This is a genomic window from Acinetobacter sp. AOR14_HL, assembly GCF_027855175.1.
Taxonomy (GTDB): Bacteria; Pseudomonadota; Gammaproteobacteria; order Pseudomonadales; family Moraxellaceae; genus Acinetobacter; species Acinetobacter calcoaceticus.
In genome coordinates this window covers 1-57,671 of record NZ_JAKTII010000022.1, presented here as the reverse complement: position 1 = coordinate 57,671, position 57,671 = coordinate 1, and the positions used below count along the sequence as shown (strand labels likewise).

At 38.3% G+C, this 57,671-nt stretch carries 61 protein-coding genes and 2 pseudogenes (1 of these 63 running past the window's edge); 25 read left to right on the top strand and 38 right to left on the bottom strand.

Translation table 11 applies throughout. The features are described 5' to 3' along the window. Positions 1 to 177, bottom strand: partial view of an AraC family transcriptional regulator gene (locus tag MKL38_RS18355; RefSeq protein WP_270904030.1) — the 5' end (the start) only. The gene continues 774 nt to the left of window position 1, outside the view; the window shows 177 of its 951 coding nt (coding positions 1-177); the start codon lies at positions 175 to 177; the stop codon falls past the left edge of the window. A gap of 422 nt (positions 178 to 599) precedes the next feature. Between MKL38_RS18355 and oxdA the strand changes: the two genes are divergently transcribed. From oxdA to MKL38_RS18325, 6 genes are all read left to right on the top strand, one after another. Further along, positions 600 to 1,649, top strand: coding sequence for an aliphatic aldoxime dehydratase (gene oxdA / locus MKL38_RS18350; protein ID WP_151745393.1), 1,050 nt, complete (start codon positions 600 to 602; stop codon positions 1,647 to 1,649). Between the two features lie 86 nt (positions 1,650 to 1,735). Continuing rightward, a complete protein-coding gene (locus MKL38_RS18345; protein WP_270904029.1) occupies positions 1,736 to 2,614 on the top strand; it encodes a transporter in 879 nt (292 codons plus the stop codon). A gap of 140 nt (positions 2,615 to 2,754) precedes the next feature. After that, positions 2,755 to 4,269 carry an amidase gene (locus MKL38_RS18340; RefSeq protein WP_270904028.1) on the top strand — a complete coding sequence of 505 codons (1,515 nt, stop codon included), beginning with the start codon at positions 2,755 to 2,757 and terminating at the stop codon, positions 4,267 to 4,269. Positions 4,270 to 4,353: 84 nt separating this feature from the next. Beyond that, entirely contained in the window at positions 4,354 to 4,953 is a 600-nt protein-coding gene (nthA, locus tag MKL38_RS18335; protein WP_270904027.1) for a nitrile hydratase subunit alpha, read from the top strand. Positions 4,954 to 4,995: 42 nt separating this feature from the next. Continuing rightward, on the top strand, positions 4,996 to 5,646 hold the full coding sequence (gene nthB / locus MKL38_RS18330) for a nitrile hydratase subunit beta (protein ID WP_270904026.1): 651 nt from the start codon (positions 4,996 to 4,998) through the stop codon (positions 5,644 to 5,646). A 42-nt stretch (positions 5,647 to 5,688) separates the two neighbouring features. After that, complete coding sequence (locus MKL38_RS18325) at positions 5,689 to 6,900, top strand: GTP-binding protein (protein WP_270904025.1); 1,212 nt, start codon at positions 5,689 to 5,691, stop codon at positions 6,898 to 6,900. 90 nt (positions 6,901 to 6,990) lie between these two features. Here the strand turns inward: MKL38_RS18325 and MKL38_RS18320 are convergent, their stop codons facing one another. Further along, positions 6,991 to 7,461 carry an Lrp/AsnC family transcriptional regulator gene (locus MKL38_RS18320; RefSeq protein ID WP_231761481.1) on the bottom strand — a complete coding sequence of 157 codons (471 nt, stop codon included), beginning with the start codon at positions 7,459 to 7,461 and terminating at the stop codon, positions 6,991 to 6,993. A 109-nt stretch (positions 7,462 to 7,570) separates the two neighbouring features. On the opposite strand from MKL38_RS18320, the gene rarD reads away from it, so the two are divergent. Both rarD and MKL38_RS18310 read left to right on the top strand, forming a co-directional pair. Next, complete coding sequence (rarD, locus tag MKL38_RS18315) at positions 7,571 to 8,470, top strand: EamA family transporter RarD (protein ID WP_017390297.1); 900 nt, start codon at positions 7,571 to 7,573, stop codon at positions 8,468 to 8,470. 234 nt (positions 8,471 to 8,704) lie between these two features. After that, the gene (locus MKL38_RS18310) at positions 8,705 to 9,190 is read left to right on the top strand and encodes a hypothetical protein (protein ID WP_270904024.1); all 486 of its coding nucleotides are present in this window, start codon (positions 8,705 to 8,707) and stop codon (positions 9,188 to 9,190) included. Between the two features lie 52 nt (positions 9,191 to 9,242). On the opposite strand, the gene MKL38_RS18305 is transcribed toward MKL38_RS18310, so the two are convergent. Together MKL38_RS18305 and MKL38_RS18300 are read right to left on the bottom strand one after the other, a co-directional pair. Beyond that, positions 9,243 to 9,626 carry a DUF2750 domain-containing protein gene (locus MKL38_RS18305; protein ID WP_270904023.1) on the bottom strand — a complete coding sequence of 128 codons (384 nt, stop codon included), beginning with the start codon at positions 9,624 to 9,626 and terminating at the stop codon, positions 9,243 to 9,245. Between the two features lie 8 nt (positions 9,627 to 9,634). After that, a complete protein-coding gene (locus MKL38_RS18300; RefSeq protein ID WP_270904022.1) occupies positions 9,635 to 10,504 on the bottom strand; it encodes an ankyrin repeat domain-containing protein in 870 nt (289 codons plus the stop codon). A 260-nt stretch (positions 10,505 to 10,764) separates the two neighbouring features. Here MKL38_RS18300 and MKL38_RS18295 point away from each other — a divergent pair, with 260 nt between their 5' ends. Both MKL38_RS18295 and MKL38_RS18290 read left to right on the top strand, forming a co-directional pair. Continuing rightward, positions 10,765 to 11,346 carry a histidine phosphatase family protein gene (locus tag MKL38_RS18295; protein ID WP_270904021.1) on the top strand — a complete coding sequence of 194 codons (582 nt, stop codon included), beginning with the start codon at positions 10,765 to 10,767 and terminating at the stop codon, positions 11,344 to 11,346. A gap of 60 nt (positions 11,347 to 11,406) precedes the next feature. Then, entirely contained in the window at positions 11,407 to 11,829 is a 423-nt protein-coding gene (locus tag MKL38_RS18290) for a hypothetical protein (RefSeq protein WP_209830519.1), read from the top strand. Between the two features lie 71 nt (positions 11,830 to 11,900). Here the strand turns inward: MKL38_RS18290 and MKL38_RS18285 are convergent, their stop codons facing one another. Next, positions 11,901 to 12,536 carry a tetratricopeptide repeat protein gene (locus MKL38_RS18285; RefSeq protein WP_270904019.1) on the bottom strand — a complete coding sequence of 212 codons (636 nt, stop codon included), beginning with the start codon at positions 12,534 to 12,536 and terminating at the stop codon, positions 11,901 to 11,903. A gap of 437 nt (positions 12,537 to 12,973) precedes the next feature. Continuing rightward, entirely contained in the window at positions 12,974 to 13,669 is a 696-nt protein-coding gene (locus MKL38_RS18280) for an alpha/beta hydrolase (protein WP_270904018.1), read from the bottom strand. 198 nt (positions 13,670 to 13,867) lie between these two features. On the opposite strand from MKL38_RS18280, the gene MKL38_RS18275 reads away from it, so the two are divergent. Beyond that, positions 13,868 to 14,758, top strand: coding sequence for an AraC family transcriptional regulator (locus tag MKL38_RS18275; RefSeq protein ID WP_270904017.1), 891 nt, complete (start codon positions 13,868 to 13,870; stop codon positions 14,756 to 14,758). Between the two features lie 250 nt (positions 14,759 to 15,008). On the opposite strand, the gene MKL38_RS18270 is transcribed toward MKL38_RS18275, so the two are convergent. From MKL38_RS18270 to MKL38_RS18260, 3 genes are all read right to left on the bottom strand, one after another. After that, the gene (locus tag MKL38_RS18270) at positions 15,009 to 15,197 is read right to left on the bottom strand and encodes a hypothetical protein (RefSeq protein ID WP_080592924.1); all 189 of its coding nucleotides are present in this window, start codon (positions 15,195 to 15,197) and stop codon (positions 15,009 to 15,011) included. Positions 15,198 to 15,342: 145 nt separating this feature from the next. Next, a complete protein-coding gene (locus MKL38_RS18265; protein ID WP_270904016.1) occupies positions 15,343 to 15,813 on the bottom strand; it encodes a hypothetical protein in 471 nt (156 codons plus the stop codon). Between the two features lie 93 nt (positions 15,814 to 15,906). Then, on the bottom strand, positions 15,907 to 16,056 hold the full coding sequence (locus MKL38_RS18260; RefSeq protein ID WP_005041751.1) for a hypothetical protein: 150 nt from the start codon (positions 16,054 to 16,056) through the stop codon (positions 15,907 to 15,909). 509 nt (positions 16,057 to 16,565) lie between these two features. Between MKL38_RS18260 and MKL38_RS18255 the strand changes: the two genes are divergently transcribed. Beyond that, positions 16,566 to 16,718 carry a hypothetical protein gene (locus MKL38_RS18255; protein WP_003650910.1) on the top strand — a complete coding sequence of 51 codons (153 nt, stop codon included), beginning with the start codon at positions 16,566 to 16,568 and terminating at the stop codon, positions 16,716 to 16,718. A gap of 108 nt (positions 16,719 to 16,826) precedes the next feature. On the opposite strand, the gene MKL38_RS18250 is transcribed toward MKL38_RS18255, so the two are convergent. Together MKL38_RS18250 and MKL38_RS18245 are read right to left on the bottom strand one after the other, a co-directional pair. Further along, positions 16,827 to 17,066 (bottom strand): hypothetical protein, encoded by a 240-nt coding sequence (locus MKL38_RS18250; RefSeq protein WP_003650908.1) that lies wholly within the window; start codon positions 17,064 to 17,066, stop codon positions 16,827 to 16,829. A 183-nt stretch (positions 17,067 to 17,249) separates the two neighbouring features. Next, positions 17,250 to 17,474: a hypothetical protein gene (locus MKL38_RS18245; RefSeq protein ID WP_270904015.1), complete on the bottom strand. Its 225-nt coding sequence runs from the start codon at positions 17,472 to 17,474 to the stop codon at positions 17,250 to 17,252. Between the two features lie 279 nt (positions 17,475 to 17,753). On the opposite strand from MKL38_RS18245, the gene MKL38_RS18240 reads away from it, so the two are divergent. Further along, positions 17,754 to 17,987, top strand: a complete 234-nt coding sequence (locus MKL38_RS18240) for a hypothetical protein (RefSeq protein ID WP_003650898.1) — start codon at positions 17,754 to 17,756, stop codon at positions 17,985 to 17,987. 115 nt (positions 17,988 to 18,102) lie between these two features. On the opposite strand, the pseudogene MKL38_RS19305 reads toward MKL38_RS18240, so the two are convergent. The 3 genes and pseudogenes from MKL38_RS19305 to eat form a co-directional block, all read right to left on the bottom strand. Then, positions 18,103 to 18,201 (bottom strand): annotated as a pseudogene (locus tag MKL38_RS19305) (aminotransferase); the annotation flags it as partial. Between the two features lie 37 nt (positions 18,202 to 18,238). Beyond that, positions 18,239 to 18,865: a hypothetical protein gene (locus tag MKL38_RS18235; RefSeq protein ID WP_231761489.1), complete on the bottom strand. Its 627-nt coding sequence runs from the start codon at positions 18,863 to 18,865 to the stop codon at positions 18,239 to 18,241. 161 nt (positions 18,866 to 19,026) lie between these two features. Next, positions 19,027 to 20,442 carry an ethanolamine permease gene (gene eat / locus MKL38_RS18230; RefSeq protein ID WP_270904014.1) on the bottom strand — a complete coding sequence of 472 codons (1,416 nt, stop codon included), beginning with the start codon at positions 20,440 to 20,442 and terminating at the stop codon, positions 19,027 to 19,029. 180 nt (positions 20,443 to 20,622) lie between these two features. Between eat and MKL38_RS18225 the strand changes: the two genes are divergently transcribed. The 3 genes from MKL38_RS18225 (at position 20,623) to qhpR (ending at position 24,368) form a co-directional block, all read left to right on the top strand. Further along, complete coding sequence (locus MKL38_RS18225) at positions 20,623 to 21,624, top strand: phosphotransferase enzyme family protein (RefSeq protein ID WP_270904013.1); 1,002 nt, start codon at positions 20,623 to 20,625, stop codon at positions 21,622 to 21,624. Between the two features lie 75 nt (positions 21,625 to 21,699). Further along, positions 21,700 to 23,025, top strand: a complete 1,326-nt coding sequence (locus MKL38_RS18220; protein ID WP_270904012.1) for a haloacid dehalogenase-like hydrolase — start codon at positions 21,700 to 21,702, stop codon at positions 23,023 to 23,025. Between the two features lie 308 nt (positions 23,026 to 23,333). Beyond that, a complete protein-coding gene (gene qhpR / locus MKL38_RS18215; RefSeq protein ID WP_198078839.1) occupies positions 23,334 to 24,368 on the top strand; it encodes an AraC-like transcriptional regulator QhpR in 1,035 nt (344 codons plus the stop codon). A 152-nt stretch (positions 24,369 to 24,520) separates the two neighbouring features. On the opposite strand, the gene MKL38_RS18210 is transcribed toward qhpR, so the two are convergent. From MKL38_RS18210 to MKL38_RS18195, 4 genes are all read right to left on the bottom strand, one after another. After that, positions 24,521 to 25,861, bottom strand: a complete 1,341-nt coding sequence (locus tag MKL38_RS18210; protein ID WP_270904011.1) for an aspartate aminotransferase family protein — start codon at positions 25,859 to 25,861, stop codon at positions 24,521 to 24,523. A gap of 247 nt (positions 25,862 to 26,108) precedes the next feature. Next, complete coding sequence (locus tag MKL38_RS18205) at positions 26,109 to 26,663, bottom strand: TetR/AcrR family transcriptional regulator (protein ID WP_270904010.1); 555 nt, start codon at positions 26,661 to 26,663, stop codon at positions 26,109 to 26,111. A gap of 702 nt (positions 26,664 to 27,365) precedes the next feature. Continuing rightward, complete coding sequence (locus MKL38_RS18200) at positions 27,366 to 28,091, bottom strand: hypothetical protein (RefSeq protein ID WP_270904009.1); 726 nt, start codon at positions 28,089 to 28,091, stop codon at positions 27,366 to 27,368. A gap of 32 nt (positions 28,092 to 28,123) precedes the next feature. Next, a complete protein-coding gene (locus MKL38_RS18195; RefSeq protein ID WP_270904008.1) occupies positions 28,124 to 28,489 on the bottom strand; it encodes a hypothetical protein in 366 nt (121 codons plus the stop codon). Between the two features lie 239 nt (positions 28,490 to 28,728). Here MKL38_RS18195 and MKL38_RS19265 point away from each other — a divergent pair. Then, positions 28,729 to 29,005, top strand: a pseudogene (locus tag MKL38_RS19265) (histidine phosphatase family protein); the annotation flags it as partial. A gap of 61 nt (positions 29,006 to 29,066) precedes the next feature. Then, positions 29,067 to 29,489: a hypothetical protein gene (locus tag MKL38_RS18190; protein WP_333724270.1), complete on the top strand. Its 423-nt coding sequence runs from the start codon at positions 29,067 to 29,069 to the stop codon at positions 29,487 to 29,489. Between the two features lie 39 nt (positions 29,490 to 29,528). Here the strand turns inward: MKL38_RS18190 and MKL38_RS18185 are convergent, their stop codons facing one another. From MKL38_RS18185 to paaA, 13 genes are all read right to left on the bottom strand, one after another. Next, on the bottom strand, positions 29,529 to 29,912 hold the full coding sequence (locus MKL38_RS18185) for a PaaI family thioesterase (protein ID WP_270904006.1): 384 nt from the start codon (positions 29,910 to 29,912) through the stop codon (positions 29,529 to 29,531). Between the two features lie 78 nt (positions 29,913 to 29,990). Further along, positions 29,991 to 30,596: a DapH/DapD/GlmU-related protein gene (locus MKL38_RS18180; RefSeq protein ID WP_022574860.1), complete on the bottom strand. Its 606-nt coding sequence runs from the start codon at positions 30,594 to 30,596 to the stop codon at positions 29,991 to 29,993. After that, positions 30,583 to 31,548 carry a phenylacetic acid degradation operon negative regulatory protein PaaX gene (gene paaX, locus MKL38_RS18175; protein ID WP_270904005.1) on the bottom strand — a complete coding sequence of 322 codons (966 nt, stop codon included), beginning with the start codon at positions 31,546 to 31,548 and terminating at the stop codon, positions 30,583 to 30,585. The genes MKL38_RS18180 and paaX overlap by 14 nt, the downstream gene beginning before the upstream one ends. 53 nt (positions 31,549 to 31,601) lie before the next feature. Continuing rightward, positions 31,602 to 32,891, bottom strand: coding sequence for a phenylacetate--CoA ligase PaaK (gene paaK / locus MKL38_RS18170; RefSeq protein ID WP_005041588.1), 1,290 nt, complete (start codon positions 32,889 to 32,891; stop codon positions 31,602 to 31,604). Positions 32,892 to 32,931: 40 nt separating this feature from the next. Further along, positions 32,932 to 34,140 carry a 3-oxoadipyl-CoA thiolase gene (gene pcaF, locus MKL38_RS18165; protein ID WP_270904004.1) on the bottom strand — a complete coding sequence of 403 codons (1,209 nt, stop codon included), beginning with the start codon at positions 34,138 to 34,140 and terminating at the stop codon, positions 32,932 to 32,934. A 12-nt stretch (positions 34,141 to 34,152) separates the two neighbouring features. Beyond that, complete coding sequence (locus tag MKL38_RS18160; RefSeq protein ID WP_270904003.1) at positions 34,153 to 35,691, bottom strand: 3-hydroxyacyl-CoA dehydrogenase; 1,539 nt, start codon at positions 35,689 to 35,691, stop codon at positions 34,153 to 34,155. Positions 35,692 to 35,693: 2 nt separating this feature from the next. Beyond that, on the bottom strand, positions 35,694 to 36,485 hold the full coding sequence (gene paaG / locus MKL38_RS18155) for a 2-(1,2-epoxy-1,2-dihydrophenyl)acetyl-CoA isomerase PaaG (RefSeq protein WP_270904002.1): 792 nt from the start codon (positions 36,483 to 36,485) through the stop codon (positions 35,694 to 35,696). Next, positions 36,485 to 37,258, bottom strand: coding sequence for an enoyl-CoA hydratase-related protein (locus tag MKL38_RS18150; protein ID WP_270904001.1), 774 nt, complete (start codon positions 37,256 to 37,258; stop codon positions 36,485 to 36,487). The genes paaG and MKL38_RS18150 overlap by 1 nt, the downstream gene beginning before the upstream one ends. Positions 37,259 to 37,268: 10 nt before the next feature. Beyond that, positions 37,269 to 38,330: a 1,2-phenylacetyl-CoA epoxidase subunit PaaE gene (gene paaE, locus MKL38_RS18145; protein WP_270904000.1), complete on the bottom strand. Its 1,062-nt coding sequence runs from the start codon at positions 38,328 to 38,330 to the stop codon at positions 37,269 to 37,271. 23 nt (positions 38,331 to 38,353) lie between these two features. Further along, a complete protein-coding gene (gene paaD, locus MKL38_RS18140; RefSeq protein ID WP_005041603.1) occupies positions 38,354 to 38,854 on the bottom strand; it encodes a 1,2-phenylacetyl-CoA epoxidase subunit PaaD in 501 nt (166 codons plus the stop codon). 16 nt (positions 38,855 to 38,870) lie between these two features. Continuing rightward, complete coding sequence (gene paaC, locus MKL38_RS18135; protein ID WP_270903999.1) at positions 38,871 to 39,626, bottom strand: 1,2-phenylacetyl-CoA epoxidase subunit PaaC; 756 nt, start codon at positions 39,624 to 39,626, stop codon at positions 38,871 to 38,873. A gap of 11 nt (positions 39,627 to 39,637) precedes the next feature. Next, positions 39,638 to 39,928: a 1,2-phenylacetyl-CoA epoxidase subunit PaaB gene (gene paaB, locus MKL38_RS18130; protein ID WP_004642197.1), complete on the bottom strand. Its 291-nt coding sequence runs from the start codon at positions 39,926 to 39,928 to the stop codon at positions 39,638 to 39,640. A 32-nt stretch (positions 39,929 to 39,960) separates the two neighbouring features. Then, positions 39,961 to 40,899, bottom strand: a complete 939-nt coding sequence (gene paaA, locus MKL38_RS18125; protein WP_333724268.1) for a 1,2-phenylacetyl-CoA epoxidase subunit PaaA — start codon at positions 40,897 to 40,899, stop codon at positions 39,961 to 39,963. 264 nt (positions 40,900 to 41,163) lie between these two features. Here paaA and paaZ point away from each other — a divergent pair, with 264 nt between their 5' ends. Beyond that, positions 41,164 to 43,266 carry a phenylacetic acid degradation bifunctional protein PaaZ gene (gene paaZ / locus MKL38_RS18120; RefSeq protein WP_270903997.1) on the top strand — a complete coding sequence of 701 codons (2,103 nt, stop codon included), beginning with the start codon at positions 41,164 to 41,166 and terminating at the stop codon, positions 43,264 to 43,266. Between the two features lie 95 nt (positions 43,267 to 43,361). Here the strand turns inward: paaZ and MKL38_RS18115 are convergent, their stop codons facing one another. Next, positions 43,362 to 44,552 (bottom strand): MFS transporter, encoded by a 1,191-nt coding sequence (locus MKL38_RS18115; protein WP_270903996.1) that lies wholly within the window; start codon positions 44,550 to 44,552, stop codon positions 43,362 to 43,364. Between the two features lie 103 nt (positions 44,553 to 44,655). Here MKL38_RS18115 and MKL38_RS18110 point away from each other — a divergent pair, with 103 nt between their 5' ends. From MKL38_RS18110 to MKL38_RS18090, 5 genes are all read left to right on the top strand, one after another. Further along, positions 44,656 to 45,567 carry a LysR family transcriptional regulator gene (locus tag MKL38_RS18110; RefSeq protein ID WP_231761506.1) on the top strand — a complete coding sequence of 304 codons (912 nt, stop codon included), beginning with the start codon at positions 44,656 to 44,658 and terminating at the stop codon, positions 45,565 to 45,567. Between the two features lie 273 nt (positions 45,568 to 45,840). Beyond that, complete coding sequence (gene mutS, locus MKL38_RS18105) at positions 45,841 to 48,480, top strand: DNA mismatch repair protein MutS (protein ID WP_045435827.1); 2,640 nt, start codon at positions 45,841 to 45,843, stop codon at positions 48,478 to 48,480. Positions 48,481 to 48,541: 61 nt separating this feature from the next. Next, positions 48,542 to 49,072 carry a GNAT family N-acetyltransferase gene (locus MKL38_RS18100; protein WP_270903995.1) on the top strand — a complete coding sequence of 177 codons (531 nt, stop codon included), beginning with the start codon at positions 48,542 to 48,544 and terminating at the stop codon, positions 49,070 to 49,072. A 344-nt stretch (positions 49,073 to 49,416) separates the two neighbouring features. After that, positions 49,417 to 49,740, top strand: coding sequence for a ferredoxin FdxA (gene fdxA / locus MKL38_RS18095; RefSeq protein ID WP_003650851.1), 324 nt, complete (start codon positions 49,417 to 49,419; stop codon positions 49,738 to 49,740). Positions 49,741 to 49,871: 131 nt separating this feature from the next. Then, positions 49,872 to 50,594 carry a D-Ala-D-Ala carboxypeptidase family metallohydrolase gene (locus MKL38_RS18090; protein WP_231761508.1) on the top strand — a complete coding sequence of 241 codons (723 nt, stop codon included), beginning with the start codon at positions 49,872 to 49,874 and terminating at the stop codon, positions 50,592 to 50,594. 45 nt (positions 50,595 to 50,639) lie between these two features. Here the strand turns inward: MKL38_RS18090 and MKL38_RS18085 are convergent, their stop codons facing one another. Continuing rightward, positions 50,640 to 51,086: a GNAT family N-acetyltransferase gene (locus MKL38_RS18085; protein WP_270903994.1), complete on the bottom strand. Its 447-nt coding sequence runs from the start codon at positions 51,084 to 51,086 to the stop codon at positions 50,640 to 50,642. Positions 51,087 to 51,284: 198 nt separating this feature from the next. Here MKL38_RS18085 and MKL38_RS18080 point away from each other — a divergent pair, with 198 nt between their 5' ends. Further along, positions 51,285 to 51,953, top strand: coding sequence for an O-methyltransferase (locus MKL38_RS18080; protein ID WP_127491168.1), 669 nt, complete (start codon positions 51,285 to 51,287; stop codon positions 51,951 to 51,953). 116 nt (positions 51,954 to 52,069) lie between these two features. Here the strand turns inward: MKL38_RS18080 and MKL38_RS18075 are convergent, their stop codons facing one another. From MKL38_RS18075 to MKL38_RS18055, 5 genes are all read right to left on the bottom strand, one after another. Beyond that, positions 52,070 to 52,912, bottom strand: a complete 843-nt coding sequence (locus MKL38_RS18075; RefSeq protein WP_005041766.1) for a universal stress protein — start codon at positions 52,910 to 52,912, stop codon at positions 52,070 to 52,072. 155 nt (positions 52,913 to 53,067) lie between these two features. Then, entirely contained in the window at positions 53,068 to 53,679 is a 612-nt protein-coding gene (locus MKL38_RS18070) for a chloramphenicol acetyltransferase CAT (RefSeq protein ID WP_004642188.1), read from the bottom strand. Beyond that, positions 53,672 to 54,271, bottom strand: a complete 600-nt coding sequence (locus tag MKL38_RS18065) for an IMPACT family protein (protein WP_270903993.1) — start codon at positions 54,269 to 54,271, stop codon at positions 53,672 to 53,674. Before MKL38_RS18065 ends, MKL38_RS18070 begins: the two co-directional genes overlap by 8 nt. A gap of 92 nt (positions 54,272 to 54,363) precedes the next feature. Then, positions 54,364 to 55,554: an HlyD family type I secretion periplasmic adaptor subunit gene (locus tag MKL38_RS18060; RefSeq protein WP_270903992.1), complete on the bottom strand. Its 1,191-nt coding sequence runs from the start codon at positions 55,552 to 55,554 to the stop codon at positions 54,364 to 54,366. Next, positions 55,551 to 57,671 (bottom strand): type I secretion system permease/ATPase (locus tag MKL38_RS18055; RefSeq protein ID WP_270903990.1); only part of this gene is annotated, 2,121 nt, incomplete at its 5' end. The genes MKL38_RS18055 and MKL38_RS18060, both read right to left, overlap by 4 nt.

The following is a 57,671-nucleotide window of genomic DNA, read 5'->3' as shown; positions in this document are numbered from 1 at the left end:
TATCAAACCAAGATGACGTACACTTAATTCACCATTAAAAGATTTTTCATCTTCAGGCTTGCTTTGAGCTGGAATACAGTGCCGTAACACAACATCATTCCAATATTCGAAACGTTCAGATGCATTTATATCTTGAGTTGAATAATGAATCGGATTTAATGACTGATAATGATTCATGGCAATTTAATCCCTTATACGACTACGCAAGATGTCAAAAAATATGGTCTTGCTTTTATCAAGCAACTTTCATACCACTACTCTTCTAATATCTCTTTGCACAGTTAAAGTCTTTTCCATAAGACTCGTTTGTTTTATTCATCTACTTATACTTTTTTAGATGCTGATGGAGCAATCCTGCAACATCAACAGCTCACTATAAATTAAACGATATATTTTTTTTGATCAAATTAAAACCTGTCTTTTTTAAACAAGCGATTGTCCATTCTGACCAAGTTTCGTTTTATGCCTTGCGTAATATCAATATAACAACGGTGCTCCCCCAACATAAACAACCGTTAAAACAACGCCTAATTGTTTTGATTAAGGCAATACGAATTTTGCGATTGAAACACTGCAATAAGAGATATAGGAGAAAGGAAATGGAATCAGCAATCGACAAACATCTAAAATGTCCTCGCACACTTAGCCGCCGAATTCATGATGAATATGAACCCCCATTTGCCATGTGGGTAGCTCGGGCTGATGCAGATCTTCAGCAAGTTGTGATGGCTTATTTAGGTATACAGTTTAAACCAGACCAAAAAGCTGCGGCTGTAAAAGCGATGCAGCACATCGTAAAAAGTTTTGGTTTAGAAAACGGACCATTAAATCACGATATAACACATCATACTGATAATCAGAACTATGAAAATTATATTGTGGTTGGTTACTGGCGTGATCCCGCTGCCTACTGTCAATGGGCACGTTTAGCAGAGGTCAATGACTGGTGGAATTCAGATGACCGTTTAAATGATGGTATCGGTTATTTTCGTGAAATTGTTTCGCCACGGGCTGAACAATTTGAAACCTTATATGCATTTAAAGAAGATTTGCCTGGTGTGGGCGCGGTCATGGATCGTATCAGCGATGATATTCAAGAACATGGATATTGGGGATCTGCACGAGAGCGCTTTCCGGTTTCACAGACAGATCGCATGTTAGCCAACGGCGAATTACAGATACTTTCAGGTGATCCTCAAAAAGGTGGACGTGTAGTCGTACAGGGCCATGACAATATAACTTTAATCCGTTCTGGTCAGGACTGGGTCAATGCAGATGAACAAGAAAGAGCATTATATTTTAATGAAATGCTGCCTTCATTGCAGGATGGCATGGATTTCCTTCGCGATGAAGGCCAATCTGTAGGATGCTATAGCAATCGTTTTGTTCGGAATGTTGATCTTGACGGTAACTTACTTGATATCGCTTACGATATAGGTTACTGGCGCTCATTAGATAAACTAGAACGTTGGGCAGAATCACATCCCACACATCTCAGAATTTTTACCACTTTCTTCAAAGTTGTTACTGGCCTACAAAACTTGCGTCTTTATCATGAAGTTTCAGTCAGTGATGCCAAACATCAAATATTTGAATACATCAATTGCCACTCTCAAACGGGCATGATGCGTGATGCACAAACCACCTAAATAACCCTAAAAATTATTTTATTTCACAAGAATACAGGCACAGTCTGACTGTGCTCATGGCTGGTTATTGCCTAAAGGAAATGCAAATGAGTTCAAAATATTATAAATATTACATGATGTTAATAGCCCTACTGGCTGCATATGCTGAAACACATGGGGCTGAAGTGATGCCAGGTGATTATGAGCAAGCTCCCGGTGGCCTAACTCTCGGTGCAATATATTATCAACATGCCACGACCGATGCTCTTTATAGCAATGGTTCAACTGCCGCAAAAGATATGAAAGTCGAATCAAACATAGGAATCGCAAGGATGATCCATGTATTCGAACTCAGCGATCGCGTCACAATTGAACCACAGTTCTTATTACCCTTTGGTCGCGTTGAAGGTAAAGACAATGCAAGCGGACTTGGGAGCACCTCTGGTATAGGAGATCTTGTTTTAACCGCTCCTGTCCGCTATCGCTTAAATGATGCTAAAGATGTTCTTGCAGGAACGCTTTATCTTAATGCTCCGACCGGAGATTACGACAATGATAAACCGTTAAATTTGGGGAGTAATCGCTGGAAATTTGATTTACAGGGTGCATATGTTAAACATTTCACACCAAACTGGGCATTAGATCTGGTGGGTGATGTGGTCTTTTACACCAATAACGATAATTACGGAGCAAATTCTGACACCCTTAAACAGGATATCTCGTTTGAAACACAAGTCATAGGACGCTATATGCCAAATGCTACAACCTCTTTGGGTTTAGGCATCGGGCATAACTGGGGTGGTGAAACCAAAATCAATAATGTTTCACAAGATAACTCAACCGAAACCACCAACATTCGCTTTGCTATTAGCAAATTTATGACGCCTAAAGACCAGTTCGTAGTGCAACTGGGACGTGATCTTTCAGTAGATGATGGCCTTAAAGAAGATTTTCGTCTCAACTTGCGTTATTTACGCATTTTTTAAAAGTTAGCCCCTATCAGGATAACTGCTCATGTTGTCCTTTTCGAACAATTGTCTGGCGCTTTAAATCAAGTTTTCAAGAAAAGAACAGACTAATTTAAAGAATATCTTCAGTCAGAATAACAAGTGACGGGTAAAAAATTATGGCAATTCAAAGACCAACTATCGGCGATTTAAAACAGATTGCAAACAACCTGCACATGCAGTTGACTGATGCAGAAGCTGAGGAATATCTAAGTGTTATGCAGGCTAATTTTGATGCATACGATTTGATTGATGAACTGGCTGATGAAATTCCAGAAGTTCATTATCCACGTACTGAACCTTATCGTCCTGACCTAACCGAAAATCATCTCAATGCATGGTATTACAAAACTGAAGTTAAAGGTGCCCCCACTGGAAAACTTGCAGGAAAAACAGTTGCTCTGAAAGATAATGTCTCACTTGCTCAAGTTCCAATGATGAATGGTTCATCTACCTTGGAAGGTTTCATACCCGATTATGATGCCACTGTAGTGACTCGTATGCTTGATGAAGGTGCTACGATTTTAGGTAAAGCGACTTGTGAACATTTCTGTTTATCAGGTGGCAGCCACACCTCAGACCCTGCCCCAGTACACAATCCATATCGTCACGGCTATTGTGCAGGTGGTTCATCATCTGGGAGTGCTGCACTTGTTTCAAACGGCGATGTCGATTTAGCAATCGCTTGCGATCAAGGCGGTTCAATCCGTATTCCCGCTGCTTTTTGCGGTGTTTATGGGATGAAACCCACCCATGGATTGGTTCCTTATAGCGGGATTATGCCTATTGAAAATACTATTGATCATGCAGGGCCAATAAGTCGTTCGGTTCAAGATAATGCGCTACTGCTTGAAGTCATCGCAGGCATCGATGGGCTGGATCCACGTCAATATGCTGTTCACGTTGAAAACTACACAAGTTATTTAGATCGCGGTGTGAAGGGTTTAAAAATCGGTGTTGTTAACGAAGGCTTTGCTCTACCCAACATGGACTTAAGAGTGGCAGAAAAAGTTCGCCAAGCCGCAGCGGAGTTTGAAAAACTCGGTGCAATTGTTGAAGAAATCTCTTTGCCTGAACATCAACTCGCAGGTGCACTATGGACACCAATAGGCTGTGAAGGCCTGACTGCACAAATGATGCATGGGAATGGCATGGGCTTCAATTGGGAAGGTTTATACGATGTCAAACTACTCGATAAACATAAAGACTGGCGTCAAAAAGCCGATCAACTTTCTCCAACATTAAAAGTCTGTATGTTTGTGGGCGAATACGGCATTCGAAACTATTCAGGTCGTTACTACGCTAAAGCACAAAATATTGTACGACGTGCCCGTGCAGGTTATGACCAAAAATTGGCTGAATACGATCTTCTATTAATGCCAACTCTACCTATTGTTGCCCAACCTCTGCCTGACTCAGATTGTTCATTAACTGAATATATTACCCGTGCCTTTGAAATGATTGGAAATACAGCACCACAAGATATTACAGGCCATCCAGCGATGAGTGTGCCATGTGGGCTCGTAGATGATCTACCTGTTGGCATGATGCTCATCGGACGTCACTTTAACGAAGGCACCATTTATCAAGCAGCAGCCGCTTTTGAAGCAGCGGTTGACTGGAAAACTTTTTAAGCAAAATCAAAACGTTCATTCAATCAAACCATTTCTTCATGAAGATGGTTCGTTGAAACTCATCTTTACCAAGGAGTATTACACGTGAGTACATCTGTTTCTAAAACATCAAACTCCACCCCAGGCGAGAGAGCATGGGCATTACACAAAGTACTGAGCAATAAAGGATTAATACCAGAAGGATTTATCGAAGGTTTAACCGATCTGCTTGCCAATAAATTTGATCCGGCTAACGGCGCTCATGTGGTTGCTAAAGCATGGACTGACCCAGCCTATCGTGAGCTTTTATTACGCGATGGTACAGCTGCATGTGAAATGTTTGGTTATACCGGCCCGCAGGGTGAATATATTGTTGCCCTTGAAGATACACCAACAATCAAAAATGTAATTGTTTGCAGCCTTTGTTCTTGCACTAACTGGCCCGTGTTGGGCTTACCCCCAGAATGGTACAAGAGTTTTGAATTTCGGGCGCGATTAGTGCGTGAAGGCCGCACGGTACTAAAAGAACTGGGTACGGAACTACCCGAAGATATCAAAATCAAAGTATGGGATACCTCTGCCGAAACACGTTACCTGGTATTACCAATGCGTCCTGAAGGAACTGAGCATATGACTGAAGAAGAACTTCAAAAGCTCATCACCAAGGACGTACTTATTGGTGTTGCATTGCCAAAATTACCTTAGTTTTTAGTAACGCTTTATCAACTATATAGTGGAGTAATGATAATGGATGGTTTTCATGATTTAGGTGGTATGCAAGGTTTTGGCCCAATTGATCACCAAATTAATAGTAAGAGTTATAAACCTGTATTTAAAAAAGACTGGGAACACCTCGCCTACACATTAATGTTTTTAGGTGCAGGACATCTCAATAAATTTAATATTGATCAGATTCGTCATGCTGTAGAGCGTATTGGTTTACGGCAACATGTTGGAACTGAATATTATGAGCGTTATGTGATTGCAACAGCAACTTTGCTTACAGAGACTGGTGTGATTACGCAAGAAGAACTGGATGAAGCTCTAGGTTCTCATTTTCAACTCGCTAGCCCAAATCATTCAAATGGCCGCGCTGCAATTTCAGGACGTCCACCATTTGAAGTTGGAGACCGAGTTACTGTTCGTGATGAATATATTTCTGGTCATATTCGTGTACCTGCCTATGTAAGAGGAAAAATAGGTATTGTCCTTCACCGCACTACAGAAAAGTGGCCATTCCCAGATGCTGCGGGCCATGGTCATGCAGATGCATTACCACAACCAACGTATCATGTGGAATTTACAACACAGGAATTATGGGGAGAGGCAGCTCTTGAAGGTTCTGTAGTCGTTGATTTATTTGAGAGCTATTTAGATAAAGCTCAGGTCTCGTCTTAACCTGATTTTCTATATTAACTATCACGAACAAAGAGATCCTACATGACAGTAAACCCATTAAATTCAGAATTTGAACTTAATTCCTCTCGTATTCCTGTGACAGTTTTATCTGGATTTTTAGGTTCAGGCAAAACCACCCTACTCAACTATATTCTGAATCATCAGCAGAATATGAAAGTAGCAGTAATCGTCAATGATATGAGTGAAATTAATATTGATGTTGAAGATGTGCGCCGTCATGTAGATCTCAGTCGTGGTACTGATGAATTAATTGAAATGAGCAACGGATGTATCTGTTGTACGTTAAGGGCAGATTTACTCGAACAAATTAGTACAATCGCGCGCAAGTCACAGTTTGACTATATTTTAATAGAATCAACGGGTATTTCAGAGCCCATGCCTGTTGCCGAAACTTTTGCTTTTCTTGATCAAAATGGTTTTAGCTTAAGTGAGCTGGCCCGTTTAGATACGCTGGTTACTGTAGTAAATGGTGAGAACTTTGCTCAAATGATTCAATCCAATGACAAAGTAGAAACAGCCCATCAAGAAGAACAGTTGTCGACAACACGCCCTTTATCGGATCTTTTGATCGAACAAGTTGAATACGCTAATGTTATTTTAGTCAGCCGTGTTGATGTCATTGGACAAGAACAATTCTATCAATTGCGATCACTACTCACTGAACTGAACCCAGCAGCAGAAATTTTCCCCATGTCCTTTGGTGAAATTGATCTCGAAAAAATTCTAAATACTCATAAATTCAATTTGCCTGATTTGGTGAAGTCCCCAGGCTGGATGAAACAGATGGATCCGAATGAGAATATTCATTCTGAATCTGAAAATTATGGTATTTCTTCATGGGTATATCATGAGCGTCTTCCCTTTCATCCCCAACGTTTTCAGAGCTTTTTACAGCAAGCATGGAATAATGGTGCTTTATTACGCTGTAAAGGCTACATCTGGTTTGCCAACAGTTATCAGGATATTGCGATGCTCGTGCAAACAGGAAATCAATTTGCATGGGAGTATGTAGGCAAATGGTGGAATTTTATTAATCAGGCTGACTGGCCTCAGGATGCTTATCGTCGTAATAGTATTTTTGAAAAATGGGATGAACGTACAGGCGACTGTCGACAGGAAATTGTTTTTATCGGTCAAAATATTGACTGGGAACAACTTCAACAGCAACTTGATCTGTGTTTATTAACATTAGATGAAATTGAAGATGGACCTGACGTTTGGACAGATTATTGATGTTTATCAACCCACTTTTTTAGAAGATCAAATCACATCAAACTCTTTGAAGAAAATTAACCCTATACTTTGATTAATATAATTTTTTAATTATAACTTTTTATCTATTTCTGGAACTTCTAACGTAACTTTTACTCGATCTAGTACAACAGTTGTCTTGAACCACTCTACATTAGAATTATTGTGAAATAGCTCATCACAAATCTTTTGAAAACGACTCATACTCGGTACTAATAGCACCAACATAAAGTCTGCCTCACCAGTGACATAATAACATTGCTGAATTTCTGGCCCAGAGAAGCTTTTTTTAAGATCATCTAGATCAGTCGCATGAGTTTTGTTTACTCGAATCTCGACCAGAATTGTAATCACTTGATTTAATTTATCAGGATCTAAAACAGCAATATTTCCAATAATATAGCCATTTTCACGTAGCTTTTGGATTCGACGCTGCACTGAGGCGGTAGATAAATGAATAGTATCTGCTAATTCACGTAATGGGATATGGCAATCTTTTTGAAGAAGTTCAAGTAAAGCTAAATCAAATTTATCTAATGTCATCACAAACCATACGGTGAGAAATTTTCTCATTTATATTAAGAAATAAGAGCCTAATTATCAATCAACCTGAAATAAAATATCAATTAAAAGACTCTGCTATTAAATATCTATGCATACTCAATCGAATACGGCTCTTGGTATAACTCTCAATGTAATTGGCTCTATCCTATTTGCTTTAATGTTTGCCTATACATCTTTACTACACTCATTACAGGGTAACGAAATGTATGGTTGGCGTATATTGCTGACTTTTCCCTGTTTAACTCTTTTTATTATTTTGAAAGGAAATTGGCAACAAGTGCGTGATATATACACTCGTATATTTCTAGACCGCTTTTTCTTTTTAACTCGTATATTTTCTGCGTTTCTTATTGGATTACAACTTTGGTTATTCATGTGGGCCCCTACCAATGGTTACGGCCTCGATGTATCTCTTGGATATTTTTTAATGCCCATCATTATGGTAATTGTAGGGCGAATCGCATTTAAAGAAAGAATGTCGAGATTGCAAAAAATATCCTGTATTTTTGCCATCCTTGGAATTATTAACATGTTGGTGATATCAAAAACACTGACATGGCCAACTTTACTTATTTGTTTAGGTTATCCGATTTATTTTTGGTTAAGGCAAAAGACTAATACTAATCATATTGGAGGGCTTTGGTTCGATATGATCCTGAGTTTACCTATTAGCCTATTCTTTATTTTTAACGGGAATATTGGCTCAAATGAATTGATGAGCAACCCTGATACCCTTTGGTTAATTTCAGGGCTTGGTTTGATCAGTGCTCTTGCTTTAGGCTTTCAATCTCTTTCAGCACCGCATCTAAATTTGACGCTTTTTGGGCTTCTTGTATATGTTGAACCAATACTATTATTAGCCGTATCTATATTACTTGGTGAAACCATTAAAACTGATGAATGGCCCACTTATATTGCGATATGGTTAGCGGTTTGTACTCTTATCATTGAAGGGGTAAATAGCATAAAGAAAAATACTTATGCTTAACTTTCGAGATTTATAGATGAAAAAGGCATTAAAGAAGTGTTTAATATTTATTGGAATAAATAAATTATATTGGCGAAATTTTTAAAAAATAGAAAGTTAGCTATATTGTTTAAAAAAGTATTTATCAACACTTGGCTTAAGCAAAAAAGGGGTATAAATAAAAGCAGCCGACCTATGACAGACTGTTTGCATAAGGTATATTCTATTAATTCTAAATGAAGTGAATAAAATTAAATGAGTGATGCAGAAAAATTTCAGCTCAAACTGGAATTAACATTAAACTTAAGATCTGCTAAAGACATTCAAAACTGGGCTATAGATAAATTAGATAAAAACCCAGCAGACTTATTAGCTTTGGAAATTTGTTTTTTCTCTAAAGATGAAGAAGTCTTAGATTATTTTAATAAGATTAGTATTGCCCAGTGCAACATAGAGTCTACTCTTAAGAAAAAAATTCTTTGTGAAGTATTAAAGAAACATGTAGAGACACTATCATCTAGCAAATATTCAATAGAATTAATCTCTAATTTGTTTGCAATATTACTAGAAATATCCAGATATGCTGACGATGAAGATTTATACGATCTCATAAATTATTATGATGATGAATTATATTTGGCTTTAGAAGGTGTTTCTAAATTAGAACCAGAAGAGATATGGCCTACCTTCTTAAATGATCTTAAAAACTGGCTTTCATTACAATTTGAGCTTATTTCATAGAATGACTACTCTTAGAAATTAGCTTCACTTGAGGCAACTTGGTCGTATTTTTCTAATAATTTTCTAATTCAAATTCTAAATCCTTTAGTACCTGCCCTATCTCTGGAGTTACCCCATTGTCTAAAGGAGTATAAAAAACACCTATTAATACTTCATCATCTTTTAATGTAGGTAATAATTCATTCATAAAGTCATCTAGAGAAAATGGCTCAGCTTCATATCCTACCCATTCATTTTCGGCACATAACTCGGCATACTTTTTCGCGGGCCACACTGGAAATACTTTTTGATTATCCTCTGTTCCAGCTAACGCCCATCCATCCTTATATAAGCCCCAAACTTCTTGCGTATCAGCAATAACTTTTATGAAATGCTTATATCTTTTAGTACCTTCTAATGCAATTACAGCATCTATTTGCTTTTGACTAATTCTCATAATTTTTATCACTGAAACCCAATTAGAAAATTTATCAACTCAGTTTTCTCTTGCTTCTTTGCTCTTTCAAATGCTGTTTCTTTATATTTATTTTTATAATTCATATCTACGCCATATTTAGCCAAAAATTGCAATCCGTGCAAGTTATTATAATCTACAAAAACATGCGGCATTGGAAAAGCAGGGTCTTTACCTAATGGATCACATCCTAAGTCTATCAATAACTTATAAATTTCAATATTCTGATTAAGTCCAGCAATAACTAAGCCCTTTTGCTTTATTGTATTAATAAAATACTCTTTATAGTGATCAAAAAAATACCATACCATTTCATCAGAATATCTAAATGCCAATTCAAGTGGTGTATATACAAATGATTTTTTCTTTGGATCTGCACCTAGTGCCAATAATTTCGTGGCTAAATCAAAATTATTCTGCTGAATACTCAGCCCTAAAGGCGTTCCAATGCCTTTTAGATTCCTATTTAATTCACTTTTAATAACTTTCTTAGTAAGCAAAAAATCTATCTCATTCCTTAAATTTAAGTAGCAGGCATAGACAAACGTTTTCTTTATTTTTTCTTGCTGAAGACTTTTCCCTAGTTGAGTTTTTCTTTCTAGATCAACTGGAATCACCCCATAAGTTTGATATAAGATTAATTCCATTGCTGCATCCCAAAATAATTCAGGATTGTAATTGGTATGATGGATTATTTTTTTATCAATTGAATAATAACTATAAATCCCTGAATCTAATTCATCGCTATCCATAAGATTGTACAGTTCGAGAAAAAAGTTCTCAGGAGCTTCTAGATTTTTGAATTCTTTTTTATCTGTTTCATAAATTCTTGCATACCTTAAATGAATAGTTTTATTCATAATAAAGAAAAAGTCTTCGGTGATCTTTAAACTGTCTAATTTTCTTAAAATTTTGTCTATTATCGGATTCATATGCTTGAGTAAATATCATAAATTATAATTTAGTATAAAATAATTGAGTTAAAATCTTAAGAAATCTATAGCCTATTAATTATCTTTTTATTCTACGTATTATTAAGTTACTGGCATATCTTAAAACATTAAAGTACTGACAATCTTTAGGTTAGATCCATCGAACCAAAGAGTTAAGCGGAATTAATATGAGTATTTTTCTCATCAGACATGCTGAAAGTGAAGCCAATATCAATGGAAAAACCCTTTCGCATGCTTCGATTGCTTTAAGTGAAAATGGGCATAAACAAGCCCAAGCACTCTGTTCAAAATTGCCCGAGATTGATCATGTGATTGTGTCTCAATATTTACGCACACATCAAACCGCCGCCCCACTACTGGAAAAATATAATCTCACTTTTGAAGTAGATGAGCATCTGCATGAGTTTAGCTATTTGTCTGAACGCAAATGTGCCAATACGAATATGGATGACCGTAAGGCTTGGGTAAACGCATATTGGGAAAAAATGGATTATCAGCATAAAGATGCCGTTGATGCCGAGTCTTTTGAAAATCTATATATGCGGGTACAGGCTTTCCATGAGAAGTTAAAGGTATTGACTGAAACTTATGCCCAAAAGAATTTGGCTGTGTTTAGTCATGGACAGTTTTTACAGCTTTTGATGATGCAAATACAACAACCTCAACCAATTTCAAAAGATTTAATGCGGCAATTTAGATACAATCTGGTCTATCAGCCAATTAGAAATACTCAGGTTTTTACTTATTGAACAGATCAATTTCGTATAAGCTCCATTTAGCCTTTTTGGAAAACATTAAAGAAAAAATCTATGTGTGAATGTCAAAATGTCGGTGAATTTTTTGTATGCCCTGACAGCTTTTCAAATATTTTCAGCAATAACTATGGAATGAAAAATAGGTTTCCTCACTACATCGTTGAAGAGGCTCCATGCGAAGAAACTCGCCCACAATTTGACTATAGTGAGTTTTATTATGTCTGCTCTGAGTGTGAGCAAGCATGGTATTTCGAGTGTTATCCAGAAACACCAACAGCGCCTATTTTTGGAATTAAACTTTCAGACGTGAACCAAACCTTAAACCAAAATCGAATAAACAGTATTAAGCAATTCTTAGTTGTTTTAGCGCATGAAGGTTTTTCAGAGAACAAGTGCATTCATCAAGGCTGCACGGACTACTCACTTAACGGAATTAAAGTATGTCTTAATCATTTTGGCTATAAATTTAGTACCTGATAAGTTTTGCTTTCAACTTACCAAGTACTAAGCGAGATACCCAAATAAAAAGTATTCTGTAAGTTATAGAATTAAATTTTTTGATAATTATCATCGATAGAAATCAAAAGATCCTGAGCTGGAAACCATCCATTTGCTTCTGCTTTTTGTAACCAATATTGAGCTAATGGAATGTTTTGATCTACAAGATCGCCATTAAAATAAAGTACTCCTAAACTCCACTCTGCAGCAGCAATACCTTGTTCAGCGGCAATATTATAAAGTTCAACAGCTTTATTAATGTTCTGTTCAACACCAGAGCCATTTTCATATATGTCAGCTAAATTATTTATTGCTGGATAAAAATTTTCTTTTGCCGCCTTTTGATAGTATTCAATTGCTAACAAAGGATCTGGTTCTCTAAAATGAACACCTAGCATGTAGATTGCTGCCAAATTATTTTCATCAGCCAATATTTGTAATTCTTCTAAAGAAATATCTTCTTCAATTTTATAACAAGGCGTACTTGTCCATGTTAAAGCCCAATTATACTGAGCAATAAAAGACCGATAGTATGTAGCTGCTATCCACAACCATGCTCGCCCCTCGTTAATGTCTTGTTCATATCCATTTATTCCTAAACAATAATTAATCCCTATAATCATTTGTTCATGGACACTAAAGTCCTGCGCTTTATCAGCTATTTCTTTTACAGATACAAAAACCACTTTAAACCTTTTAATTTTTTAAAAACAATTAAGTATAAGTAAATTTAGTTATTAAATATAATCAATCTTCTACAAAAATAAGTACACAAAATGACATTTGTTTTAAATTAGATCATTAAAAAGTAAGGATAAATAATGAGTGAGTTATTGTTAAGTGGGGGTTGTAAAGGGGTGAATTAAAAATATTATAATTAACTTTTCATTCGCAATAATACACATTGGTAGCGATGATTCTTATGAGATGATTTCACGAGTTTTCTTTATAGTTCTTATAACTTAGTTTTTTGTTTCTAGTCGAAACTTGTCTATGTTACGGCATCAATTAAGCAATAAGCCATCTAAATAAGATGAGCTTATATTTATAATGAAATAGAAGTTAAAAAAATTATTATTTTTCTTAACTTCTTAATTTGTTTGTCTATTTAAATTAAATAACTTTATGAATTAAAGAAAGAAACAGCTTCATCTATTAAATCTGCAACTTCAACTGGCTTGGAAGCTAATGAAGCATGGCTAGCATCTAAAGAAATAACTTTTTTTGCATTTAATCTAGAAGACATAAACTCTTGATTTTCTGGACTAATCATTCGATCCTGAGTAGAAATTTGATACCAAGAAGGTTTAGTTTTCCAAGCTGGTGATGAAATAGTATCGCCAAAGGTGCTTGCTAACGGAGCTTTTTGTGTTACTCCCATAACTAGACCTTCCTCTTCTGTTAAGTCTTGGCAGAAACTTTCATGAAATTTGTCTGCTTTAAGCCAAAGGTAACCATCACTATCTGGTGATAAATTAGGGGCAGCTACTGGCAGATGCTTTTGCGTAATCTCCCCTGGACTCTCATTTGTATCAGGAGCAAATGCTGCAATATAGACTAGACCAACTACATTTGGAAGGTTACCAGCTTCAGTAATAACAGCACCTCCATAAGAGTGCCCAACTAAAATTACGTCACCATCAATCTGAGCTATCATTTTCTTTGTTCGTTCGACATCATCGGCTAGTGAAGTTAAAGGCAATTCAACTGCTTGTAATGAGGTAAAACCTCTATGGGAAAGCTCAATAATAACTTTTCTCCAGTGAGCAGCGCCTCCCCAAAAGCCATGTACTAATATAATTGTTGGTTTATTGCTCATGATTTACTCCTAGCTTATGCTATGACATTGAAATCAATAAATTAAATAGAAATATTGATACATGAAGTTTAGACAATCTGATCAAATATCAAACTATAAAATCTTCGTAAAATGATTATTTGTTATAAAACTACTTTTAACAATTACTGAAACAGCATATTTTTTTGCAGAAACATTTTTTTGATGAGATGTAGTGAGATGGAAAATGAACAAGATTTAAATAAATTAACTGATATATTTTTTGATATTTATAAAAATGCAAGAATATCAGGACAAATTTATCAAGTTGAAAATTATAAAAATACAAATATTGTTTTTATGGATAATAATTTTTCGTATATTCATATATTTCAAGGAGGTAGCTTTAAAATTAAAAGTAATGAACAAAAAATAAATGAGATTGTACACGACGGGGATGTTATCGTTATTCCTTCGAGATTTAAGCATTCTATCGAAATTATAGAAGATAAAGCTGCAGAACCATCTGTTATTACATGTATTTTTCAATTAAACGGCGTATATGGACAAACAATCGCTGAAGGATTACCCAAATATATATTAGTTCCCTCGGACCAAAATGGTAAAGTTGCTGAGTGGATACCAATGACTGTAGCTGCAATAAAATTAGAACTTGATCAACCTTCTTTAGGTAGTCAGGTTATGCTTTCAAGTGTTATCGATTTGCTATTGGTATGGTCAATAAGATTCTGGCTAAATAAAGAAACACTAAACCATAAAAGTTGGATTTCAGCTTTGCAGAATCCTGCTATTAGCAAGGCGTTATTCTTAATGCATTCTAACCCTGCTAAAGAATGGACCGTAGAAATTCTTGCCAAAGAAACTAATCAATCTAAATCAAAGTTTTCAAAAAATTTTATAGAATTGGTAGGCACTACTCCAATTAATTACCTCAAACATTGGCGAATGAAGTTAGCCAATCAATATTTAATTGAAACGAATAAAAGTATTTCACAAATTGCTGATTTAGTTGGTTATTCTTCACCAGCTGCTTTTACCAGATCTTTTATTCAAACATTTGGTTATAGCCCAAGAAAATTTAGAGAAATGTCGGAAACTAAAGCTAAGTAATAGAAAGGAAAATTTCTAACCTAAAATAATAAAACACTAAAAAGCTATACCTTAATTTTTTACAATAGAGGTCAGAATTTAGTTTTGTCGAAAAATAGGAAATGCTAAAAACATATTTGTTTTATACCAGCTGTAGATTGATGTCACCTGCTTTTAGAATTGTTAAAGATACCTTGAGTAAAATATAAAAAAAGTCCTCATTAGAGGACTTTGATTTATAAATTATCGATTTTTTAGACGGGAAAATTAATTAACGAACATAGAGTGGATCTTCTTCAACAAAAAATACTTCACCCGATGAAGGTAGAATCCATTGATAGGTTCCGTCTATTTTCTTCATTTTTTCTTTAAAAATATTATATATCGCTACAAGATCATGTTTTTCATCATATTCCCCTACATAGCCAAGTGCCTTTTCATCATGAAACTCTTTAAACATTTTATGCATTTTGACAGCTCTAAGTTCCATATCTTTTCTCCTTTTTATTATCACTACAATAATTATGATCTCTTTTTATTTTCAATACTAAAAAAAATGTACCAAAATATATCTTATAAAATATCAATCAAATATTTATTGGATTTTAATATTTATCAAACCTAAACTTTTCCATATCGTATGGTATGTCTAGCTTCACACTCCACTGGCTTAATTTTTCACTCATTATAATGGCATCAACTTCAAAAGCATCTCGCTCACTAAAACCTTTTGTTTTTAAAAAATTAACAAAACTAGAGGAGTTTATTTTATTAAGATATCCGACTCTTAAAGTATCTATATATACTGCGATTTTATTTGTTTCTTTTTCGAGGCAGATTACAGCATTTTTAAAGACCTTCACGCTACCACCATTTTGGTTACCGACTAAAGTTATCAACTCTTCTTGGTATAAAATTACAATTATTTCATGTTCAAAAAAGTTTTTGTTCTCTGTAAATATTTTTCCAGCTATTTTTAGGGTGTTTTCCGGGAGCTCTAGATTAACTGTAGAAAAAACCTTAAATAAAATATAAGCAAAAATAAATAAGATAAAAAGTATTAATATAAAATACATATTAAAATATTCCTCTTAATTTTATAAATTGGCAAAAAGAATAGTTATTCTTTCTACCAACCAATATTTTAAGAAAAAATATAAATTTCTATATTATGATTTTTTCTCATTTTTATCATTTTGATTGACTTTTTCTACGTCATTTTGCTCAGGAGTTTTAGGTTCAAACTCTTTACCATCTTGTTGTTGCTGTTGTTGCTCTTTTGATTTGTCTTGATCGCTTTTAACTTGGTCCTGAGACATTAGAGTCTCTCCTATTTAATGGTGTGCAGATGATTATCTAGCACTTAGTTAACATAGTCTCTTTACCTTTATATAGATACAGCGCAAGTGTATCTGAATGTGATAGTGTTGTTTATTGTCACAATATATATTTTAATCACCACACAGAATAAATACTTTACTCCCTATATTTTTATTATTTTAAGCCTTATTAACTTTACATTCACACCCCAAGTAAAAATTTAACCCACAAAAACAATATCATAAAGTTTTTATATTTTTAGCTACAGATGAAAATATCATTTTTTTGCAGGCTATATAAATAAAATAAATTTAAAATATCTATTAATTCGCACCCTTTATTTAAATTTTACTACTTAAATTAATATGTAAGATATTTTTTTAAAAATAATATCGATATTAAAGTATATAAAGGAACATATCTCTACATACCACTCCCATAACTACCGTAATGTAACTCAGTGAAAGGTATACTATCAAACTTCACTACTCTTATTAAGAAGCTTAAAATGTCTGATTTTAAAGACTTTTCAAAAAAAGCAACTCAGAACCAAAATGACTCCGATCCAAAACCAAATGAGGATAAAGTTGAAAAACCAGCCCAGCCATCTGAATCAGAAGATTCTTCACCAATTAAAAATAATGAAGAAAAAAATAAATAAAAAGATAATACTTTAATTAATATGAAAGAAGTCCATTTTTGGGCTTCTTTCATATTAATTTCTTATAAAGAACATTCCAACTAGATTCCTTGAAAACTCAAAATCCAATTAATTTTTAAATTTACTTAAATCTTTTGAATTAAAATCTGGATCGACATGTGTTTGTATTAGTAAAATAAGTTCTTCATTTACTTGTCGAATTAGCTGTGCTTGTAATCGGTTATCTTCAAGCTCATCAATTAACCGAATAATGATATTCCTCAACCATTCACACTCTATTTCTTTCTCTGCATTTTTTTGGGCAAGATAATTTAAAAGTTTATCTTTTTCAATCAATTTATCTCCCATATAGACACCTACAATCCAAACTAAATTATTTTCTTTAGATTACAGGATAAAAGAATAGATTCATGAATAATTATGTATTGATAAATTTCAAAAATTAAATCTATAAAATATTTAAATTTTATTTTAATGAAGAGGATAGCTTCAAAAATCCACCCTCTTTTATAATAAATTATTTATTTTAATTTAGGTAACTAAAAGTTTCGTATTCAGTACTAGTTCAACTCTTTTTTGTGCTTCATAGAAGTCAAGTTCTTCACTTATCCAAAATGAATGAAGTTGCCCATCTAAATGAAAATACTCTTTATTATATTGAGAACCATGATCCGAATAATGGTTGTCTACTTTGAAATGAGTGTGATCATTCTTTCTTTTTTGACCATCAAGTATGCCGCCAATACAGATATCCATTTTAATGCCAATTATTAATCGAAATTGACTATAACACACATAGATCGGTTGCTCTAAAAAGAGTTGTTACCGTGATTTTTCTACCATTTATCAATGCATTATGGTTTTAGTGTATGTGCTTAAATTTACAGGTAATAAAAAATAATTTGTATGTCTAGAATATTTAAATATGCAATATTAGTATTTAATTTTCCAAATTTCATATTAGTGAAAATAACCCTTCTTTGATTAGATAAATCTCTATATGCTGCAATGAATCACTTAAAGAAAATTATTCGAATGGCCGAACAGACCCTGCTACAAGAGCTTAACTCGCGAATCGAATATTATTCTTCAAGAACGGACTATCCGCTACGCAGAATTTTAATAGGCTACCGTGCATACGCAAAATTAATGTTATGCGCCTCTTTCTCAGATGAGGTCATAAATTCTGCAATTGATCCAAATAAACGTAAATATAAAAAGTTAAAAATTAAAATTACGAAAGATGATAATCAACTTGATCTTGAATAAATTAATTCGTTCATTAGTTTTTATAGATAACTGATTTAATTATATAAAAAATTAAAATCCTTTTTAAAATATACCCATTTTTAACTCTCAAAATGATTAGAAAATAGCAAATGGGCATTTTCTTTTGCTCATTTACAATTTCAATGATCGCAGGATGATAATGATCAATACTGGCAATATTGTCGTAAACATCCAGATAGTGATGCCCTGCTGCTACCGATTTGAACCAAGAAAATAATTTGCTCTTAAACTTATTTTTTCACAGGCAGTAGTAAAACAGGGTCTTCAATGTCATAACCAGTTTCTTCTGGAACCCCCAAATATTTAACGACAACCAACCTCTTATTGTGTTTAGGCACACTATAATTTTGGGAAATTTTTATTGCTTTGGTGTAATGAACCGCAACATGGGGCTTACTTTGTAAAGACGGCGATTTTACAACATATTCTGTTTTATATTGTGTGATCTTCCCTGAAGGATCAAACCAAGCTGATATTTGATTTTGATGAGTTTTTAATGTCTGAATTTTTACAGTCTTACTATTACTTACGATCAAAGGAGTTAAATTCTTTTTAATTTTATTTAGAGCTTTATCAAACGCTGTACTATCTTGATCATAATCAATCTTATGTGTTTTTGGATTGATATAGAGAGATTTAACCTCGATAAGTTTATCGGGCGATTTACTATTTAATAGATAATAATATAGTTGTGGTAGACGCCCTCGACCATCTTCGTAGTGTCTTAATACATAAAGTTTCTTCTCTTTTTGCTGATAGCCCAATACTTCAATTTTTTGTCCACCGCCCACTGTCGCATAACTATGTGCGGATAAGGTTAGAATCGTGCTAAAAGTTAAAAATTTTAGAAATTTCATCAGTTCATATCCTTGTGATCTGGTAACTATATTGTATAAATATCAATCAGATTAAAATGATACTTGAGTAAGTGTTACTTGCTGTTTTTATATTCTTTTGTACAGAAATATAAAGCTTAAAAAAGAGGCCGAAACCTCTTTATTTTCTATCGCCCTAAAAATCAGTCATCAATCATGGCGAACTCTTGCTCAGGTGTACCTTTAACCAAATGGTGGCGGCTATATAACAAGTAATAAAGTATAAATCCGACATAAATCAGCGCGGCTAATAACCAAACTTTCGGATTCACCATTAACCCTGCAACTACAGCAACGGCGGCAAGAATCAAGGCAATACAAGACGTCCATACTCCTCCAGGCGTTTTATAAGGACGTAGTAATTCAGGACGAGATACGCGTAATTTGATATGTGAAAGCATCATCAAAACATAAGAAATTGTTGCACCGAATACTGCCATTAAAATGAGTAAGTCACCCTCACCTGTTAAAGAAAGTAAAAACCCAATAATGCCCGGAATAATAATTGCCCAATATGGCGCTTTATTTTCATTGGTAAGCGATAGGTTTTTTGGCAAATATCCCGCACGCGACAGTGCAAAAATCTGGCGTGAATAGGCATAAATAATTGAAAAGAAACTTGCGACAAGTCCAGCAAGACCGACAAAGTTAACAAAGCTTGCCAACCATGTGTGCTGACCATACACCGCAATGAGCGCATCAACCAAAGGTGCTCCTGAATTTTTTAAAGCATTTGAACCCGCAGCGCCTGCTCCCAAAAATAAAATTAAAAGCGCAAAGGATGCCAATATCAACATTGAACCAATCAAACCTCGTGGCAATGAACGTACTGGATCTTTTGCTTCTTCGGCAGCTAGTGGTACCCCTTCAACTGCAAGAAAAAACCAGATGGCATACGGTACTGCGGCCCATATTCCCATATAGCCAAACGGTAAAAAGCTACTTGCACCTGCATGAGAACTGACTGGAATATCAAACAAACGTGCACTGTCAAAATGTGGAAGCATCGCCACGATAAATACAACCAGTGCAATACAAGCAACCGCGGTAATTCCAAACATGATTTTAAGCGCTTCACCTGCACCTTTCAGATGAATACCCATGAAAACTAAATAGCAAATTAAATAAACAGCCCAGCCGCCAATCCCAAAAAGTGATTCGCAATATGAACCGATAAATACGGCAATCGCGGCAGGTGCAATTGCATATTCAATTAAAATCGCAGTACCTGTGAGATATCCTCCAAAAGGACCAAATGCAACGCGGGCAAAACTATAGCCACCGCCAGCAGTGGGTAACATCGTTGACATCTCAGACATCACAAAGCTCATGCAGAGATACATAAACGCGACGATGACTGTTGCAATAAAGAGTCCGCCCCATCCACCTTGTGCCAGTCCAAAATTCCAACCCGCAAAGTCACCCGAAATAACGTAGGAAACACCGAGTCCCACTAAAAGTAACCAACCTACTGCCCCTTTTTTTAACTGACGTTTTGCAAAATACTCTGCGTCCTGTTGTAAAGCACCAACATCTACGCTTAATTCAGATTCTTTCATTGTCGTATGCCTTATCGACTAAATTTACACCACCAATAGTTGCGCAAAAGATATTCATAAAACTTGACAGCAAAACATCTCCCCGACCACTTGAAGTCAAGTTGATTCATTTTTTCTTTTATAAGATCGACAGCATCTCAACACAGAACGTGTTTAAAAATTAAATTGAGGAGATGGGTCATGTCTGTAGAACAAAATGAATTTTTAAGCCAAGTTCAATTACAAATACTGGCAGAACAAGCGATTAAGCAGTATCCATCGGAATATCAAGGACAGGTCAAACTACTGTGTCAGTCTGAAAATGCAACCTATCAAATTTCGACTGGATCTGCCCGATATGCACTTCGAATCCATCGTCCGAACTATCACAGCAAACTGGATATACAAAGTGAGCTTGAATGGTTAGATGCCTTAAATGCGAGTGGTATTCAAGTTCCCGTTGCGATTGCAGATCAATCGGGTGAACGCGTAATTACCTTGAAACTATCCAATGATATTTATCGTTATGCAGTCCTTTTTAACTGGGTTGAGGGCGATATGCCAACTGTTGAAGTTGACCCCACTGCATTTGAGCAACTAGGACAAATTACTGCAAAGTTGCACGTTCATAGCAAAACATGGCAAGCGCCTGAAAACTTTCAACGTATTGTGTGGAATCATGAAACCATGATTGGTGCAGATGGACACTGGGGAAACTGGAAAAATGCACCTCACTTGAGACAACAAGATCACGGCGTTATCGAAGAAGCCATTGTACAAATCGCGAAAGATTTAAATTCTTTTGGCAAAACTCAGGAACGTTATGGCCTGATTCATGCCGATTTGCGTTTAACCAATCTATTACTACAACAAGAACGTATTGGTGTGATCGATTTTGATGACTGTGGAATGAGTTGGTTTATGCATGACCTCGCCGCTGCGATTAGCTTTAATGAACATTATGCAAATGCGCCTCATTGGGTGGATCACTGGTTAAAAGGCTACGAACGTGTAGGCCATATTCAGTCAGAAGAATATGAAATGATCCCAACTTTTATCATGCAACGCCGCATTCAAATGATGGCTTGGAATGGTTCTCACGCACAAACAGAAATGGCTCAAAGCCTTGGCGATCAATGGTCCAATGAAACTGTGCGTCTGTGTAAAAAATATTTAACCGGACAAATGCCTGTTGGAATTTGAAAAGTGATTTAGATCGCTTTTCCCTCATTTCCAATTTTTAGTTTTTAAATTTTATAGAATTTAAAGGAAGGGTTTATGCAAGCTACCCATCAACTGAGCCGAGTTGCCAAAGCGCTATTACTCACCAGTAGTCTGGCAAGTATGATTGCGCTAAGCGCATGTAACTACAACCCTTTGCAAAGCGCATCTCCCCCAGTCGCTATTCAAAAAAAGGAATATATCCAAAAAGGTCAATGGGACGCTTTTAACTTTGACCAACTCAATCAATTGATTGCTAGCTATGGAAAAGACAGCCCTAACTACAATTCTGAAAAACGTCCGTATATTGTTACTGACTTTGACAATACTTCGGTATTTTTAGACATCGAAGAAGCCACTTTAATTTATCAACTTGAACACTTAGCGTTTAATGTCACGCCAGAGCAGCTTAATCAAATTATTCGTAAAGGAATTAGCTCGCAAAATTTTGACGCGGCCTACAATAACCAGCAAGGCCAAGCCGTCAATATTGATAAAATCGCCCCAGATATTATTGCCAGCTACACATGGCTTTATCACCACTATAGCGGTCTAAAAGGTAAGCAAAGTCTGGATCAAATTAAGCAAGATCCGCATTATCTCGATTTCATTACTAAAATGAGATATCTATATGCGGCTATTGGAGACACCTTTGATCATGAAGTCGCATATCCGTGGGTCACTTATTTGTTTACTGGGCTTACCGAACAACAAGTCCGTAATTTAGTGAAAGCAACGGTTACTTGGCAAATGCAGCAACCCATTGGACCAGTTACATGGACCTCTCCCGCAACGCTTTCGGGCCAAGCAGGTGTTGTTAAAACCACTTGGGAAAATGGTTTAAGACCATACCGTGAAATGCAAAATCTATTTAAGGCCTTTCAGGACAATGGCATTGATGTCTATGTCTGCTCGGCATCTTTTATTGATGTGATTAAGGAAATTATTTCTAATCCAGACATCGGCTATAACATTAATGAAAAAAATGCCTACGCCATGGAGTTAGAACGAGATGCACAAAATCGAATTTTACCTGAGTTTCGTCATGGCTATGCGCAAACTCAAGGTAAAGGCAAAACCGCAACCATCCAGCGTTTTTTAGTCTCTAAATATGGTTATGGGCCAATTTTTATCGCGGGTGACAGTGAAGGCGATCAAAATATGATGCAAGATTTTGCGTCGACCCAAAAAGTTCTGATTATCAACCGATTGCGCAGTCCAAGTTCTGATATCGGCAAGTTTTCTCAGCAGGCTGTGCAAGGCTATGGTCAAGCCAATCCTAAGTTTTTACTACAAGGTCGCGATGCCAATACAGGTCAATTTAGACCTTCAATGGCCAGTTTAAGTTATGGTGCGCAAACGGCAAAAACTACAAAAAATTAGTATTTCACTTATTTTCTCATGCCTACAATACATGTTGTATGCATGAGAAGCCGCTTAATTTTTTGTTTTAGTTCTGCCCTTTTTGCCTATCTCTAATGCATTTTCTGCCTTCTTTTAGTTCGCTACCCAACCTTAAATACAACTCTTGATCTCTTCTTAAAGAATCAAGCCTGAAACTTAAAACAGCAACACATAAGTCATTATTTTATAAAAACTTTTAATAACACAAAATCATGGATGTAAGTAAAAACTGGTATGGCTTTTGCTTAATATAAGAATAGTTAGGAATAAATATCATGAGACTTGACATGTTACATCTCAACCCAGCTCATCTTGTCGATTCAAATATGTGTAATCAAGGTGTATTGTCTGCAGCTGCCTCTGGATTAAGCGAGTTTATTCGTCAAAAAGGTGCAGATGTTGATCGCGTTTTAGGTATTAGTGGTATTAATCCTGAACTTTTAATCAGCCCAACTTTGAGCTTACAACTCCCCAATTATTGCAAGGTGCTAGAACAGGCAGCACTGGTTTCAGGTTGTGATAATTTTGGTCTGCATTATGGTCAACAGTTTCAACCGAAATCATTAGGGCTGATTGGATACATTGGTCTTTGTTCAAACACATTAGAGTCTGCACTCATGAACATGACCAATAACTTTTATTTGCATCAGAAAGATACACTCAATCGAATGGTCGATTTAGGAGATAGTTGGCGAATAGATTATCAAGTTCAACACGGCGCGATTTTAACTCGCCGCCAAGATGCAGAACTGACTATGGGCATGTTTATGAACGTGATTCGTGAAGTGATGGGTCCTCATTATTCACCACGCGCCATTCACTTTGAGCATACTCGACCTGAATTCTGGCAAGAGCACAGCAAATTATTTAACGCGCCTGTTTATTTTGATCAACCTTTTAACTCCATCATCATTTCAAAAAAAGACGTCCAGCATACTATGCCGGGGCGTGATTCTATTTTATTAACAGTAATTTTAGATACGCTGCTGTTACTCAATCGCTCTTCACCAAGTCAAAGTCTTGCAGATCAGGTTCGCTCTCACATCCAACTTGAACTGAGTGAAGGTGAACCAAACCTTGAAAAAATCGCTCATGATATTGGTTTAACGAGTTGCACCCTTACCCGCCGTTTAAAAAATGAAGGACTCACCTTTACCCATTTAGTCGATCAGGTTCGTTGTGAGTTGGCCGAACATTATATTAAACAGAAAAATATTCCAATTTCAGAAATGGCATTCTTATTAGGTTATTCAGAAGTAAGTGCTCTATCACGTGCATTTAAACGCTGGTTTGGTGTTACACCACGTCAATTAAGACACTAAAACATCGCAAATACAGGCCTTGAATAAAGGCCTTTTTATTATTTAAGCAATTCGAAATAACTTTTACAGCCACAAAATAATTGAACAACAAAATACCCCTCAAATTAGATTTAACATCCAACTTGAAGGGTATTTTTTATATTTAAAGTGACTTACTTTAATTTTGTTAATGCTTGATCCAAAGCGCCAACTAACCAATCAATATCTTTTGTTTGGAAAGCCAAAGGTGGACGTAGCTTTAATACGTTTCCATAAGGACCTGCAACTGAGGTTAAAACTCGATGAGTATTTCTGAGCTCCTCAATAAGGTTCAAAGCCAACGCTTTATTCGGCTCTTTTGTGGCTCTATCTTTAACCAGTTCAAACCCTATAAATAGACCAGCGCCACGGACATCGCCCACCATCTCATGTTTATCCATAAGTTTGGTGAGTTCTTTTAGAAGTAGCCCTCCTACATATTTACTATGGGTTTGCAATTCTTCTTCCTGAATGACTTTAAGTACAGCCTGTGCCGCTGCCATAGAAACAGGATTACCGCCAAAGGTATTAAAATATGGAATTTTATCGCTAAAAGCAGCGAGGACCTCACTCTTGGCTAAAAGCCCTGACACTGGAACTCCGTTCCCCATTGGTTTACCTGTGGTAATGATATCAGGCACAACATTGTGGCGACCAAAGCCCCAGAAAGAATCACCAGTGCGCGCGAAACCCGGTTGTACTTCATCAGCAATAAAGATACCGCCATTGGCATGCACGACATCAACCGCTTTTTGTAAGAACCCAACAGGATTAGGCATTACACCGTCAGAAGAAAATATTGAGTCCGCTAAAAAACCTGCAAACTTAATTCCTTTTGCATTCATATCATCAATTTGTTGTTGGATCTGCTGCGCGAACCATTCACCTAAATCATCAGTTTGAATTCGATAATAATCAGGTGCTGGAACTAGACGAGTTGTCGCATCTAAAGGCTGCTCAGTTCCAAGCGCTGGAGAGCACCCAGACGTTAAGCTACTGGTGCCATGATACGACTCTTGAGACACAATGATTCCTGTACCGCCGCTATATTCACGGGCAATACGAATCGCTAAATCATTCGCTTCTGAGCCAGTACACATATACATTGCACGGTCAATTTCATCAGGCGTGGTTTGTAAAAGTTCTTCGGTATAATCCAAAATATTTTCATGTAAATAACGGGTATGTGTATTGAGCATTTTCATTTGCTCATTTACCGCTTCAATCACCGCAGGATGACAATGACCAATGCTGGCAACATTGTTGTAAACATCTAGATATTGATGACCTGCTGCATCCCATAAATATTGCCCCTGACCTTTCACCAGATGCACGGGATTACGATAAAACAAGCGATAGGATTCACCTAAAATTTTATTTCTTTTATCGGTCAGTTTGCGGGTAGCATGGTCCAGCTCAGCAGCATGTTCTGGACGAAAGCTATTGGTATCCATAATGGTTGAACGCGTACCCATGAATGACTCCTCTATTTATATTCAGCATACTTTTGTGCGAGACGATGAATGATGTAGGCAACTCATACGCTGATTCGAAATATTTCAGTATTTGATTGAAGTTACGCAAACCATATTGCTTAAGTCTCTTTAAAAAAACTTGACCTCAGACCACTTAAGCCACGATTTGAAGTCAACTCTCAAAGCTCATCCAATAGCTATTTTAGAATTAAGGCTTATGCCTTCCCCCAAACATGAGCTGAAACGTTTAAAGAAAGACATTAGAAATCATATTCCAGTGGCTTTCTCTGTCGTCTGCTCCATCTGAGCTTAAAAGCTGAATAATTGCGCCTTCAATCATATATAAAAATAGTTTTGCATCCTGAAAAGTCGCATCAGTTTTTAGTTTTATAAGCTGGCTATAGATTTCATTCATTAGCCACGTTCGATATTTAATTGCGACTTGATAGGCTTTTGAATAGGTTAGTTTTATCTCAAAAATGGCTTTAAATAGTAAGTAGTAAAGCCCCTCTAAGTCGGTATGTAAAAGATAAAGCGCCTTGAGTTTATCTTTCACGTTTGAGCCTTGGTCGTACTCAGCAATTGAAACCACTTTTTCTTTTAAACGCTCTTTTTGTATGATCAAACAGATTTCAATAAACCGCTCTTTAGAGTGAAAGTAGTTATAAAAAGTCGCTTTGGGAATTTCACACTCTTTCACGATTCTGTCGATTCCAACAACATGAAACCCGTGATAGTGAAATAAATAAATCGACTTGTTGATGACTTGTATGGCACGTGTAGGGAGAACTAACTTTGGCATCGTTTTACCGTTATAAATTCTTGTTGTTTCTAAACGAGATACTTTTTTGGGAGAAAAAAAGGCGCAGCAAAGCCGTAAAGACTGTGCTTGGCACATCTCAAGTTTTGTTGTTGCTAAGTTTTAAGTAAAAAAGACTTAAAGCCTGAAAACCTTAGGGCGTTCAAGCTGCTTTAAATTTTTAAGCCGTGTCGTTATAGCTTTTGGCATCGAGAGCCAAGAAATAATGGATGTGCAAAGCCAACTCCTTTTTATTGGGAGTTCTGCCGACATGAATAGAATTATGGTGGCAGAACGGAAGAGGGTTCGCGGACTGGTTTCGACTCCAGCACACCCGAGGGTGTCCCTCTCCCGTCCTACCGCTACGGGAGGAGACGAGGAGATGCTCACACAAAACTATTCCTCAGAAGAAATAATCCTGATGTGGTCGAAAAAATCGGTCCGCGACGACCGTCTGGCAATGTAGGCCAGCAGGCAAAGAATAGTGCCCAACCCTATTGCAGTCAAGCACGCAAAATGCCATTTGTTTTAAATTAAATCATTAAAAAAGTAAGGCTAAATAATGAGAGAGTTATTGTTAAGTGGGGGTTGTAGAGGGAGATAAAAAAACAGCCTTGAGAGGCTGTTTTTATTGAGCTAAAAATTATTTTGTATAAACCATACTATGTTGATTTTAAGAAAACTATAAAGTTGATAGCTATTTAATTAATAGATACTGTCAACTTTACTGTATTCCACTACTTTCATTTCATACCCATAATCTGTTCTATTTTTAAGATTAATCAAAACAAATCGGGTATCTATTGCTTCTAATAGTCTCCAATCAGACTGATTATTTGGATATGACGTTTGCAGATCAAACAATACTACTGGAAGTGTCTTATTATTAATGGCATTATTTGCATCATTCACACCACTTCCAAACATACATCCAAAAGCAACAATCGTTAAAAATAATACCAAGGGAGAGTTAAAGTGTTGTTCTATTTGCCCTCCAAATATAGAGCTGTGTACATAAGTATAATAAAACACACCGAAATAAAGAGGAATTAACTTAGTTGATAAGGTTATTGATGTATCTAATCCTATCAAGAATATGGTTACTGTTACAAATAGTATGGAAAAAATGAGCGAATATATATGCCCTAGCCAAACACAAAAAGATAAATAAATTAAAGAAAGCACGCTCCCAAAAGCGAACAACAAAGTAGTAGTTAAAATCGAGTAAAATAAACTATAAGCAGATATAGAGGGTAATATCCATAAAGCATCAAATGTAGAAAAATAACCAAACTTATAAGTTCCAGCTAAAGCTATCAGTATCAATGGCATTGCAGCATAAAGCTCAAAAATTTTCTTTAATGAGAAAGAGTTATACAAAAGAATCCCCAACTTAAAAATATAAGATTTACATACATCTAAAGAAGACACCAATTTAAGATGTCTTTTATTTAATAAAAAATTTAAAAGAAATTTTCAGGATATAAAAATGATGGTATATGTCGTCTAATTAACTGTGCTTGACCATGATAACCTCTCATCTCTAACTCCAATAAAAATACTGGCCAAGGTGGGATATTACTACGATATATATCAACAGAAGATGTAGACATTCCTCCACCTTGTGATCTAGACAATCCCCCGTACTGTGATGTAGATAATCCACCATATTGGGAAGTAGATAGACCACCATATTGAGAGGTAGATAGTCCTCCATATTGGGAAGTAGATAGACCACCATATTGCGAGGTGGACATACCCCCATATTGCGAGGTGGACATACCACCATATTGCGAGGTAGACATGCCGCCATACTGAGAGGTGGACATACCACCATATTGCGAGGTGGATAAGCCACCGTATTGTGAAGTACTCAAATTCCGTGGCCAAGTCTTTAAATTAGGTATTTCAGGTCGTGACATAGTTCTAATCCTTAAATATTAAGAATAAAAAATTTATTAGAACATATTACTATGTGTAAACCGTTTATTAAATTTTGTTTAAAAAATATACGACAAATTATGTCGCTTTAATCCAAATTTACTCTCTATTCCCATGCCATTTAAAATATGGGGAGAAAATGGTTTATCAGCATAAAGATGCCGATGATGCAGAATCTTTTGAAGATCTATATATTCGGTTCAAGTTTTTTATAAGAAGTTAAAGATATTGGCTTAAACTTCTGCTCAAAAGAATTTAGCTATATTTAGTCACCGATAATTTTTTTACAGCTTTTGATGATGCAAATACAGCAACCTCAACCACTTTGAAAAGATTTAATACAGCAGTTTAGATACAACTTGGTTTATCAAAAAATTAGAAATACTCAGGTTTTTACTTATTGAACTGATAAATTTCATATAAGCTACTTTTAGACTTTTAGGAAAATATTAAAGAACAAAATCTATGTGTGAATGTCAAAATGTCGGTGAATTTTTTGTATGCCCTGACAGCTTTTCAAATATTTTCAGCAATAACTATGAAATGAAAAATAGGTTTCCTCACTACATCGTTGAAGAAACTCCATGCGAAGAAACTCGTCCAAAATTTGACTATGATACGTTTTATTATGTCTGCTCTGAGTGTGAGCAAGCATGGTATTTCGAGTGTTATCCAGATACACCAACAGCCCCTATTTTTGGAATTAAACTTTCAGATGTGAACCAAACATTAAGCCAAAATCGAATAAACAGTATTAAGCAATTCTTAGTTGTTTTAGCCCACGAAGGCTTTTCAGAAAACAAGTGCATTCATAAAGGCTGTACGGACTATTCACTTAACGGAATTAATGTATGTCTTAATCATTTTGGCTATAAGTTTAGTACCTGATAAGTTTTACTCTGGATCTAACCGCCAAATAATCATACGTTACGGCGCGAGTCTGTAACACGTAGATGTAAACAAAGCGACTCTATTATTCAAACCGTCTGTTATCACAACTTCATAATGCGCAAATTTTTTACTACTGCCAACCTTGGTTGCCGTTGCAAATAACACCCTATCTTTCGCACCGCTCATATAGCGAATATCCGCCTGTAGGCCCGTATATGGCGCATCCCCTGCATTACAAGCCATCGCAAAAGCGATATCGGCTAAAGAAAATATGACACCACCATGCACACCGCCCAAGGCATTCATGTGTTCGTCTTTCACATTAAGCTGGCAACGCGCTTCATCAAAACTGCGATGCAGCACTTGAACACCCAATAGCTCTGCGAATTGATCAACCGCGTTGGTTTCCATTTTTTGCACAAACGTCTCCCTACTCGTGCGAGTATTACCTTAAGTTTTATAAACCTATGTGTATTGAAATTGACTGATTAAAAGCCGTTAAACGCTATCTTGTTTAATCTGATAGTTTGAAGAACTAAAGTCCTTATAAGTCAGGCGGTCATCCAACTCTGAGCTTAAAGGCTGAACTTCTTGCATGGAGTTTAAGCAGCGCTGTGCAAGTTCAATGTACTCTTGCGTGCCTCTAGTTTTCCACTTTTTTTCTTGTTCTGATAAATCACGTGCAACCTTGGCCGGACTCCCCATTGCTAGTACATTTGCCGGAATAATATCTTTAGTTTTGACCAGACTATTTGCACCAATAATGGTGTTTTCACCAATTTCGGCATAGTCCAAAATTACGCTATTCATGCCGACCAAAACATTTTTACCAATGCGGCAGCCATGTAAAGTTGTGCCATGTCCAATGTGCCCCATTTCCTCAACTAAAGTCACGCTTTGCGGAAAACCATGTACGGTGCAACTATCTTGTATATTGGCATTTTGCTTAATATGGATACGACCAAAATCGGCACGCAATGACGCAAATGGCCCCACATATACACCCGCTTCAATAATCACATCACCAATTAAAACAGCGGTTGGGTGTACAAAAGCCTCTGGGCTGACGACTGGAATAACACCGTCAATACTATAACAAGGCATGATTTACCCTCTCATTTGTCGCAACCAAACCTCCGAAACGGCGCCAATAATGTGCTGTAGCATTTGGCATTGGCCCTTCTGCTGTTGCGGCAACAGACAAGAAGTATTCATCGGCAGGTTCAAATACTTTTTTATAAATGTTCATTGATAAAGTTCGTGCACTAATCGCCGGCCAGTCAGTTGGCAACAACTCAAGCGGTAATGCAGGGTCTTTCAATAAAATCCGTCGATAATAATGAATCAGCAAAGTTCGAATTTGAAAGGCCTGAACCGGTTCTAATTGTTCGTTTTCCTGCATGAGCAACACGCCAATTTCTCTAAAAATATCGAGAAACTGTAGATATCTTTGGCGTAATTCATCAATTGGCCAGTTGGTTCTGAGCATACGACCAATGGTATCGACCGAATTATTAAAGAGCTGCAAGGTTTCGGCTTTAAACACCACCACTTGCTCACTCATATTTAAGTCAACCAACAAGCGTTGCAGTTCAATACGGTTACAACCCGGATAAGCCATTAAGTTTGTCGAAATATTGGCAAATCCTAACCATTCGAGTTCTTTCTTTAACAACGCTTTATTTTCAGTGTCGAGGCTAGACATCAGAATAAGATCCCAATAATGGTCCCACTCTTTCATCTGGTCGTTATAAATACGTTGCTCGGCCTGCAAATAGGTCGAACGGCTCGAATCGGTAATTCGATAAAAACTGGTTCTACCGATTTTGTCTGAACATAACCAATCATTTTTAACTAAACGAAAAACAGAGGTTCTTACAGCGCGGTCATTAAAACCAAATAGCTCTAATAACTGAATCAGGCTTGCAAGACTAATGTTTCCACCCCGATGAAGTACAGAATCTCCAAAAATTGTCGAAATAAGCGAAGTTCCACTTAAGGTTTCATTCTTTACAACAGAATCAATTATTTGCTGTATTTTTGCACTCATACTCATGTCTTGGCGTTTAGTTTCAGGGTATAGATTCTATACCCTGAATGATCTTGATGTTAAGCAATCTGACGCATATCGATTACCCGCTTTGCCTTACCTTCCGAACGAGGTAAGGTCGCTTCTGTAACAACTTCTACAGTAACGCTAATCCCAATCATGGTTTTAATGCGTTTCATCAACTCCTGAGCAAGTTGATTGGCCTGTATAGTACAGTTATGACACATCTCTGTACGAATATGCAAAGTATCCATATGTCCTTTTTTAGTCACCAAAATTTCATAATTTGGAACTAAATGCGGAACTTGCAAAATTTGCTCTTCGATCTGGGTCGGGAAAACATTCACGCCGCGAATAATCAGCATGTCGTCACTACGGCCCACAATTTTATCCATCTTACGCATCGCCAGATTTTCGCCAGCTAGTAGACGGGTTAAATCACGGGTACGGTAACGAATAATCGGTAAGCCTTCTTTGGTAATGGTCGTAAAGACTAGCTCGCCAAGTTCGCCATCTTTACAGACTTCGCCCGTTTCAGGGTTAATAATTTCTGGATAGAAATGATCTTCCCAAATGGTTAATCCCTCGCCCTCACCTAAGCACTGCATCGCAACACCCGGCCCCATCACCTCAGACAAACCATAAATATCGAGCGCTTTAATATTGAGGCGTTCTTCAATTTCACGGCGCAGTTCGTTGGTCCACGGCTCAGCACCAAAAATACCGACTTTTAAAGACGTATTACGTGCAGTACCAAATTGTTGTTCCAGCTTTTCAATAATGCTGACGCAATATGATGGCGTAACCATAATTGCAGTAGGTTTAAAGTCTTGAATAAGCTGAACTTGCTTTTCAGTTTGCCCGCCAGACATTGGAATAACCGTTGCACCTAAGCGTTCAGCGCCATAATGTGCACCTAAACCACCTGTAAATAGTCCATAACCATAAGCAACCTGAATCATATCTTTAGCGGTTAAACCCGCCATGCGTAAGCAACGCGCAACAATGTCTGACCAAGTATTAATGTCTTTTTGGGTATAGCCCACCACGGTTGGTTTACCCGTTGTGCCAGATGATGCATGTAAACGCACAATTTGCTCTTGCGGTACGGCAAACATTCCAAACGGATAGTTGTCTCTTAAATCCTGTTTAGTGGTAAATGGAAACTTTGCCAGATCGTCTAAAGTCACGAAGTCATCAGGATGTACACCTGCTTCATCGAACTTTTTCTTATAGACCGGACTATTTTCATATACAAAAGTCAGGGTTTGTTTTAACCGTTTAGTTTGCAGCTCTCTAAGCTCTGCAAGTGTTAATTGTTCAACATTATCCGTTGTAAGGCTGTCCATCGCCTATCTCCTCATTATGTAATTTTAAAAACCGTCTGAATTAATTTAAGTTTTCCAAAATCAGTGCGACGCCTTGTCCAACACCTACACACATTGTGCAAAGTGCATAGCGTCCACCTCGTTTTTTTAGCTCACGTGTTGCGGTAATGACTAAGCGTGTACCGCTCATACCAAGCGGATGGCCTAATGCAATCGCACCACCATTTGGGTTCACGCGTTCATCGTCATCTTTTAAACCAAGTTCACGCATACAAGCTAAAGATTGGGCTGCGAATGCTTCATTCAGCTCAATCACATCCATCTGATCTAGCGTTAAACCTGTTTGCTTTAAAATTTTCTGCACAGCCGGAACAGGACCTATACCCATATATTTGGGTTCAACCCCTGCACTTGCAATGCCAATCACTCGTGCTAAAGGTTTTAAACCATGTGTATCTGCAAATTCACGGTTGGTAATTAACACACACGCTGCACCATCATTTACACCAGAAGCATTTCCGGCAGTCACCGAACCACCTTCTTTTCTAAAAGGTGCTTTTAGTTTTGCGAGTGCTTCAAGTGTCGTTTCACGCGGATGTTCGTCTCGATTAACCACATTCACGTTTTTCTTACGATCTACAATCTCAACAGGCAAAATCTCGTCGGTAAAAAAACCGTTTTGTTGTGCCGCAGCCGTTTTTTGTTGGCTACGCAATGCAAACGCATCTTGGTCTTCACGACTAATCTGATATTTTTCAGCTACATTTTCGGCAGTTTCCGGCATGCTGTCGGTGCCATATTGCGCTTTAAGTTGCTTATTTACAAAGCGCCAGCCAATGGTGGTGTCATAAATTTCAGGCGTACGGCTAAACGCTTCGGTTGGTTTAGCTTGTACAAATGGCGCACGGCTCATTGACTCAACACCACCTGCCAAAATGAATTGTGCTTCACCTGCTTTAATTGAGCGTGCCGCAAGTCCTACTGCATCTAAACCCGAAGCACACAAGCGATTAACAGTCATGGCTGGTACTGTGTCAGGTAGTCCTGCCAAGAGTGTTGCCATACGTGCAACGTTACGGTTGTCTTCACCTGCTTGGTTAGCGCATCCTAAAAATACTTCGTCTACCGTATTCCACGGCAAGTTCGGGTGTTTATCTTTTAAATATTTGATGGGCAATGCAGCTAAATCATCGGCACGTACAGCACTTAGGGCACCTGCATATCGTCCAATTGGGGTACGAATAAAATCGCAAATTAAAACGTCTTCCATGTTGACTCCTGATTATGCAAATTCGGTCATATCACGTGAATATTGAGTAGCAATGTTTTGAGTTTTCGCTACATATTGCTTGAGGTAGATACTCGCGCGATATTTTTCCTCTCCATACAGTGCATATAAATTATTTAAAGTTTGGAGCACATAAGCGCCGCCCATTTGTGTCAACCACTGGTAAGGACCCTTAGGATAATTCACTCCATATTTCATGGCATTATCAATATCTTCCAGACTCGCAACACCATGTAAACTTGCTTCGCATGCTTCATTAATGAGTAAAGCGATGGTGCGTAAGGTTAACTGTGCTGGATGGTCCTTAATCCACATGACGCTCATGCCAAATTGTGCAAAGTAAGCTTCAACTTTAGCCAGATCACTTGCTTCACAAAGCTCGTTACGACTCAGTACTAAAGCCTGCGCCTGTTCAAAATCATGGTGCCAATCCATCAAAACTACTTTACGGCTTAGGTAATGAATATTGGCTGATTCACCTTGGCTTAAGCGTAAATCGATATCATCAATTTGAAGGATATTGTCATCGTTCACAGATCCGCTTTTTAAACCTAAACGCGTTAGAAAAGCAGGTAGCTGAGACCAAACACCTTTTAGCTGAATATGAGCATCAACTGGTTTGGCAACCACAGCTTGAGGCTGAAATGTCTCGTACTGATTTTTTTCGTTATAGCGATAAAAGCCCTGTTTTGACTTACGGCCCCAAGCGCCAGCATCGACTAATTCTTTTTGAATTAGGCTTGGGCGGTAGCGTGGCTCGTAAAAAAATTCTTGATAAACGCTTTGGGTCACCGAAAAGTTAACATCTTGCCCAATGAGGTCGGTAAGTTCACACGGCCCCATCGCAAAACCACCACACTGCTTTAAGGCATAATCTAGCTGGTCGTAGCTGGTGACTTGTTCTTGCAGTGCTCTAAAGCCTTCTGCGTAAAATGGACGTGCAATTCGGTTCACAATAAAACCAGGAGTCGACTTAGTGAGTACCGGAATTTTTTTCCAGCCCAACATCAAATTTTTTAAAGCCAAACATAAGCTGTTTGGGGTTTTTAAGCCTTGTACAATTTCAACCAGTTTCATGACTGGCGCAGGGTTAAAAAAGTGTAAGCCGACCACACGCTCAGGGTGAGCAATGCCAGCCGAAATTGCAGTCACTGAAATTGAAGATGTATTACTTGCAAAAATGGTTTGCTCACTACAAATTTCAGCGAGTTGCTTAAATAAAGACTGTTTAACTTCTTTTTTCTCAACGACTGCTTCAATCACCAAGTCAGCATCACGTAGTGCTTCAACTTGATTGACCACAGTTAAACGCGCTAAGGCTTCATCAGCTTGCTGCTCTGTGAGCTTGCTCTTTTCAACCAGTTTTTTAAAAGTCTGCTCTAAGCCGTGAACGGCTTGTTGCGCTTTTTGAGCGTCTAGATCATATAAAACAGTCGAGTGCCCATTAACAATGGCTAACTGGGCAATGCCGATGCCCATGGTGCCAGAACCAATAACGGCAATTCGGGCACGAGATAAGTCTAATTCTGTCATGCTTAGCGCCCTTTAAAATTTGGTTCACGTTTATTCATAAAGGCTTGTACACCTTCACGATAATCTTCCGAGCGTCCAGCAATACGTTGTAAATCACGCTCTAATAGCACTTGCTCATCAAAGGTGTTGTTGCTTGATTGATGAATGGCTTTTTTAATAAGAGATAGACCAAAAGTAGGCTGTTTCGCTAAACGCTCTGCGAGTTCAGTGACTTTTGTTTTAAGCTCAGCGTCGTCAACAACATCCCAAATCATGCCCCATTCTTTTGCGGTTTCTGCTGGGAGCTTGTCACCTAACAAAGTCAGACCCATAGCACGCGCATGGCCTACAGCACGTGGTAAAAACCATGTGCCCGCAGAGTCTGGAACCAAACCTAAGCGGCAAAATGCTTGTACAAAGTTTGCTGATTTAGCTGCAATCACCAAATCACATGCCAGTGCAATGTTTGCCCCTGCACCTGCTGCAACACCATTTACGGCGCAAATGACAGGCTTTGGCATATTTACAATCGTTTTAATCAGCGGGTTATAGTAAGTTTCAATGGAATATCCTAAATCTGGAGCTTCAGCGTTTGGGTCTACTACACGATCACCTAAATCTTGCCCGGCACAGAAGCCACGGCCTTCACCACTAATCACAACACAGCGGACATCCGAATTTTTGGTCCACAGGTTTAAAACCTCGGCCACTTCACGGTGCATATCAACGTTGAAGCTATTCAGTGCTTTTGGGCGGTTAAATGTTAAGTAGCCAACACCATTTTTTTCTTCAGCAATAATATTTTGATAGTCCATCACTCACCTCTAAACACTGGCTTTCTTTTCTCAAAGAAAGCATTAATCCCTTCGTTTCGATCTTTTGTAGCTGCCAGCCAGACAAAGTTTTGACGTTCAAACTTGAGTCCCTGACTTAACGTCGTTTCATGAATACTTTTAATTGATTGTTTAATCACGCGAATCGCTAAAGGCGCTTGTTTGGCAATTTTGGCAGCAAGTTGAACCGCATATTCAACGGTTAATTCAGTCGGTACCACTTGACTGCAAATACCATGTTGCTCTGCCTGTTTTGCCGAAATCATCTCACCTGTCATTGCCCAGCGCATTGTGAGTTGTTGCCCAACCAAGCGTGCTAAACGTTGTGTTCCGCCTGCACCCGGTAACATACCAAGGCCAATTTCAGGTAAAGCAAAACGGGCATTTTCACCGCAAATTACCATATCTGAATGCAAAACCAACTCAAACCCAGCACCTAAGGCATAGCCATTGACTGCGGTAATGAGTGGCTTACTAAACGCATCAATTTTTTGCCAAAGCTTCGGACGAATATCGAGTTGCAAAGACACAGCGTCCATAGCAGCCAACTCGCTAAGATCTGCCCCAGCCGCAAAACATTGAGCGTTACCCGTTAAAACCACAGCTTTAACTTCAGCATTATGTTCAGCTTCTTCGAGCAACTCGCATAAACACTGCAATGTTGCATTGTTTAAAGCATTTCTTTTTTCTGGACGGTTTAGTGTTAATAACAAAACACCTTCTGCCACTGTGCTGGCTTTAATCAACTCTTGCATGAGAGGGCCTCTATTCATCAAAACTCAAACGAACATTTGGGCCTTTTGGTAAGGTCTGGCAACTGAGCACATAGCCTCTTTCGACTTCATCTTTTTCAAGGCTGTAGTTAAGAAACATATCGACTTCACCAGAAACAACTTTACAACGACAGGTCGCACACACCCCACCTTTACAGGCATACGGTAAATCAGCACCAGCACGTAAAGCCGCATCAAGAATACTTTCATCATCCTGAGCCACAGAAACAATCAGTTCACGACCATCTAAAATGATGTTTACTTTTTCTTCTTTGCGATTTGCATCAGCTTCAGCGCTACGTTTACGAGCCTGCCCTGTATGGAAACGTTCAGTGTGAATTTTCTCTGCTGCAATCCCATAATTTGGCAAAGTGCTTTCTACAGCATTCATCATTTCGTCTGGACCACAGGCAAAAACATGGTCAAAACTCGTTTCAAGCACATCAAAATCAAAAAGTTGTTTTAGCTTTTCTGCATCAATACGACCATTCATCAGTTCGCTGTCATTGAACTCACGAGAAAAAATATTGATGAGTTGAAAACGCTCTTTAAACTGATCTTTCAAATCCATAATTTGCTCGGCAAACATGGTTTGTTTCCATGAACGATTGCCATAAAGCAACGTAAATTTAGCTTCAGGCTGTTCAAATAGAACTTGCTTAACAATTGATAAAATTGGGGTAATACCACTGCCCGCAGCAACGCCTAAATAATTTTGTCCACCTGCCTTTGCTGCTTTTTGAAAAAACACGCCTTGTGGTGGCATCACTTCAAGCACATCGCCGACTTTTAAATGGTCATTTGCCCAATGTGAAAATTGCCCTTGATCAATTTTTTTAACAGCAATGCTGATGTCTTCTTTGCCCGCATAGCTACAAATTGAATAACAACGGCGGATTTCACCAGCTTCAGTTAAATGGCGAATGGTTAAATGTTGACCCGGTTGAAATTGAAATTGTTCTTGTTGTTCAGGCACAACGTCAAATGCAATACAAATTGCCTGATCGGTTTGAGGCGTAATACTTTTTACTTTTAATGGTACAAATTGGCTCATGGCTGATTTCCTTATCTAAAGACTTAAATACATTTGAAGTAATCAAAAGGCTCAAGACAGTCCTGACATTTATAAAGTGCTTTACAGGCGGTAGAACTAAACTCTGTTAATAGTCGGGTGTGTCGGCTTTTGCAACGTGGGCACTCGACACCATCAATCAAATGAACATGCGTACCGCACTGATGTGCCAACCCTTCAGGTGGCGCAATACCATAAACTTGCAGTTTCTTTTTACCCGCCTCAGACATCCAGTCCGTGGTCCATGCTTCTGATAAATCGACCATCACTTTGACTGGTGTCAAAGCTTCTGCGGTAAATGCCTCAACAATTTGTGCTTTTAACATATCTGTTGCTGGGCAACCGCTATATGTTGGCGTTAGACGAACTACAATTTCTTGTTGATCGTTAATGTCTACGCCCCGAATCATGCCTAAATCCACAACAGATAAAACCGGAATTTCAGGGTCACTTACCGTTTGTAGAACATCCCAACATTGGTCGATGCAATGACGAATCATGTGCATGGCTCACCTCCTTGTCTTACCAGGTCATTCCTGGATAAGTTCTTTGAATACTTTGCATTTCAGCCAACAAATAACCTAAATGCTCAGTATGCAATCCTTGTTTCGCACCACGGCGATAAGCACCGTTAACAGCAACATTTAATTCAAAACGCTTAAGCTCATCTGCAATGGTTTGGTTCCATTGTTCTTTTTCATTTGAAAAATCTGGAATCACGCCTTGTGCGACTAATGCTTGTTCGTCTCCATTAAGTTCAAATAACTCAGCGGTAAAGCGCCATAAATTATTTAATCCATCTTGCACACGTTGGTGCGCTTCATCTGTACTTAAACTTAGACGCTCCATCCAGCTTGTTGAAAAACGAATGTGATACTTCACTTCTTTTAAAGATTTCACAGCAAGCGCACTTAATTCAGGAAGCGAGCTTTGGGTTAAAGCAGTAAATAAATGAAGATGGTAATGATCCATCAACCACTGGCGTACAATCGTTTGTGCAAAATCACCGTTCGGTTGTTCGCATAACAATAAGTTTAGAAACTCACGTTCTGTACGGAAATACGCAAGTTGATCTTCATCACGTTTAGCTTCATCGTATTGACCTGCCAAAGTCAGAAAGTTTCTTGCCTGACCTAATAAGTCCAAACCGATATTTGCTAAAGCGATATCAACTTCAAGCTCAGGTGCATGTCCGCACCATTCAGCCAAACGCTGAGACAAAACCAGTTGACTATCGCCAATATGTAATAAGAATTTAGATAAAACTGAATGATTCATTTTCCAACCCCTTACATATGCTCAATGCCATCTGGAATATGGTAAAAAGTCGGATGACGATAAACCTTATCTAGAGCAGGATCGAAAAATTCAGCTTTTTCATCTGGCTGTGAAGACTTAATGAGTTCAGAACGAATCACCCAAATGCTAATTCCTTCATTACGACGTGTATAAACATCGCGTGCATGTTGAAGTGCGATTTCATCATCTGGTGCTCTTAAGCTGCCTACATGACGGTGGCTTAAACCTTGTTTACTACGGACAAATACTTCGTAAAGTGACCAGTTGTTTTTATCTTCCATTTTGATTTCCTCAAATTTTTCCATAAATCTTGTTAAGCCACTTTATTCGCTTCTAGCTGCTGTTTTTTAGCGTAGACCACTGCTGCATCACGAACCCATTTGCCGTTTTCCCATGCTTTACGGCGCGCTTCGATACGCTCGTGATTACACGGTCCACGTCCGGCAATCACTTCATTAAATTCGTGCCAGTCGATCTCGCCAAACTCATAGTGGCCTGTTTCTTCATTCAATTTTAAATCTGGATCTGGTACTTCCAAGCCAAGTTGCAACACTTGCGGTACGGTGTTATCGACAAACTTTTGACGTAATTCATCATTACCAAAGCGTTTGACTTTCCACGCCAGACTTTGTGCGCTATTTGGAGAATGCTCATCACTTGGGCCAAACATCATGAGTGCAGGCCACCAATAGCGATTTACCGCATCTTGTGCCATCTGTTTTTGTTCTGGTGTACCGCCTGCCAAAGCCATCATCGCTTCAAAACCTTGGCGTTGGTGGAAACTTTCTTCTTTACAAATACGTACCATTGCACGTGCATATGGCCCATATGAAGTACGGCAAAGTGCAACCTGATTCACAATGGCTGCCCCATCGACAAGCCAACCAATCGCAGCGACATCTGCCCAAGTCAAAGTTGGATAGTTAAAGATTGATGAGTATTTCATTTTCCCATTAATCAATTTTTCCATCATGTCATCACGGTCAGCACCTAAAGTTTCTGCCGCGCTGTACAAATACAAACCATGCCCAGCTTCATCTTGTACCTTCGCCAACAAAACCGCTTTACGTTTTAAAGTTGGCGCACGAGTAATCCAGTTCCCTTCAGGCAACATACCTACAATTTCAGAATGGCCATGTTGCCCGATTTGACGAATCAATGTTTTGCGATAGGCATCGGGCATTTCATCCTTAGCCTCGATCGTAATGTCATTGGCAATATTTTGTTCAAATTTCTGGTAGTTGTTTTCCATTCTTTCATTCCCTGTAGGCATCACCCTTAAATCTATTTTTCGATACACCAAAAACAAAGTCAACCTATTTTTTAGTATCAAATTAAATCCACCCACCAAAATCACATTAAACAATTGAAATAAATAAATATTAATCAAATGTAAAAAACTTTTTTACTTTTAAAAATCAAAATAAAGTTGACTTTTAGACAAATTAATCTGAAATTATGAATCATATTTTTGCAATTTTTATAATTGATGTATCACATAAAAAGGAGTTTGGTCATGCTTGAACAAGCACACCTAGAAGGAACCACAACTGACACAGATTTTCAGCAGTCTGAGCATCAACTACCTCACCTTGCTTCTTATATCTATGGAACATGGCATTCGACGAGTGAAGAACTGCGTCCTGTTTTCCATGCTATTACAGGTGAAGCTATTTATGCCGTAAGTAGTCATGGCATTGATATGAAACGTGTTGTTCAATATGCCAAACAAAATGGTTCAGAATTGGCAAACTGGACGTTTCACCAACGTGCTAATGCTTTAAAACAAATTGCTCAATATTTACTTGAGCGCAAGGAAGAGTTCTACAAGCTTGCCTATGCAACAGGTGCAACTCGTAAAGATGCATGGATTGATATTGAAGGTGGGATCCAGACATTATTTGCTTATTCGAGTCTAGTTCGCCGTGAACTCAATGATGAAAAAATTATTACCGAAGACAGCTGGATTCAATTATCTAAAAATGGAACTTTTGGTGCTAAGCACATTTTAAGCCCTAAAGCGGGCGTTGCAGTTCATATCAATGCTTTTAACTTCCCAATTTGGGGAATGCTTGAAAAGATTGCACCGACTCTACTTGCGGGTGTGCCATGTATTGTTAAACCTGCAACCGATGGCTCTCAATTAACTCAAGCGGTTGTAAAAGCCATTGAAGAAGCGCATGTATTACCAAAAGGCTCACTACAACTCATTTGCGGTCAGACTTATGACCTGTTCGATCACTTAGGACCTCAAGACTGCGTTACGTTTACAGGTTCTGCTTACACAGGTCAAAAACTGCGTAACCACCCTCACCTCAATAAATATTCGATTCCATTTAGCATGGAAGCAGACTCGGTAAACAGTGCAATTTTAAGCCCTGAGGCAAATGAAGAAACTGTCGATTTATTTGTGCGTGAAGTCTTCCGTGAAATGACCACAAAAGCAGGCCAAAAATGTACTGCGATTCGTCGTGCATTTGTTCCTGAAAATTTGTTAGCTACTGTGCAAGAGAAGCTAACTGCCAAACTTGCTAAAGTTGTAGTGGGTGACCCTCAAAAAGAAGAAACCACAATGGGTGCTTTAGCGAGCATTAAACAAAAACATGACGTTGCAGAAAAAGTTGCTGAACTCAGCAAAGATGCAAAAATTGTTTTTGGTGACAACGATAGCTTTACATTTAATGCAGATCATCCTGAAAAAGGTGCTTTTTTCGCTCCAACTTTATTGTTATGCGAACAACCTTTGCAAGCGACACGTGTTCATACGACAGAAGCTTTCGGTCCAGTATGTACACTCATGCCATATCAAAACATTGAAGAATTGGCCGACCTTGTTTCACGTGGTGAAGGTAGCTTAGTGGCTTCAGTCGTTAAAAATAACGATGAGAATATCGAACAGATTATTCAAAAAATTGCGCCTTGGCATGGGCGTGTGCATGTACTCGATGCAGAGTCAGCTAAAGAAAGTACAGGACATGGTTCTCCACTTCCTCATCTTATACACGGCGGGCCTGGTCGTGCAGGTGGCGGTGAAGAGTTAGGTGGTATTCGTGCCGTTAAACACTATATGCAGCGCACAGCAATTCAAGGTTCTCCAAATAGCTTGACACAAATTACCCACTCGTGGACTGCTGGCTCAAAAGTCAACGAAGACCGTGTACATCCATTTAAAAAATCTTTTGATGAGTTAGTGATTGGTGAACGCTTATTAACGGCGCGTCGCACTGTAAGCGAAGCAGATATTGTTAATTTTGCTGGTTTAAGTGGTGACTATTTCTATGCGCATACCGACAAAATTGCTGCTGCCGAGTCTTTCTTTGGTGAACGTGTTGCGCACGGCTACTTTATTGTTTCTGCCGCAGCAGGTTTGTTTGTAGATGCAGCGCAAGGGCCAGTTATTGCCAATTACGGTATGGACAACTTACGTTTTGTTGAACCGGTTAAAATTGGTGACTCGATTCAAGTTGAATTGACCTGTAAGCAGAAAACACCTAAGCCACAAAAAGACCCGTCTCAGCCTGCGCATGGCGTTGTCGTGTGGGATATTAAAGTTAAAAACCAACGCGGTGAACTTGTCGCAACCTACGACATTTTAACTTTAGTTGCTCGTGATTTATAAATAGAACTCAAACTGATGGATATTCAATTTATCCATCAGTTTTTTTTACATTAGTTGTTGTCCTTTTAATGGATCGAAAAATAACAACTTTAGAGTTACGTTGGATGAAAACGTTTAGCCAGTTTCTTTTGCAGAATAATAACGAGAATTGGGAATCCTGCTGCGGAAATTGCACATATCATCAGTAACTTGTTTACATTTTGTGGTGCCATACCATGATCAGGTAATAGAAAAGCAGAAAGAAAGAATGCGATGGTTGTAACCAGATACATGATTGAGGTCTGTAATGAAGAAAATCCAGCTCGTTGCCTATCATCAGGAAACTGAATCGAAACCACTGAAGATGACACCAAACGACTGTAAGATGCGCCGAGAAATAAAGTAATAAATAACGTTGCATACTGATGGCCTAGAATTGGTATCAGCAAACTCAATATAAAGACGATGGTAGAACCTGTAGCCAGTATCAAAGCAGAAAAACGGGAGGTTAACGCCCCTGTGATTTTTGTAGACAGATAACCTATAACGCCCCCGCTGAAGAAGAGCCAAGGCAGTAGATCTTGCGAAGCGCCCAACTGCTGTATCATTAATGGCGCCAGAATAGGAATGACCAGCATAGGACTAAACTGTACAAGCGCATTACTCGAGGCGAACAGTAAAGTATCCATATCGAGAGGCAGCGCACGAAGCGTATCTAAAGAGACGGAGTCTTGGGGTATGATGGATACAATCAATGGCAATGCCAACACACACAATGCACTTATTAGCCACAAAGCTACATGCCAACCATAATGGGTACACAGAAATAATATCGTGGGCATTCCCACAATGCTTACTATCGAAAATGACGCAATCACCGTCGCCAACATTTTTCCGCGCAAGTTAGGCGGTGCGTTGTTTATCAATATACTTATACCCACACCCATTGTCGTACCACCAACCAGCCCTGCACAGAATCGTAGTGCGAGCAGAAGACTAAAACTGGATGTGAATGTAGTTAAAAGTGTTAATAAGCCTAATAGCGCCATATTAGCGATTAAAAATTTTTTCTTATTGAAATGACCAATCCAGTAAAAGGCAATAACTCCCGAAAGGACCGCACCAAGTGTGTACATACCCGACACATAGCCTGAGAACGATACAGGCACTGCGAAATCTGTTGCCATAAAAACAAAAACAGGATTGAACACCATATATTCCAGTGCATTCGTGAACTGGACAAAAGCAATTACAAGGGCTATCCGCATGAGCGCTTTATGATTAAATGTCTGCATGACTGGGGGCATAGCAAGCAACCTGTGGATGAAAGATATCCAAGTTTAACTGCTATCAATGGTGTTTATTATATGGTAGAAATGGCACTTATTATTATCAAATATGGGATAATTGATGCGTCCGACTCTGGATTTTAATACGCTGAAAGTGTTCATTGCGGTGGTTGAAAGAGAAAGTTTTGTTGGGGCATCGAAAATCCTTGAAATGCCGACATCAAATGTTAGTCGCTGTATTTCTCAGTTAGAAGAAAAACTGGATCTTCAGCTCATTGAGCGTAGCACTCGACATATGAAACTCACTCAGGCGGGGCAGCTACTCTATACCCGAGCAAAGCCATTACTGGAGGCGCTTGAGCAAACTGAGACAGAGTTAACGTTGCGGCAAATGCAACTCAAGGGCCCATTACGTATCTGTATTCCCAATGAAATAGGTCCTGCATTGCTGGGTTCTGTTATTGCCGATTTCGCCTTTCAGTACCCAGACCTAGAGATCAGCTGTATCACAAATTTGTCAGGTTTCGAATCTCTGCGAGATGATCTGGATTTAGCTATCATTATTACCCGTGGTCAGATGGATAACAGTGACTACATCGCCCGTCATCTGGTGACTATCCCTTGCACCATTGTTGCAGCCCCCTCCGTCATTCAGCGTTATGGCACCCCTACTCATATCCAGCAATTTGAAGAATTGCCCTGTATTACAACGGTAAGTGCACTCAAAGGTGCTCCCTGGCAATTTGTGAATAAAAAGGGGGAATTCGAGACCATCAAGGTTAAAGGGCATTATCGAGTAAACAGCGGAGAGATGGCAGGACAAGCTGCGATATCAGGTGTCGGTTTTGCAATTCTATCCAAACAAGCCTGCCAACCATACATTAGCGATGGACGGTTAATCGAGGTTGAGTTTGAACAATCGGCAGCTCCATTGCAATTGTTCGCCCTTTATTCAAATCGCCGTTACTTACCCGCTAAAACAAGAGCGCTTATTGATTTCATACAGCAGAAATTGAGTGATAGTTTGAGCTGATAAGGCCACTTTCTTTTTGCTATTTATTTCCTCGCTCATTTTAGGAATCCTTTTTGTCAATCAGCCTCAATTTGTTAAGATAGCAACCGTGAAAAATTAAGTTAAGTTCTCACACACTGTTAACTCAATATTGACACTAAAAAAGGTACACTACAAAGGTATACTTTTTTCTTAGATTAAGTCAGATTTACACAGAAGTTGTTAGAATTGGTTCGATAACCAAACTTTCAAAGTTAACTTATTTATTATTGATTTTTTAAGGGTTTAATACGCATGAATAGCGCTGAAATCATGGCTGACTTATCTTCTCATACACCTATGATGCAGCAATATCTCAAAGTCAAAACGGACTATCAACATGCGTTGCTGTTTTATCGTATGGGTGACTTTTATGAACTCTTCTTTGAAGATGCTCATTTAGCAGCCAAACTTTTAGGCATCACCTTAACCCATCGTGGCAAAGCCAGTGGGCGACCTATTCCAATGGCGGGTGTTCCCTATCACGCGGCAGAAGGTTATCTTGCACGTCTTGTCAAAGCTGGGCGCACTGTAGCCATTTGCGAACAAGTTGGAGAAGTGACAGGTAAAGGTCCGGTTGATCGTAAAGTTGTTCGTATTCTTACTCCGGGTACGTTAACTGATGATGCATTACTCAGCAGTTATCAATCATCTAACCTAGTCTCTTTATGCATACATCAAAATCAGATTGGTTTTGCTTTACTCGACTTAAGTGCAGGCATTTTTAAAGTTCAACAACAAGATTACAAGCCAGAACAATTGCCTATCGAACTTGCGCGTTTAATGCCAAGTGAAATTTTGATTGATGAAGACTTGGTCGACACGAATATTATCGAACAAATTAAAAAGCACTTAGATTGTCCCGTTACCAAACGCCCGAATGTAGACTTCAATCAAAATAATGCACAAAAAACCTTATGTGATCAGTTTACGGTATCAACGCTTTCAGGCTTTGGTTTAGACCCATTACCTTTAGCCAAAGCTGCTGCCGCTGCACTCATTCACTATGCAAAAGAAACACAAAAAACTGCATTACCGCATATTCGTTCAATTCAACTTGAACAGAGCACAGACTTTATTGCGCTTGACCCAATCACACGTCGTAACTTAGAAATTATTGAACCATTATTTGAACACGGCACGTCATTATTCCAACTGGTAAATGACTGCCAAACTGCAATGGGTGGACGCTTATTAAGCCGTACACTGATGCAACCTGTTCGTGATACCGCATTACTCGATGCTCGTTTAGATGCCATTGAGCAATTAATTCAGGGATATCATGAAAGCCCAGTTCGTTTGGTCCTTAAAGAAATTGGTGACATTGAGCGTGTGCTTAGTCGTGTTGCACTGGGCAGTGCGCGACCACGCGATTTAGTACAACTTCGTCATGCATGTGCACAAATTCCAGCGTTAAGAACGGCTTTAACTCCAGTCATTCAAGCGAAAAAATCCAAACTATTAGTTCAACTTGATCAAGAACTTGGTGATTTTAAAGCGCTTCATCAACATTTGATGGCAGCCATTGTTGAAAACCCACCTGTATTACTTCGTGATGGCAATGTAATTGCAGAAGGCTACGATGCTGACCTCGATGAATTACGCCAAATTCGCGATCACGCAGGTCAATTCCTCATTGATTTAGAAATTAAAGAGCGTGAACGTACTGGCATTAATACCCTTAAAATCGGTTATAACCGTGTAAGTGGTTACTACATTGAACTCACTCGTGCTCAAGCAGAGCAAGCTCCAGCTGACTATATTCGTCGCCAGACTTTAAAAAATGCTGAACGCTACATTACCCCTGAGTTAAAAAGTTTTGAAGATAAAGTTCTGTCGAGTGAGTCACGTGCATTAGCACGTGAAAAAGCATTATTCGAAGCTTTACTTGAAAACCTTCGCGAAAATATTGCTCATCTCCAAATGATGAGTTCAGCAATTGCTCAAATTGATGTGGTTGCTAACTTTGCTCATCAAGCACGCTTAAACAATTGGGCACGTCCTGAATTTACCCCAGAAACGGGCATTAAAATTCAGGCAGGCCGTCACCCTGTAGTTGAAGCATTAAATAAAGCACCATTTACACCAAATGATACTTTTCTTGATAGCCAACATCGCATGGCAATCATTACTGGCCCAAACATGGGCGGTAAATCAACATTCATGCGTCAAACGGCATTAATTAGTTTATTGGCTTACTGCGGCAGTTATATTCCAGCCAAAGCAGCCAAACTCGGTCCAATCGATCGCATTTTCACTCGTATTGGTTCAGCCGACGATTTATCTACAGGCAAATCGACCTTTATGGTTGAGATGACGGAAACCTCTCAAATTCTGCACCATGCCACCAATCAATCGCTGGTTTTGATGGATGAAGTTGGCCGCGGAACCAGTACCTATGATGGCTTGTCTTTAGCATGGGCATGCGTGGTTGATTTAACCAAACGCGTCAAATGTTTATGTCTATTTGCCACGCATTATTTCGAGTTGACTGAACTTGGTGGTGAAGCAGGAATTGATAACTATCATGTCACGGCACAAGAGCTGAACGGCAACCTGATTTTATTGCATAAAGTTCAGCAAGGTCCTGCAAGTCAAAGTCATGGTTTACAGGTCGCAAAATTAGCGGGTATTCCTGCCAATGTGATTAAAGAAGCTCAAAAACGTTTACGTATTTTAGAGAAACAGCAGCAGCAACATCTACAAACGAGCTTTCAAAATGATTTGTTTGCTCCACCAGATGCGAACGCTGGTTCACAAGTCATAGAGAAAGTTGTTGAGATAGAGGTTTCATCCCCTGCTCTAGATTTACTTAAGCAAATTGAAGTCGATAACTTATCGCCTCGTCAGGCGCTTGAGCAGCTCTACGAGTTAAAAGCTGCGCTAAAATCCTAATAAATCACGTCTGAATAAGCAGGCTTAGGTCTGCTTATTCATCTCGGAGAATAATATTTATATGATTTTAAGATCTTTGCAAAGTTCAGAAATTGATCTTATTTGGCAGCAGATTAGCCGCCGTGAATTAATTACTCAAATGTATATTCAAAATCAACAACATCTAGACTTAGTTGATTGTTTTTTTGATGTCCAACATTGGGACTCATATCATTTAGAAAATGACCCACCCAAACTAAAACAACTCTATAAGCAAGGTGCTTTATTCATCGGCGCATTTGATGCCGCAGAAAAACTCGTTGGTGTGAGTGTGGTGTCAAATCAACTTATAGCGGATTACCCTAACGCTAAATTACTACACTATTTCTATGTCGATGCAGATCATCAAGGTCAAGGCATTGGTGGCAAACTTATGCAAGCTGCAAAAGAGTCCGCCAAACAACTCGATGCGAATCAACTGTATATTTCAGCAACTCCAAGTCGACGCACTGTAGATTTCTATATTAAGCATGGCGCACAACCTCTAAGTGCCCCAGACCAACAACTTTGGCAATTAGAACCTGAAGATATCCATTTGCTCTGTACCCTTTAGTTCTACAGATTTAAGTGTTTTTCAACAAAAAAAGCAGAAAATCAAAATTTGTAAAAGAAAAATGAGAAATTAAGGCATTTAATAAAATAGATGCCTTGACTTAAATGACATCTGAATATTTAAAGGAAATATTTTTTAAGTAATTGTTTTATAAAATATATTATTATTTTGATTTTATAAACTAACACATCTTAAGGATGGAAGATCCGTTTGATTATCAACGTATTAACTTATCTTCATATGCATGAATAAAGAATATCAATAAAAGCAATTGTTTGTTTACCCCTTTTTTGCCTAAAATAAGCTATTCGAAATGAAACCATATTTTTTAGGTAGCTGTCGCCATGACCTTTGTTGTCACTGAAAATTGTATTAAATGTAAATACCAAGATTGCGTAGAAGTTTGTCCTGTAGACTGTTTTTACGAAGGTCCGAATTTCCTAGTGATCAATCCGGATGAATGTATTGACTGTGCATTATGTGAACCAGAGTGCCCGGCAAATGCAATTTTCTCTGAAGATGAGTTACCAGAAGGTCAAGAAGTGTTTATTGAGCTCAATGCTGACCTTTCACAAAAATGGCCTAACATTACTCAAATTGGTGATCAACCGGCTGACCGTGAAGAATGGAACGGCAAACCTGATAAATTACAATATCTTGAAAAGTAATTTCAAAAAAGATCAGCAACCGCTGATCTTTTTTTATACCCTATTCAAACATTTCATTGCAAATTCCTCGTAATTTGTGCACTGTTTTGCATTAAAATAGCCGCAATATTTATAAGTGCTTAATTTTTCTTATGCGGAAGTTTTTGCAGAGTATGGTGCCCTTATGCATAATCCCAGCGGTTATGGTAGGTTGTGTCAGCTCTCCCCAACACACAACAACAGGCAAAACCTCTCCAAGTGGTAAACGAATCTTTATTCCACAAGAGCGCGTTATTATCGAGCGCCCTATTCCCCCTAAAGTTGAGCCTACATCTTATCGAAGCTGGTTAGGTTCGGGTGAAAATTACGAACGTGTTCGTGAATACGAAAAATTCTTAACCCGAAATAATGTCTCGGGCATTGTGCCAAGTTTTGAGTTATTACGTTCAGCACGTGATTGGCAAAAATGTGGGCGTTCAGAATATGCCGTGCCTAATCGTGAACTTTGGGGAAATTCTTTATCTACCCTACGCGTATTTAAATATTTAGTTGCATCAAAAGTTTTAACCGACTTTGAGGTAACTTCAGTTTACCGAGATTTACCTTTAAATGAATGTGCTGGTGGCGCAAGTTCTTCTAAGCATTTATTTAACTCTGCAATTGATTTCCGTATTGGTCCTGAGTTCCCTCAAGCTCAAGATTATGCATTTATTGAAAATACCAAATTTAAACTCTGTCAATTCTGGGCTCAGCATGGTCAAAGCTTAAATATGGGTATTGGTTTATATAGCTCCGGACAAATTCATATTGATACTCAAGGCTATCGTACTTGGGGACCTGATTTAACTCGAAGCAGTTCGATGTGTAATTTTTAAATTAAAAAACTCCTTTCAATCGAAAGGAGTTTTCACTTAAACCCATTACAAACGTTTGGCTAAAGAGATGAGTTTTGATCGGTTTTTAAAGCCATGCTTTTTATAAAAATCTTCGGAAATAGATGCTCTTAACGTGTGCAGAACAATGGTTTCTATATTATTTTCTCTACACTTTCCTTCTATATACTTTAAAAGCTTAGAACCAACTCCTTTTCCCTGATATTGGGGATGAATAAAAAAATCATCTAGATAATAACGAAGCCCTTGTATAGTTGGGTGAATATGCCCCATTCCTACACCAATTAATTGGTTTCCCCATTTTGCACAAAAGCCAAAAGAAGATGAATATTGAAAATATCTCTCAAAATATTTTCTAATTGACTCTAAATCATCAAACTGCTCATTCCATGGCTCATTACTAAAAGCTGAACAATAAACCTCAATACCCTCTTCAAAATCTACACTTGTGAAAGCACACAACGTAATTCTCATTTATACATCCCTAACTACACATTGATAAAAATAAGCAAGAAATGAACCTTTTTATACTCCTTGTTTAATTTGGGTTGGTAACTCAGAAAAAGTAATTTGCTCATTCAATAAGCAACCAAAATTTCTTCAAACGAAGATTTTTGCACTCTAGGCATAAACGTTTAAAATACCCCTATCAACATATAGGTAAATTTGATTATGCAGCAGATGTGGACAGACATTGACGAATATATCGATTCACATTTAATTCCCGAAGACCCGCGACTCGAATATGCATTAAAAAATACCGACGAACACGGCTTCTCAAATCATCTTGCAGTGGCTCCTAACCAGGGAATGTTCTTGCAGATGCTTATTCAAATGAATAAATGCAAACGAGTTTTAGAAATTGGAACCTTTGCTGCATATAGTACAATTTGGTTAGGCCGTGCGTTACCTGAAGATGGTTATTTACTCACAATAGAAGGCCGTGACACTCACGCAGAAATGGCACAAAAAAATATCGACCATGCAAATCTTCCTGTAAAAGTTGAGCTTAAAGCTGGCCGTGCCGCAGATATTCTTTCTGAGATTGATCCTCAATCTATCGAGCCTTTTGATTTTATTTTCATTGATGCAGATAAACAGGGATATCCGGAATATTTAGAATTGAGCCTGAAATTTTCCAGATCAGGTACAATTATTGTGCTTGATAATGTGATTCGCGCAGGTGATATTTTAAATCCAGATAATAAAAAACCAAGTATTGAAGGCATCCGTGAAATGTTTAAAGCCCTCGAAAACCATCCACAAATCTTGTCTTGTACAGCATTACAAACAGTTGGCTCAAAAGGCCATGATGGCTTCGCAATTGCAATTGTGAAATAATGGTTAAAAAATCGTCTTTTTTATTTTATTATTTATAATCAATAAATTACTTTTATTACAGTTGCTTTTCCATATAGTTATCCACAAGATTTGCGGATAACTATATGCAAATCTTATTATTTAGCTACTAGCAATGGTACAGTCGCATTTCGGAATACAGTTGTTGCAATACTTCCCAAGAAGAACTGATGAATTTTGCTATGACTAAATGCACCTAGCACAATGATTTGAATACCATGTTCTTGTTGGTACTCTAAAATATTTTGTGCAACATCGCCATAGCGATATACGGTCACTACATCTATACCCGCTTGTTTAAGGTAATGCTCAGGTTCATTGAGTACTTCTGGATGATCACCGACATAAACCAAATGACATTGCAGTGTTCGCAATAAATCACTTTGAGCAATGCGGCGCATCATTTTTTGACAAGTTGGTGAATATTCATAGGCAAAAATAAATCGTGTCGGTATTTTAAAGTTTTCACCGATGGTCAAAACAGTACAGTTGGCTCCACGAATAAAGTTTTCAACATTACTACCAATTGGTTTCTGTTTTTCGGCAGCTCTTTCCCCGACTCGACCTAAAATTACGATGTCATTTTCATGCAAGAGATTAAAACTTTGCTCTAAAAAATCACCTTTTTCTTGAATTTTTGAACATGTAATATCGTATTTTTCTTTAATAAGATCAGAAATATGACGAAGTAAATTATTGCTATAGTCTAAAGCGAGTTCACTTTGTTTTTGTTCCAGCTCAGCTAACTCTTTTAGCAGCATTGCATTGCTTTCAAAGCCAATTACTCCACTAATTTCACCAAGATGATAACTTGCAGGGTAATAGTCTAGAATTTGTAATAATACAAGTTCTCGTCCGGTTGCTTTAGCAACCCATGCTGCTGCATCGGCAATAGCATTAATACACGGTGATGAGTCAATACACGCAATAACACGGTTCATGTCAGCCTCTCTTCTTCAGGTCTTTTGCCTTGGAGATTATTCTTAAAACTTAGCTTTAACTTAACATAGATAAAAATTGGTATGTTAAGGTTTATGTATAAAAATCAACTTTTTTGTTTAAAGATCAAACATTTTATTACATTCTTGAGACTGTATTATTCCCTTAAACGAATAAATTTTGCGGGGTTGCCACCTACAATATGGTACGGCTCCACATCTTTTGTCACCATACTATTCATGCCAACTACAGCATGCTTACCTATTTTAATACCATCTTTAATACCCACATGTGCACCTAACCAAACGTCCTGCTCAATTTCAATTCCTTTGGAGGTGACAGGTTGCTGGTAAAGTGGACGGTCTAACTGCATGCCATGATCAAATGCATATAAGTGGCAATATGCAGCAATACGTACCTGATCATGCAACTTTATGCCGGCTCGCCCCCCATCTAAAATACAATGATGATTTATCGCGACCTCATTACCAATTTCAAGTGGTCCATGCAGACTACAATCTGCTGCGATAAAGCAATTATCACCAATAATAATTTTGCGTCCCGGTTCAGCAAAAATATGAGCTAAGGGCGAGATAAAACAATTTTTACCAATCTCAACTGTTTCCATCTCCATCAAATAAGCTTGATATTCTTGTTGCCACTCTTCGGCCCAAGCACGATTTTTAGGTTTTAAAGTCCAATATAACCATGGCATATAATTTAAACGGTGCTTATGTTGTTCCCGATATTTGAGTAAGGAATCAGTCATCGGTTAATTCCTCTTCAATTTTTAATTCTTCACGACCACGCGTTACATCTCTGAGTTTTAGGGCAAGTGGTTCAATTTGATGTATTTGTAGCCTTGCTTCGATATTTACACCCGTTGCAGTATAGGTTTCCTGATATTCAATTTGTTGTTGAGTAAGCTCATATTGAAATATGGCCCATTCATTAAAGTGACAGGAAAAATAAATCGTTTTCTTTGCAATGAGTTCAATACGCTCAGCCAATAGCAAAGATTGTCCCGCACAACCGCCATATGCTCGAACAAGGCCGCCGGTCCCTAGCTTTATTCCACCATACCAACGGTTAACCATCACAATGATATTCGTCAGGTCATTCCCTTCAATGGTTGCCAAGATTGGACGCCCTGCTGTTCCTGAGGGTTCACCATCATCGTTAAAGCGAACATTATGGCCAATTTTCCATGCCCAGCATTGATGAGTTGTCGAGATATCTTTGTTTTGTTCTAAAAATTCTTTAACTTGCTGTTCATTTTCTACTGGTGCAGCGATAGCCTGAAATCTACTTTTTTTAATTTCTTCTTCAAACGTAATGAGTGATGCAATCGTAAAAGCCATAAATTAAATAAAGCATAATAAAAATCAAATTATAACGTGAATTTAATAGAATCAAACCCATAAAAAAGCCCCGAATCTCGGGGCTTTTTTTATTATCTTTCTCGTAACGCTTCTTTGGCTTTATTGAATGGTTTAAGCAAGTAATCCAGTACCGTTTTTTGACCAGTACGAATATCTACAGTTGCCACCATACCCGGTGTAATACTGTATGCCTTACCTTGTTTATTATAAAGCTTGTCTGAATCGGTTCGAATATAAACACGATAATAGAACTGGTCTTGTTTAACTTCATCACGAATCGTGTCTGGGGAAATAACCGTAACCTTTCCTTTTAAACCACCATAAATTGAGTAGTCATAGGCAGTAATCTTAACCAGCGCTTCTTGTCCCGGTCGAATAAATGCAATGTCACGCGGTAAAATACGCGCTTCAATGAGCAACTGTTCATCAATCGGTACAATAGTCATCAACTTACCGTTTTGCGGAATAACACCGCCATGGGTAGTGACTGCAATTTCTTTTATGACACCACGTACTGGTGCTTTAAACACTGCACGATCTAAACTGTCACTACGACCCAGTACGACTTGTTGCTGCGTTTCAATATCAGTATTGGCTTTCGATAACTCTTCACGAGCCTGCACAAAATACTGGTTCTGCACATCATTCATTTTATTTTGCAAATCATTTGCTTCACGACGTAAACGTAAAACTTCAACCTCACTTGCCGCACCTTTAGCAACTAAAGGCTCCGTCATTGCCAGTTCTTGTTGTACCAGTTGCAAAGCCTGTCTAAAGCCTGCAAGTGTTTGTTCGAGATTAGCTCTGCGGGACGCATATAGCGCTGTTTCTTCATGTACAAGTTTTGGTTCTTTTAGCACAATTTCAGGAAAAGCTAATGGAGTACCATTCACCTCTGCACGTAAGCGTGCTGAAGTTGCCTGAGCGGAGATCAGTAAAGATCTTGATTCACCGACATTCGATGCCAAACGGGTTGGATCTAATTGCGCAAGAATTTCGCCTTTTTGAACAATGTCGCCTTCTTGTACATTTAGCTTGGTTAAAATACCACCTTCTAAGGACTGGATGACCTGTTCCTTAGACGATGGAACTACTTTACCCGTGCCGGTAGAGACTTCTTCAAGTTTAAATACCCATGCCCAGATAAAGAAAATAACTAAGCCAATCCCCACAATCCAGATCACTAAACTGGCACGTGGTAACGGTGGCTCACTATAAGAGACATTCATTGAACGGGTGAGTTCTTGTTTTGGTTCGCTCATGAATTATCCCCTTGCACTTGTTTTTGTTGGGCTGTTGATTGATTAAGGACCTGATCTCTTGGACCATCCATCACGATTTTGCCGTCGTTAACGACAATAATACGGTCCACCAGTTCTAAAACAGCGCGGCGGTGAGTCGCAACCACCAAGGTTCGATGGGCCAGCCAGCCTTTTAAATGATCAATCAGTTGTTTCTCTGCCACATCATCAATCGCTGCTGTCGGTTCATCCAGCAATAAAATGTTGGGTTGACGAATCAATAAACGAGCCAATAACAAGGCTTGTTTCTGACCACCCGAGAAACCAACCCCGCCCTCTAAAATCAGGTGATCGAGCCCTTCTTTTTTCTCTTGAACAAAAGGTAATGCACCCGTCACCACTAGAGCACGAAGAATATCTTCATCGGTTGCAAGCGGTGCGCCCAAAGTTAGGTTCTCACGAATCGTACCGTAGAAAAGATGTGCGTTCTGGTTAAGTAAACCCATATCACGACGTACATCAGATGGGTCAATTAAAGAAAGATCCAGACCATCTAAATGCACTGCGCCTTGAACAGGGACTTGCATGCCAGATAGAAGCTGAAGCAGTGTCGATTTACCAGCACCATTGCGCCCCAGAATTGCAATTTTTTCACCAGCACGAATTTTTAAATGGCGGATTGCTAAACTTGGTTTCGGGTCTTCTTCTCCATATTGGAACAAGACATTTTTTAATTCATAGTCGCCATTTAAAACTGCTTTATGTACCAGATGTGAACGCTCAGCCTGATCAATCGGGCGTTGCATGAGTTCATCCAGACTCTGTTTAGCCACTTTCGCCTGCTGTAAACGCCCCAATACACCCGTAATTTGCGCAATCGGCGCCAACATGCGTGAAGATAAAATTGAACAGGCAACTAAAGCACCCGTGGTCATTTCACCCTCCATCACTGCAAAACATCCTACCAAAACCACAATTGCATAGGTTAAGCCCTGAATCTTTTGGGTCCATGCCATTAAGGTACCGACAATTTTACGTTGTTTCATACCAATATCGGCTGAAACTTCATTCATGTGATTCCATTGGTTTTGGAAACGCGATTCGGCACGCAACAACTTGATATCTTCAATACCCTGCACCGCTTCAACCAGAATGGCATTCCGGATTGAAGATTCTCTCATGCCTTCTTGTGCCAATTGCGCTAACTTTTTCTGCACCAGAAGACCCGGCAAAATCATAAGCGGCACAACCAGCAACATCACCCAAAACAGCTTTCCGCCAATAATGGCAAAGATGGTCAGGAACAGGAAAAAGAATGGGAAATCGGCAATTGCACTAATGGTGGTAGAGGTCACCAGTTCACGAACACCTTCGAGCTCGCGAATCTGGGAAATAAAACTACCTGTAGACTTTGAACGATCTTTATTTTTGATTCTTAAGGCGTGACCAAATACACGGTCAGAAACAAGTAAATCTGCTCGTTTACCAATAATATCGGATAGATAAACTCGGGACACACGTAAGATAAACTCAAAAATAGCGGCAATCAGTACACCACCAGCCAGCACCCATAAGGTTGGAACAGACTGTGAAGGCACAACACGGTCATAGACTTGCATTGAGAAAACAATGGTTGCCAGTGCCAGCACATTGGCAATGAGTGAGGCAAACATAATATCAACGTAGCGCTTCCAGTCTCTTAGAACAATTGACCAGAACCAGCTTGCTTCATAGGGTTTGATATATTCATCAATACGCGCATCGGGAATAGAACTTTCAGGACGCAGGATATAGACATTCTTAATTGTATTTTTTAAGACATCTAAGCTTAAATTTTGAGAAAGTCCCTGATCCCCACTAAACTGGATACTGACATTACCTTGGGTATCGGCTTTATCAATAATGCCGACCTGTCCGTCATGAAACTCGACCATAACAGGTAGCCGCCACGGGTTCAGCAGCTCTAAAGAAAACGGTACTTTACGTAGGTTTAGCCCAACCTGACGTGTCATTAACTGTAAAACATCATCAAGGTTTTGATTCTGGTTCCAGTCAAGTTGTAAACGGATTCTTTCTTCTGAAGGCTCAATTCGATAATGTTTAGCAATCGTTAAGACCGCCTGTAACCAGGGCTGGTA

Coding starts and splice junctions, on each gene's coding strand:
- oxdA (WP_151745393.1), top strand. CDS start 600: ATGGAATCAGCAATCGACAAACATCTAAAATGTCCTCGCACACTTAGC.
- MKL38_RS18345 (WP_270904029.1), top strand. CDS start 1,736: ATGAGTTCAAAATATTATAAATATTACATGATGTTAATAGCCCTACTG.
- MKL38_RS18340 (WP_270904028.1), top strand. CDS start 2,755: ATGGCAATTCAAAGACCAACTATCGGCGATTTAAAACAGATTGCAAAC.
- nthB (WP_270904026.1), top strand. CDS start 4,996: ATGGATGGTTTTCATGATTTAGGTGGTATGCAAGGTTTTGGCCCAATT.
- MKL38_RS18325 (WP_270904025.1), top strand. CDS start 5,689: ATGACAGTAAACCCATTAAATTCAGAATTTGAACTTAATTCCTCTCGT.
- MKL38_RS18320 (WP_231761481.1), bottom strand. CDS start 7,461: ATGACATTAGATAAATTTGATTTAGCTTTACTTGAACTTCTTCAAAAA.
- rarD (WP_017390297.1), top strand. CDS start 7,571: ATGCATACTCAATCGAATACGGCTCTTGGTATAACTCTCAATGTAATT.
- MKL38_RS18310 (WP_270904024.1), top strand. CDS start 8,705: ATGAGTGATGCAGAAAAATTTCAGCTCAAACTGGAATTAACATTAAAC.
- MKL38_RS18305 (WP_270904023.1), bottom strand. CDS start 9,626: ATGAGAATTAGTCAAAAGCAAATAGATGCTGTAATTGCATTAGAAGGT.
- MKL38_RS18300 (WP_270904022.1), bottom strand. CDS start 10,504: ATGAATAAAACTATTCATTTAAGGTATGCAAGAATTTATGAAACAGAT.
- MKL38_RS18295 (WP_270904021.1), top strand. CDS start 10,765: ATGAGTATTTTTCTCATCAGACATGCTGAAAGTGAAGCCAATATCAAT.
- MKL38_RS18290 (WP_209830519.1), top strand. CDS start 11,407: ATGTGTGAATGTCAAAATGTCGGTGAATTTTTTGTATGCCCTGACAGC.
- MKL38_RS18280 (WP_270904018.1), bottom strand. CDS start 13,669: ATGAGCAATAAACCAACAATTATATTAGTACATGGCTTTTGGGGAGGC.
- MKL38_RS18275 (WP_270904017.1), top strand. CDS start 13,868: ATGGAAAATGAACAAGATTTAAATAAATTAACTGATATATTTTTTGAT.
- MKL38_RS18270 (WP_080592924.1), bottom strand. CDS start 15,197: ATGTTTAAAGAGTTTCATGATGAAAAGGCACTTGGCTATGTAGGGGAA.
- MKL38_RS18265 (WP_270904016.1), bottom strand. CDS start 15,813: ATGTATTTTATATTAATACTTTTTATCTTATTTATTTTTGCTTATATT.
- MKL38_RS18260 (WP_005041751.1), bottom strand. CDS start 16,056: ATGTCTCAGGACCAAGTTAAAAGCGATCAAGACAAATCAAAAGAGCAA.
- MKL38_RS18255 (WP_003650910.1), top strand. CDS start 16,566: ATGTCTGATTTTAAAGACTTTTCAAAAAAAGCAACTCAGAACCAAAAT.
- MKL38_RS18250 (WP_003650908.1), bottom strand. CDS start 17,066: ATGGGAGATAAATTGATTGAAAAAGATAAACTTTTAAATTATCTTGCC.
- MKL38_RS18245 (WP_270904015.1), bottom strand. CDS start 17,474: ATGGATATCTGTATTGGCGGCATACTTGATGGTCAAAAAAGAAAGAAT.
- MKL38_RS18240 (WP_003650898.1), top strand. CDS start 17,754: ATGGCCGAACAGACCCTGCTACAAGAGCTTAACTCGCGAATCGAATAT.
- MKL38_RS18235 (WP_231761489.1), bottom strand. CDS start 18,865: ATGAAATTTCTAAAATTTTTAACTTTTAGCACGATTCTAACCTTATCC.
- eat (WP_270904014.1), bottom strand. CDS start 20,442: ATGAAAGAATCTGAATTAAGCGTAGATGTTGGTGCTTTACAACAGGAC.
- MKL38_RS18225 (WP_270904013.1), top strand. CDS start 20,623: ATGTCTGTAGAACAAAATGAATTTTTAAGCCAAGTTCAATTACAAATA.
- MKL38_RS18220 (WP_270904012.1), top strand. CDS start 21,700: ATGCAAGCTACCCATCAACTGAGCCGAGTTGCCAAAGCGCTATTACTC.
- qhpR (WP_198078839.1), top strand. CDS start 23,334: ATGTTACATCTCAACCCAGCTCATCTTGTCGATTCAAATATGTGTAAT.
- MKL38_RS18210 (WP_270904011.1), bottom strand. CDS start 25,861: ATGGGTACGCGTTCAACCATTATGGATACCAATAGCTTTCGTCCAGAA.
- MKL38_RS18205 (WP_270904010.1), bottom strand. CDS start 26,663: ATGCCAAAGTTAGTTCTCCCTACACGTGCCATACAAGTCATCAACAAG.
- MKL38_RS18195 (WP_270904008.1), bottom strand. CDS start 28,489: ATGTCCACCTCTCAGTATGGCGGCATGTCTACCTCGCAATATGGTGGT.
- MKL38_RS18190 (WP_333724270.1), top strand. CDS start 29,067: ATGTGTGAATGTCAAAATGTCGGTGAATTTTTTGTATGCCCTGACAGC.
- MKL38_RS18180 (WP_022574860.1), bottom strand. CDS start 30,596: ATGCCTTGTTATAGTATTGACGGTGTTATTCCAGTCGTCAGCCCAGAG.
- paaX (WP_270904005.1), bottom strand. CDS start 31,548: ATGAGTATGAGTGCAAAAATACAGCAAATAATTGATTCTGTTGTAAAG.
- paaK (WP_005041588.1), bottom strand. CDS start 32,891: ATGGACAGCCTTACAACGGATAATGTTGAACAATTAACACTTGCAGAG.
- pcaF (WP_270904004.1), bottom strand. CDS start 34,140: ATGGAAGACGTTTTAATTTGCGATTTTATTCGTACCCCAATTGGACGA.
- MKL38_RS18160 (WP_270904003.1), bottom strand. CDS start 35,691: ATGACAGAATTAGACTTATCTCGTGCCCGAATTGCCGTTATTGGTTCT.
- paaG (WP_270904002.1), bottom strand. CDS start 36,485: ATGGACTATCAAAATATTATTGCTGAAGAAAAAAATGGTGTTGGCTAC.
- MKL38_RS18150 (WP_270904001.1), bottom strand. CDS start 37,258: ATGCAAGAGTTGATTAAAGCCAGCACAGTGGCAGAAGGTGTTTTGTTA.
- paaE (WP_270904000.1), bottom strand. CDS start 38,330: ATGAGCCAATTTGTACCATTAAAAGTAAAAAGTATTACGCCTCAAACC.
- paaD (WP_005041603.1), bottom strand. CDS start 38,854: ATGCACATGATTCGTCATTGCATCGACCAATGTTGGGATGTTCTACAA.
- paaC (WP_270903999.1), bottom strand. CDS start 39,626: ATGAATCATTCAGTTTTATCTAAATTCTTATTACATATTGGCGATAGT.
- paaB (WP_004642197.1), bottom strand. CDS start 39,928: ATGGAAGATAAAAACAACTGGTCACTTTACGAAGTATTTGTCCGTAGT.
- paaA (WP_333724268.1), bottom strand. CDS start 40,899: ATGGAAAACAACTACCAGAAATTTGAACAAAATATTGCCAATGACATT.
- paaZ (WP_270903997.1), top strand. CDS start 41,164: ATGCTTGAACAAGCACACCTAGAAGGAACCACAACTGACACAGATTTT.
- MKL38_RS18115 (WP_270903996.1), bottom strand. CDS start 44,552: ATGCCCCCAGTCATGCAGACATTTAATCATAAAGCGCTCATGCGGATA.
- MKL38_RS18110 (WP_231761506.1), top strand. CDS start 44,656: ATGCGTCCGACTCTGGATTTTAATACGCTGAAAGTGTTCATTGCGGTG.
- mutS (WP_045435827.1), top strand. CDS start 45,841: ATGAATAGCGCTGAAATCATGGCTGACTTATCTTCTCATACACCTATG.
- MKL38_RS18100 (WP_270903995.1), top strand. CDS start 48,542: ATGATTTTAAGATCTTTGCAAAGTTCAGAAATTGATCTTATTTGGCAG.
- fdxA (WP_003650851.1), top strand. CDS start 49,417: ATGACCTTTGTTGTCACTGAAAATTGTATTAAATGTAAATACCAAGAT.
- MKL38_RS18090 (WP_231761508.1), top strand. CDS start 49,872: ATGCGGAAGTTTTTGCAGAGTATGGTGCCCTTATGCATAATCCCAGCG.
- MKL38_RS18085 (WP_270903994.1), bottom strand. CDS start 51,086: ATGAGAATTACGTTGTGTGCTTTCACAAGTGTAGATTTTGAAGAGGGT.
- MKL38_RS18080 (WP_127491168.1), top strand. CDS start 51,285: ATGCAGCAGATGTGGACAGACATTGACGAATATATCGATTCACATTTA.
- MKL38_RS18075 (WP_005041766.1), bottom strand. CDS start 52,912: ATGAACCGTGTTATTGCGTGTATTGACTCATCACCGTGTATTAATGCT.
- MKL38_RS18070 (WP_004642188.1), bottom strand. CDS start 53,679: ATGACTGATTCCTTACTCAAATATCGGGAACAACATAAGCACCGTTTA.
- MKL38_RS18065 (WP_270903993.1), bottom strand. CDS start 54,271: ATGGCTTTTACGATTGCATCACTCATTACGTTTGAAGAAGAAATTAAA.
- MKL38_RS18060 (WP_270903992.1), bottom strand. CDS start 55,554: ATGAGCGAACCAAAACAAGAACTCACCCGTTCAATGAATGTCTCTTAT.